The sequence below is a fragment of the Flavobacterium plantiphilum genome, from assembly GCF_046000495.1.
In the GTDB taxonomy this organism is placed as follows: Bacteria; Bacteroidota; Bacteroidia; order Flavobacteriales; family Flavobacteriaceae; genus Flavobacterium; species Flavobacterium plantiphilum.
In genome coordinates, this window is the sequence record NZ_JBELQA010000002.1 from 288,357 (window position 1) to 346,027 (window position 57,671).

At 33.4% G+C, this 57,671-nt stretch carries 55 protein-coding genes (1 of these 55 only partly in view); 25 read left to right on the forward strand and 30 right to left on the reverse strand.

Annotation, left to right across the window (positions count from 1 at the left end):
- Positions 1 to 644: 644 nt before the first annotated feature.
- From ABS764_RS04005 to ABS764_RS04050, 10 genes are all read left to right on the forward strand, one after another.
- A complete protein-coding gene (locus ABS764_RS04005; RefSeq protein WP_408080218.1) occupies positions 645 to 2,555 on the forward strand; it encodes an McrB family protein in 1,911 nt (636 codons plus the stop codon).
- A gap of 6 nt (positions 2,556 to 2,561) precedes the next feature.
- Positions 2,562 to 4,928 (forward strand): DUF2357 domain-containing protein, encoded by a 2,367-nt coding sequence (locus ABS764_RS04010; protein ID WP_408080220.1) that lies wholly within the window; start codon positions 2,562 to 2,564, stop codon positions 4,926 to 4,928.
- A 72-nt stretch (positions 4,929 to 5,000) separates the two neighbouring features.
- Complete coding sequence (locus tag ABS764_RS04015) at positions 5,001 to 6,119, forward strand: PQQ-dependent sugar dehydrogenase (protein ID WP_408080222.1); 1,119 nt, start codon at positions 5,001 to 5,003, stop codon at positions 6,117 to 6,119.
- Positions 6,120 to 6,207: 88 nt separating this feature from the next.
- Positions 6,208 to 6,663, forward strand: a complete 456-nt coding sequence (locus ABS764_RS04020; RefSeq protein ID WP_408080224.1) for a c-type cytochrome — start codon at positions 6,208 to 6,210, stop codon at positions 6,661 to 6,663.
- Positions 6,664 to 6,742: 79 nt separating this feature from the next.
- Positions 6,743 to 7,765, forward strand: coding sequence for a hypothetical protein (locus ABS764_RS04025; RefSeq protein WP_408080226.1), 1,023 nt, complete (start codon positions 6,743 to 6,745; stop codon positions 7,763 to 7,765).
- A gap of 8 nt (positions 7,766 to 7,773) precedes the next feature.
- Positions 7,774 to 8,199, forward strand: a complete 426-nt coding sequence (locus ABS764_RS04030; protein ID WP_408080228.1) for a hypothetical protein — start codon at positions 7,774 to 7,776, stop codon at positions 8,197 to 8,199.
- A complete protein-coding gene (locus ABS764_RS04035; RefSeq protein ID WP_408080230.1) occupies positions 8,196 to 8,627 on the forward strand; it encodes a polysaccharide deacetylase family protein in 432 nt (143 codons plus the stop codon). The genes ABS764_RS04030 and ABS764_RS04035 overlap by 4 nt, the downstream gene beginning before the upstream one ends.
- A gap of 311 nt (positions 8,628 to 8,938) precedes the next feature.
- Positions 8,939 to 10,375, forward strand: coding sequence for a circularly permuted type 2 ATP-grasp protein (locus ABS764_RS04040; protein WP_408080232.1), 1,437 nt, complete (start codon positions 8,939 to 8,941; stop codon positions 10,373 to 10,375).
- Positions 10,376 to 10,416: 41 nt separating this feature from the next.
- A complete protein-coding gene (locus ABS764_RS04045) occupies positions 10,417 to 11,370 on the forward strand; it encodes an alpha-E domain-containing protein (protein WP_408080234.1) in 954 nt (317 codons plus the stop codon).
- Between the two features lie 6 nt (positions 11,371 to 11,376).
- The gene (locus tag ABS764_RS04050; RefSeq protein ID WP_408080236.1) at positions 11,377 to 12,309 is read left to right on the forward strand and encodes a transglutaminase family protein; all 933 of its coding nucleotides are present in this window, start codon (positions 11,377 to 11,379) and stop codon (positions 12,307 to 12,309) included.
- A 78-nt stretch (positions 12,310 to 12,387) separates the two neighbouring features.
- Here ABS764_RS04050 and ABS764_RS04055 read toward each other — a convergent pair whose 3' ends face one another.
- From ABS764_RS04055 to ABS764_RS04140, 18 genes are all read right to left on the reverse strand, one after another.
- The gene (locus ABS764_RS04055; RefSeq protein ID WP_408080238.1) at positions 12,388 to 13,665 is read right to left on the reverse strand and encodes a murein hydrolase activator EnvC family protein; all 1,278 of its coding nucleotides are present in this window, start codon (positions 13,663 to 13,665) and stop codon (positions 12,388 to 12,390) included.
- A 24-nt stretch (positions 13,666 to 13,689) separates the two neighbouring features.
- A complete protein-coding gene (locus tag ABS764_RS04060) occupies positions 13,690 to 14,466 on the reverse strand; it encodes a DUF4292 domain-containing protein (protein WP_408080240.1) in 777 nt (258 codons plus the stop codon).
- Between the two features lies 1 nt (position 14,467).
- Positions 14,468 to 15,817, reverse strand: coding sequence for a tetratricopeptide repeat protein (locus tag ABS764_RS04065; protein WP_408080242.1), 1,350 nt, complete (start codon positions 15,815 to 15,817; stop codon positions 14,468 to 14,470).
- A 32-nt stretch (positions 15,818 to 15,849) separates the two neighbouring features.
- The gene (locus ABS764_RS04070) at positions 15,850 to 16,860 is read right to left on the reverse strand and encodes a sugar phosphate nucleotidyltransferase (RefSeq protein WP_408080244.1); all 1,011 of its coding nucleotides are present in this window, start codon (positions 16,858 to 16,860) and stop codon (positions 15,850 to 15,852) included.
- 84 nt (positions 16,861 to 16,944) lie between these two features.
- A complete protein-coding gene (gene dut / locus ABS764_RS04075; protein WP_408080246.1) occupies positions 16,945 to 17,379 on the reverse strand; it encodes a dUTP diphosphatase in 435 nt (144 codons plus the stop codon).
- Positions 17,380 to 17,416: 37 nt separating this feature from the next.
- The gene (locus ABS764_RS04080) at positions 17,417 to 18,886 is read right to left on the reverse strand and encodes a lipopolysaccharide biosynthesis protein (RefSeq protein WP_408080248.1); all 1,470 of its coding nucleotides are present in this window, start codon (positions 18,884 to 18,886) and stop codon (positions 17,417 to 17,419) included.
- Positions 18,887 to 19,190: 304 nt separating this feature from the next.
- The gene (gene atpG / locus ABS764_RS04085; RefSeq protein WP_408080250.1) at positions 19,191 to 20,051 is read right to left on the reverse strand and encodes an ATP synthase F1 subunit gamma; all 861 of its coding nucleotides are present in this window, start codon (positions 20,049 to 20,051) and stop codon (positions 19,191 to 19,193) included.
- A gap of 73 nt (positions 20,052 to 20,124) precedes the next feature.
- Positions 20,125 to 21,702 carry a F0F1 ATP synthase subunit alpha gene (gene atpA / locus ABS764_RS04090; protein WP_408080252.1) on the reverse strand — a complete coding sequence of 526 codons (1,578 nt, stop codon included), beginning with the start codon at positions 21,700 to 21,702 and terminating at the stop codon, positions 20,125 to 20,127.
- 37 nt (positions 21,703 to 21,739) lie between these two features.
- The gene (gene atpH / locus ABS764_RS04095) at positions 21,740 to 22,273 is read right to left on the reverse strand and encodes an ATP synthase F1 subunit delta (protein ID WP_408080254.1); all 534 of its coding nucleotides are present in this window, start codon (positions 22,271 to 22,273) and stop codon (positions 21,740 to 21,742) included.
- Between the two features lie 4 nt (positions 22,274 to 22,277).
- Complete coding sequence (locus tag ABS764_RS04100; protein ID WP_408080256.1) at positions 22,278 to 22,778, reverse strand: F0F1 ATP synthase subunit B; 501 nt, start codon at positions 22,776 to 22,778, stop codon at positions 22,278 to 22,280.
- A 123-nt stretch (positions 22,779 to 22,901) separates the two neighbouring features.
- Positions 22,902 to 23,093 carry an ATP synthase F0 subunit C gene (gene atpE / locus ABS764_RS04105; protein ID WP_026712861.1) on the reverse strand — a complete coding sequence of 64 codons (192 nt, stop codon included), beginning with the start codon at positions 23,091 to 23,093 and terminating at the stop codon, positions 22,902 to 22,904.
- Between the two features lie 106 nt (positions 23,094 to 23,199).
- Entirely contained in the window at positions 23,200 to 24,360 is a 1,161-nt protein-coding gene (gene atpB / locus ABS764_RS04110) for a F0F1 ATP synthase subunit A (RefSeq protein ID WP_408080258.1), read from the reverse strand.
- Between the two features lie 117 nt (positions 24,361 to 24,477).
- Positions 24,478 to 24,870 carry a hypothetical protein gene (locus tag ABS764_RS04115; protein ID WP_408080260.1) on the reverse strand — a complete coding sequence of 131 codons (393 nt, stop codon included), beginning with the start codon at positions 24,868 to 24,870 and terminating at the stop codon, positions 24,478 to 24,480.
- 37 nt (positions 24,871 to 24,907) lie between these two features.
- Positions 24,908 to 25,138, reverse strand: coding sequence for an AtpZ/AtpI family protein (locus ABS764_RS04120; protein ID WP_408080262.1), 231 nt, complete (start codon positions 25,136 to 25,138; stop codon positions 24,908 to 24,910).
- Complete coding sequence (locus tag ABS764_RS04125) at positions 25,119 to 25,508, reverse strand: bactofilin family protein (protein WP_408080264.1); 390 nt, start codon at positions 25,506 to 25,508, stop codon at positions 25,119 to 25,121. Before ABS764_RS04125 ends, ABS764_RS04120 begins: the two co-directional genes overlap by 20 nt.
- A 2-nt stretch (positions 25,509 to 25,510) precedes the next feature.
- Complete coding sequence (gene porW / locus ABS764_RS04130) at positions 25,511 to 28,132, reverse strand: type IX secretion system periplasmic lipoprotein PorW/SprE (protein WP_408080265.1); 2,622 nt, start codon at positions 28,130 to 28,132, stop codon at positions 25,511 to 25,513.
- A gap of 87 nt (positions 28,133 to 28,219) precedes the next feature.
- Positions 28,220 to 28,915 carry an ABC transporter ATP-binding protein gene (locus ABS764_RS04135; RefSeq protein WP_408080267.1) on the reverse strand — a complete coding sequence of 232 codons (696 nt, stop codon included), beginning with the start codon at positions 28,913 to 28,915 and terminating at the stop codon, positions 28,220 to 28,222.
- A 57-nt stretch (positions 28,916 to 28,972) separates the two neighbouring features.
- Entirely contained in the window at positions 28,973 to 30,433 is a 1,461-nt protein-coding gene (locus tag ABS764_RS04140; RefSeq protein ID WP_408080269.1) for a DUF5687 family protein, read from the reverse strand.
- 128 nt (positions 30,434 to 30,561) lie between these two features.
- Here ABS764_RS04140 and ABS764_RS04145 point away from each other — a divergent pair, with 128 nt between their 5' ends.
- The 3 genes from ABS764_RS04145 to ABS764_RS04155 all read left to right on the forward strand — a co-directional run bounded on the left by ABS764_RS04145 (position 30,562) and on the right by ABS764_RS04155 (position 32,511).
- On the forward strand, positions 30,562 to 31,611 hold the full coding sequence (locus ABS764_RS04145; protein ID WP_408080271.1) for a 2Fe-2S iron-sulfur cluster-binding protein: 1,050 nt from the start codon (positions 30,562 to 30,564) through the stop codon (positions 31,609 to 31,611).
- Between the two features lie 143 nt (positions 31,612 to 31,754).
- Positions 31,755 to 32,201: a hypothetical protein gene (locus ABS764_RS04150; protein WP_408080273.1), complete on the forward strand. Its 447-nt coding sequence runs from the start codon at positions 31,755 to 31,757 to the stop codon at positions 32,199 to 32,201.
- Position 32,202: 1 nt separating this feature from the next.
- Positions 32,203 to 32,511, forward strand: a complete 309-nt coding sequence (locus ABS764_RS04155) for a hypothetical protein (RefSeq protein WP_408080275.1) — start codon at positions 32,203 to 32,205, stop codon at positions 32,509 to 32,511.
- Positions 32,512 to 32,549: 38 nt separating this feature from the next.
- On the opposite strand, the gene ABS764_RS04160 is transcribed toward ABS764_RS04155, so the two are convergent.
- From ABS764_RS04160 to ABS764_RS04180, 5 genes are all read right to left on the reverse strand, one after another.
- Positions 32,550 to 33,311 carry a GLPGLI family protein gene (locus ABS764_RS04160; RefSeq protein WP_408080277.1) on the reverse strand — a complete coding sequence of 254 codons (762 nt, stop codon included), beginning with the start codon at positions 33,309 to 33,311 and terminating at the stop codon, positions 32,550 to 32,552.
- 40 nt (positions 33,312 to 33,351) lie between these two features.
- A complete protein-coding gene (locus ABS764_RS04165) occupies positions 33,352 to 36,135 on the reverse strand; it encodes an outer membrane beta-barrel protein (protein WP_408080278.1) in 2,784 nt (927 codons plus the stop codon).
- A 227-nt stretch (positions 36,136 to 36,362) separates the two neighbouring features.
- Positions 36,363 to 37,370, reverse strand: coding sequence for a glycosyltransferase family 9 protein (locus ABS764_RS04170; protein WP_408080280.1), 1,008 nt, complete (start codon positions 37,368 to 37,370; stop codon positions 36,363 to 36,365).
- A gap of 171 nt (positions 37,371 to 37,541) precedes the next feature.
- Positions 37,542 to 39,320: an ATP-binding protein gene (locus ABS764_RS04175; RefSeq protein ID WP_408080282.1), complete on the reverse strand. Its 1,779-nt coding sequence runs from the start codon at positions 39,318 to 39,320 to the stop codon at positions 37,542 to 37,544.
- Between the two features lie 21 nt (positions 39,321 to 39,341).
- Positions 39,342 to 39,947: a DUF4254 domain-containing protein gene (locus tag ABS764_RS04180; RefSeq protein WP_408080283.1), complete on the reverse strand. Its 606-nt coding sequence runs from the start codon at positions 39,945 to 39,947 to the stop codon at positions 39,342 to 39,344.
- 97 nt (positions 39,948 to 40,044) lie between these two features.
- On the opposite strand from ABS764_RS04180, the gene upp reads away from it, so the two are divergent.
- Positions 40,045 to 40,698 carry a uracil phosphoribosyltransferase gene (gene upp / locus ABS764_RS04185; RefSeq protein ID WP_408080285.1) on the forward strand — a complete coding sequence of 218 codons (654 nt, stop codon included), beginning with the start codon at positions 40,045 to 40,047 and terminating at the stop codon, positions 40,696 to 40,698.
- Here upp and ABS764_RS04190 read toward each other — a convergent pair.
- Positions 40,693 to 41,622, reverse strand: coding sequence for a DUF6427 family protein (locus ABS764_RS04190; protein WP_408080286.1), 930 nt, complete (start codon positions 41,620 to 41,622; stop codon positions 40,693 to 40,695). The two genes, upp and ABS764_RS04190, sit on opposite strands and share 6 nt — an antisense overlap.
- 142 nt (positions 41,623 to 41,764) lie before the next feature.
- Between ABS764_RS04190 and ABS764_RS04195 the strand changes: the two genes are divergently transcribed.
- Positions 41,765 to 41,995 (forward strand): DUF6341 family protein, encoded by a 231-nt coding sequence (locus ABS764_RS04195; protein ID WP_408080287.1) that lies wholly within the window; start codon positions 41,765 to 41,767, stop codon positions 41,993 to 41,995.
- An 82-nt stretch (positions 41,996 to 42,077) separates the two neighbouring features.
- Here ABS764_RS04195 and purD read toward each other — a convergent pair whose 3' ends face one another.
- A complete protein-coding gene (gene purD / locus ABS764_RS04200; protein ID WP_408080289.1) occupies positions 42,078 to 43,352 on the reverse strand; it encodes a phosphoribosylamine--glycine ligase in 1,275 nt (424 codons plus the stop codon).
- Positions 43,353 to 43,500: 148 nt separating this feature from the next.
- Between purD and ABS764_RS04205 the strand changes: the two genes are divergently transcribed.
- Together ABS764_RS04205 and ABS764_RS04210 are read left to right on the forward strand one after the other, a co-directional pair.
- Complete coding sequence (locus ABS764_RS04205) at positions 43,501 to 44,811, forward strand: phenylacetate--CoA ligase family protein (RefSeq protein ID WP_408080744.1); 1,311 nt, start codon at positions 43,501 to 43,503, stop codon at positions 44,809 to 44,811.
- A 42-nt stretch (positions 44,812 to 44,853) separates the two neighbouring features.
- A complete protein-coding gene (locus ABS764_RS04210; protein WP_408080291.1) occupies positions 44,854 to 45,381 on the forward strand; it encodes an ORF6N domain-containing protein in 528 nt (175 codons plus the stop codon).
- On the opposite strand, the gene ABS764_RS04215 is transcribed toward ABS764_RS04210, so the two are convergent.
- From ABS764_RS04215 to ABS764_RS04235, 5 genes are read right to left on the reverse strand one after another with little or no spacing between them, the layout of a single operon-like run.
- Positions 45,382 to 46,149: a glycosyltransferase family 2 protein gene (locus tag ABS764_RS04215; protein WP_408080293.1), complete on the reverse strand. Its 768-nt coding sequence runs from the start codon at positions 46,147 to 46,149 to the stop codon at positions 45,382 to 45,384.
- A gap of 2 nt (positions 46,150 to 46,151) precedes the next feature.
- Positions 46,152 to 47,135, reverse strand: a complete 984-nt coding sequence (locus tag ABS764_RS04220) for a UDP-glucuronic acid decarboxylase family protein (RefSeq protein ID WP_408080295.1) — start codon at positions 47,133 to 47,135, stop codon at positions 46,152 to 46,154.
- Positions 47,136 to 47,141: 6 nt separating this feature from the next.
- Positions 47,142 to 48,839 (reverse strand): DUF6909 family protein, encoded by a 1,698-nt coding sequence (locus ABS764_RS04225; RefSeq protein WP_408080297.1) that lies wholly within the window; start codon positions 48,837 to 48,839, stop codon positions 47,142 to 47,144.
- The gene (locus ABS764_RS04230) at positions 48,836 to 50,338 is read right to left on the reverse strand and encodes a GH3 auxin-responsive promoter family protein (RefSeq protein ID WP_408080299.1); all 1,503 of its coding nucleotides are present in this window, start codon (positions 50,336 to 50,338) and stop codon (positions 48,836 to 48,838) included. The genes ABS764_RS04225 and ABS764_RS04230 overlap by 4 nt, the downstream gene beginning before the upstream one ends.
- 42 nt (positions 50,339 to 50,380) lie before the next feature.
- Positions 50,381 to 50,881: a peptidase gene (locus ABS764_RS04235; protein ID WP_408080301.1), complete on the reverse strand. Its 501-nt coding sequence runs from the start codon at positions 50,879 to 50,881 to the stop codon at positions 50,381 to 50,383.
- Between the two features lie 214 nt (positions 50,882 to 51,095).
- On the opposite strand from ABS764_RS04235, the gene ABS764_RS04240 reads away from it, so the two are divergent.
- The 8 genes from ABS764_RS04240 to ABS764_RS04275 all read left to right on the forward strand — a co-directional run.
- On the forward strand, positions 51,096 to 51,272 hold the full coding sequence (locus ABS764_RS04240; protein WP_408080303.1) for a twin-arginine translocase TatA/TatE family subunit: 177 nt from the start codon (positions 51,096 to 51,098) through the stop codon (positions 51,270 to 51,272).
- 142 nt (positions 51,273 to 51,414) lie between these two features.
- Positions 51,415 to 52,014, forward strand: a complete 600-nt coding sequence (locus tag ABS764_RS04245) for a porin family protein (RefSeq protein WP_408080305.1) — start codon at positions 51,415 to 51,417, stop codon at positions 52,012 to 52,014.
- Between the two features lie 209 nt (positions 52,015 to 52,223).
- Positions 52,224 to 52,586: an S-adenosylmethionine decarboxylase family protein gene (locus ABS764_RS04250; protein ID WP_408080307.1), complete on the forward strand. Its 363-nt coding sequence runs from the start codon at positions 52,224 to 52,226 to the stop codon at positions 52,584 to 52,586.
- A 3-nt stretch (positions 52,587 to 52,589) separates the two neighbouring features.
- Complete coding sequence (locus tag ABS764_RS04255; protein WP_408080309.1) at positions 52,590 to 53,789, forward strand: DUF4178 domain-containing protein; 1,200 nt, start codon at positions 52,590 to 52,592, stop codon at positions 53,787 to 53,789.
- A gap of 206 nt (positions 53,790 to 53,995) precedes the next feature.
- Positions 53,996 to 54,211: a DUF350 domain-containing protein gene (locus ABS764_RS04260; RefSeq protein ID WP_408080311.1), complete on the forward strand. Its 216-nt coding sequence runs from the start codon at positions 53,996 to 53,998 to the stop codon at positions 54,209 to 54,211.
- The gene (locus ABS764_RS04265) at positions 54,204 to 55,724 is read left to right on the forward strand and encodes a polyamine aminopropyltransferase (protein WP_408080313.1); all 1,521 of its coding nucleotides are present in this window, start codon (positions 54,204 to 54,206) and stop codon (positions 55,722 to 55,724) included. Before ABS764_RS04260 ends, ABS764_RS04265 begins: the two co-directional genes overlap by 8 nt.
- Positions 55,702 to 57,327: an NAD(P)/FAD-dependent oxidoreductase gene (locus tag ABS764_RS04270; RefSeq protein WP_408080315.1), complete on the forward strand. Its 1,626-nt coding sequence runs from the start codon at positions 55,702 to 55,704 to the stop codon at positions 57,325 to 57,327. The genes ABS764_RS04265 and ABS764_RS04270 overlap by 23 nt, the downstream gene beginning before the upstream one ends.
- A protein-coding gene (locus tag ABS764_RS04275; RefSeq protein WP_408080317.1) for a hypothetical protein crosses the window boundary here: on the forward strand, positions 57,305 to 57,671 show its start. It continues 650 nt past the right edge of the window; the window shows 367 of its 1,017 coding nt (coding positions 1-367); the start codon lies at positions 57,305 to 57,307; its stop codon lies off the right edge, out of view. Before ABS764_RS04270 ends, ABS764_RS04275 begins: the two co-directional genes overlap by 23 nt.

The window sequence follows — 57,671 nt, forward strand, 5'->3', positions numbered from 1 at the left end:
ACACATATCCTACAATGTATTGATGATTTTACAAAAATATCCCAAAACTACAACGATTTCCTATGAGATTTTTTCAAAAGATTATAGGATGTTATCACAATGCTTCTCGATACATTTTTGGCTTGTCAAGTTGCTGTTCAAAACAAATTCCTTCAAGCCAAAAACACTCGAAGTGACGTAACAGTAGTCAGTTCGAGTGAATTTTCGGAAAATGCGAATAGCTTTTTCCGAAAATTTGTATCGAGAACTATTTTTATAAGAAGCTATTTCCTGCCCTTCGCTCCACTCTTATTTATAGTCTTGTTTTTTTCTAAGCACCAAAAAGGAGCTTCCTGCAGTCGCTCTTTTGGCACAAGAAAAAAATACAAGCCTACTGCATCAGGAGTTCCACTGCGGTCAGGGCTAGGGGAATACTAAATAAAAATATTCAACTTTAAAATACAATTAAATAGTTAAACATTTTCTTATTAAAGAAATTCTATTTGTTAGATTTGCATAATAAAAGTAAACGTCAACCAAAAAAATTATTTAGAAAGTATAAAAATAGGTTACTTATACATTCCTATAATTTTGAAAAACTAGCAAAATTATTTAGTTAGTTTACATATTATCATTTTTCAGTTTTTAAATTAATCTAGTAAAACATGAATTTCACAAAAGATCTTTTATTACAGGCAATAGAAAAAATTAATTTAAATCCTAATCTACGGGAAAACAGAAATTCTTCTACTTATGATTTAATTTATAATGATGTTAAATATCCTCCTATTTTAGTTTTATCAGAAGCAAATAAAATAAATGGTGGTAAAGAATTGCTTTTATCTGATTTCAAAAATAAAATTGATATTCCTTTTAAAATATTACGAGATAATGGATTTAAAATATCTAAAAAAAATAATGAAGTAAAATATTGGATAGAAAAAACTATTACCAAAAAAAGGATTGATAGATTAGAAGGCGAAAGAGCTTTAGGAAAAGCATTGTGGTCACCACAAAAAGATAAGAGAGGTGCAGATATATATAACAACATGACAAAAGTGAATGATGGTGATTATATATTACACCTAATTGATAATTCATACATCTCCGGCATTTCTATTGTTAAAAATAAAGCTATAGAGACTAATGGTGTACAAGGCACAGAATGGAATGGACCTGCCTATTTAATTTCACTAGAAAACTACACTCCTTTTAAAACTCCTTTAAGCAGAACTGAAATTTTAAAACCAAGTAATAAAAAAAAACTAGACGAAATTGCTAATATAAGTGAAGTGTTTTATAATAAGAAACTAGATTTAAGACAAGGAGCATACCTTACTCCCTGTCCTATAGAATTATTAGAATTAATAAATCATGAATATTACAATCAAAACACTGAAAATTTACCTTTAATAAATGTACCTTTCCAAAATGATGAAGATATATTTATGAATAATTTTAATTACAAATTTTTTCATCAAAAAACAGAAGAAGCAAGCTTATTATTCTCAGAAAAAATGGTTTCTCGATTTATAGCTTCTTTAACTGCAAAACCATTTGTAATCCTTAGCGGCTTATCCGGTTCTGGAAAAACCAAAATTGCTCAGAGCTTTGTGCAATGGATTTGTGAAAATGATTTTCAATATAAAATTGTGCCAGTTGGTGCTGATTGGACCAATCGCGAACCTTTGGTGGGCTATCCTAATGGTTTAAACCCTAATGAATACATAACTCCAGATAGTGGTGTGTTAAATTTATTAATTGATGCTGAAAAAGATGAAAGCAGACCATACTTTCTGATTTTAGATGAAATGAACCTTAGTCATGTAGAACGTTATTTCGCAGACTTTTTAAGCATAATGGAATCTAACGATACCATAAAATTATATACGGGTAATACAAGAAAAAGTTTATATGGTTTGTCTATACCTTTAGAAATAGGTTGGCCGAAAAATGTATTTATTATTGGAACGGTTAATATTGATGAAACAACGTATATGTTTAGTCCAAAAGTGCTTGATAGAGCAAACGTAATTGAATTCAGAATTACAGAAGATGAAATCAATGGCTTTTTAGCAAATCCAGGTGTTCCAGATTTATCGAAACTAAAAGGACAAGGAATTGCAATGGCAGAAAGTTTTTTATTAATTGCAGAAAATCTAGAAATAGACAAAAATGAAGCATTAGCAAAAGAGTTGGTTTATTTCTTTAACGAGCTTAAAAAAGTAGGTGCTGAATTTGGCTATCGTTCTGCGGCTGAAATTATGCAATTGGTAACTAAACTGAAAATACTAGAACCTTCAACTACAGATGATGATTGTTTAGATATTGCGATTATGCAAAAATTATTACCTAAATTACATGGTTCTAGAAGTAAGTTGGTGAAAATATTAATTGCCTTAGCGGGATTATGCATTGATGGCATGAAAAAAGAAGATTTCGAAAAGAATTTTGAAGATCTTTGCAAAAAAGACTTTGAAGAAATTAAAATTAAGTATCCTATTTCATTCGAAAAACTAATAAGAATGTACAAAAATGTATTGGCTAATGGTTTTACTAGTTATGCCGAAGCATAGAAAAATATGGAGGAATTCAAACAACATATTCAAATACCATTAACCTTCTTCAACAATATTGACTTTTTAGAAATTTATCCTGAAAATAAGGCGAGGCTTTTTGAAATTACAGAAAATGAAGCAAATGAAAATGGAGAAAGTACCTTTCAAATTTTGGAAGGAAACTGCTATGAATATGCCTTTACCAATAAAAAATATCGCTTACATTGTAGTATTGATGGCGTGGTTTCCACATCTAAACGTGAACCATCTACAGGTAGACTTGTTCCAAATATCTATGTAGGAACGTTAACATTATTTGTTACCGATATAACTCAAGAGAATAAAGAATTTTCTATTACTTTAGAAGTCTTAGCCACAAAGTTCGATACTGAACTCGATAAAAGTTACCGCGAAAACTATCGTTTCATGTTAAAAGACATAACCGATAAGTGTACAGAACTTTTAATGCAAATCAATTCTCCTGTAGAACAAAATTTTGAAACCGACTTTTCGAGAAACAATGAAACGATTTACCAACGATTTAGTTTTATAAATGCCATCATCCAAAACAAAGATTTTGAAGAGGCAGTTCTAAAAATAATAGCTTCCCCTAAAACCAATTGGGATACTGAGGAAGAAGTAGTTGACATTCGTAGAATAAAAAGATTCAACAATGCAGCAAGTAAGCAAATTACATCGGGTTCAATTAGAATTCCATTACAGTCAAAACATCCATTATTTAAAATAGGTATTACATCAATACCTAATAAAATAAATAGTCACAAAAAAATCGAGCACGCAGATACATCTGAGAATAGATTTATAAAGCATGCCTTAGAAGTTTTTTTAAGATTTGCTGAAGATTGCCAAAAGTACTTCAAAGATAAAGGATATGCCAGACCATCTGCTGAAGCCTCTAATTTGGTTACAAAATTGGAAGGCTTTTTAAGTCAATCATTTTTCAAAGATATATCTAGACCAACATCATTAAAATTAAATAGCCCTGTTTTACAAAGAAAAAGTGGTTATCGAGAAGTTTTAAGTACATGGTTACAATTCGATTTAGCTTCCAAATTAGTTTGGAAAGGCGGAGATGATGTTTATAAAGCGGGTAAAAGAGATATTGCAACTTTATATGAGTATTGGTTGTTTTTTACTTTGTACGACCTATTCAAAGCTAAGTTTAAAATAAAAGATATAGAGCACGAAGAACAACCTTATAATCATTTAATAGAACCTACCATAGATGGTTTAAATGTAATGGTAAAACAAGGTAAACACACCGCTTTGTATGGTGATTTTATCACAGAAAATAGAACATTAAAAGTTAAATTCTCTTTCAATCGTTCTTTTAAAGGCGGTACAAAATATACTGATGATCAAGCGGGTAGTTATACAACCACACTTCGCCCCGATTATACTTTATCAGTTTGGCCAGCAATATTAAAAGAAAAAGAAGCTGAAAAACAAGAACTTATTGTACATATTCATTTCGATGCAAAATATAAAGTCACACAATTTCAAATTCAAACTTCGACAGATAGCGATTTGATAGAACAAGAGGAGAATAATGAGCGTAAGGGTATTTATAAAAATGCTGATTTATTAAAAATGCACGCTTACAAGGATGCAATCAGAAGATCGGGAGGAGCTTATGTATTATATCCAGGTACAGAGAAAAAGGAAATAAGAGGTTTCCATGAAATCATCCCGGGCTTAGGAGCTTTTGCTATCAATCCAACAAACAACAACAATGATATATCTGAATTATCAAAATTTATAGATTTAGTAATTGACCACTTGTTAGATAGAGCATCACAAAGAGAAAATATAAGTCACAAAATCCATCAAATTTACCAAATTGATAAAGAAGATGATAATATCCTTCACGCACCAATTCCAGAATATTTAAATGGAAAAAAACTAATCCCAGACGATACTTTTGTGTTAGTTGGATATGCGACTACTAATGAACGTTTTAACTGGTATGAAGAAAATGGAAAATACATTTTCCGCATGGATGAAGAAATGGGTTCATTAGAACTGAATAATGAAGTAGTAAATGCAAAATATTTATTATTGAGACGTAGTGGTGAATCTACTGCTTCAAATATTTATGAAATTAAAAGTAGAGGACCAAAAGTTTTTTCAACAATTCATTTAGATAAACTAAAATATCCACCATCAAAAAAACCAAAGGATTATTATTTAGCCATCGAAATACAAAAGATAACAACCTCTGAATTTCAAAATGTAAGTTGGGATTTTAAAGAATTGGAAGAATACAAAGAAACACAAGAAATCATAAAAAATCCATATTCAAAAGTAGGTATGCCTTTTACAGTGTCATTAACTAAATTGATGAAAACAAAGCAAAAGAAATTGCTTTAAGAAGCTCATAATCTTAAATCACCCGTATCAAACTTTTTATTATCTTTAAAACCACTTTTTATTTCCCAAATCATGCGATCATTAGCGATATTCCTTTTTTCTTTTATCATTTTCAGCTGTCACGCACAGTTAAAGACTAACGATGCGGTTCCGCTACAGGAAGAAGTGAAAAATTATACTTTAGAAACCGTAGTCGATGGCATTAACAATCCGTGGGGAATGGCATTCTTACCCGATGGTTCGATGTTGATAACCGAAAAATCAGGAATTTTATACCATTTTAAAAACGGTTCAAAAACCGAAGTCAAAAATCTTCCTGCGGTTTACAACCGCGGTCAGGGTGGTTTGATGGATGTGGTACTGCATCCTAATTATGCTCAAAACGGCTGGATTTACATTACGTATGCTTCCACAGAAGGCGAAGGCACAGGCGGAAACACCAAATTAATCCGGGCTAAACTGGAAAATGAAGCATTAACACAAATAGAATCTTTATACAAATGCGAACCCAATACGACTAAAGGGCAGCATTTTGGTTCCCGAATTGTTTTTGACAACGAAGGACATTTGTATTTTTCGGCCGGAGAACGCGGCAATCATTTTGTAAATCCTCAGGATATCACCCGTGACAACGGTAAAATTTACCGCCTGAATGACGATGGCAGTATCCCAAAAGACAATCCGTTTGTAGGAAAGGAAAATGCCAAAGAAGCTATTTATTCTTATGGACACCGTAATCCGCAGGGCATGGCCGTACATCCTGAAACGGGTGTTCTGTGGGAACACGAGCACGGTCCTCAGGGCGGTGACGAAATCAATATTATCAAAAAAGCGGCAAATTACGGCTGGCCGGTGGTCACTTACGGGATTGATTATGACAATTCGGTTATCAGTAACGAACAAACCAAATCCGGAATTGAAAATCCTGTTTATTACTGGGCGCCCTCTATCGCTCCAAGCGGAATGGCATTTGTAACCAGCGATAAATATCCCCACTGGAAAGGACATTTATTGGTCGGTTCGCTAAAATTTCAATACTTGGAGCTGGTAAAACTGGACGGCGAAAAAATCATTGGCAGACAAAAAATTGCGGCTGATAGCGGTCGTTTGCGTAATGTAGTACAAGGTCCCGATGGCTTTATTTACATGGGTGTAGAAGGTAAAGGAATTGTAAAAATTATACCCAACTAAACTACCGCAGATTCGCATATTTTTTATAATAATGTGCGGTAAAAAAACTGAAACAGTGCTTCAATAAATTAAACCTAATTAGATTAACATGCTATTTACCAAAATAAATATTGGCGTAAGCTTATTGGTTCTGGGTGGTTTGTATCTTTCAAACCCAAACACTTTTACCAGCTCAGAAAAGGAGTATTTCTCTATCACACAACAACAAACGCCTTTGCAAACAAGTATCGCCCGCGGCAAAGAAGTCTATACTGATTTTTGTATGCAGTGTCATCTGGCAACAGGAAAAGGAAACGGAACCAGCTTTCCTCCTCTGGACGGTTCCGACTGGCTAAAAAAGAAAAGAACCGAAAGCATTCATGCCGTGAAATACGGTCAAAAAGGCGAAATCACGGTCAACCAGAAGAAATTCAATACCATGATGCCGCCCATGGGCTTAAGCAATGAGGAAATAGCAGATGTGATGAACTACATCATGAATTCCTGGAGCAACAAAAACCCAAAAATGGTTACGGTTCAGGAAGTTGCTTCCATAAAACCATAAAGACGGTAAATTTTAATTTTAAGACAGAAACCGACGGTATTAAATACACTATCTTTGGTATTTAATACCATTTCTTTTTATGAAAAAACATGCTTTGGCAATCTTCACTCCTGTTTTATTTTTACTTTTTACCAATTGCAAACAAAGCGAAAACCACACAGAAGAAACTCCCCAAAAAGACACTATAGCCGTAAAAACGGATTCAGTTCCTAAAAAGGTTACTACTATTGATACTGTAGATTTCAACCGTCGCATGCTGGCATTAAGCAATCAGGACACCACCGGAAGATGGCCGGTAAAAGCGCCGTATCCTTTACCCGGAGCCTTATTGCCGTACCATAGAATTATTGCTTTTTACGGCAATTTATACTCCAAAAGAATGGGCGTTTTAGGCGAATATCCTAAAGATGAAATGCTGGCAAAACTTCAGGAAGAAGTTACGAAATGGCAGGCTGCCGATTCTACCGTAATTACTATCCCGGCATTGCATTACATTGCTGTTTCGGCTCAGGCGGCTCCGGGAAAAGCAAACCGTCATAATATGCGAATGCCTTTTAAACAAATTGATACGGTTTTAAGCTGGGCAAAACCTATTAATGCTTTAGTTTTTTTAGACATTCAGGTGGGACACAGTACGGTGAAAGAAGAAGTAAGCCAACTGGAAGAATATCTGGCTTTACCCAATGTTCATTTAGGAATTGATCCGGAATTCTCGATGAAAAACGGCGAGATTCCGGGTACAAAAATCGGAACTTTCTCAGCAGATGACATCAATGACGCAATTGATATTCTGGCAAAAATTGTTCGTGAAAAAAAATTAGCTCCAAAAGTATTGGTTGTTCATCGTTTCACTCAGGGAATGGTCACTAATTATAAAACCATTAAAACCGTTCCTGAAGTGCAGATTGTGATGGATATGGACGGATTTGGCAGTCAGGTTTTAAAACGTTCTACCTATTTAAGATACATTTACAGAGAACCGGTTCAGTTCACCGGTTTCAAATTATTTTATAAAAATGACAACTGGAACGACTGGAAAATGTATACTCCGGAACAATTATTACAGTTTACTCCCAAACCAAGTTACATTCAGTTTCAATAATTTTAGCAATGAAAAAAGCAATAAGTAGCGCAATTGTAACGCTTTTTTTGATATCCGGCTGTCAGCAGAGGAAAAATACTGTTGCTGAAAAAGAAGTTAGTATTACAGAAAACTCAACTCCTGCCAAACAAGAACCACGTCTGGTGGCTAATAATGCTGCAGCAATACTGGCTAAAAAAGAAGTGCCTGTTTTGTGTTATCATAATATCAGAGATTTTTCAGAATCTGCCGGCGAAATGACTAAAACTTACACCGTAAAACCTGCCAACTTTGCTGAACAGATGAAAGCCTTGGCCGATGCAGGTTATCATAGTATTTTGCCCGATCAGTTGTATGATTATCTGGTTTATAACAAAGCGTTACCTGAAAAACCGGTGATGATACTTTTGACGATACCCGAGCAGAACAATACAGTATTGGCACAGCCGAAATGAAAAAACATAATTTTAAAGGAGTTTTCTTTGTGATGACGGTTTCCATTAACCGGCCAAACTATCTGAGCTCAGCGGAAATTAAGGACTTATCTGATTCCGGACACGGTATTGCAGCCCACACCTGGGACCATCATATGGTTACCAAATACAGTGGGGAAGACTGGAACATTCAATTGGTTAAACCAAAAACCAGACTCGAAGCAATCATCGGAAAACCCGTCACTGATTTTGCTTATCCTTTTGGCTTATGGAACAAAGAGGCTATTCCTGAAATTAAAAACAATGGATACAAGATGGCATTTATTCTTTCTGCCAAAAGAGATTCGACTGCTCCATTATATACCATCCGACGGATGATTGTTTCCGGAAACTGGAGTACAGACAGAATGATCAAAGCAATGGAAACTACTTTTAAAAATGCGAAATAAGCAAAAGATAAAAAAAGCCCATATTCCGGAGTCAGCAAGTCTTTAACTCCATCTAAAAATATTTTCTTAAAATCTTTGGAAATCAGCCACATCCTTTTATTACTGTTTTAGATTGTTGAGAAATTTGAAAAAAAATTTAGTTTTAAAACACTAATTATCAAAAAACATATCTTCAAAAAAAGAATGCTGTATTAATTACAGTATTCATAACAAATTTAAATTTACATATCTTAAAATTTAGTAAATTAGCCTAAATACTGATATTTTATTAATCAAATTTAGTTTTTATTAATTTTTCAATAATTGTTAGGATGGTAAATTTAACACCAAAATTAGGTCCGAAAGGATGGGATGAAATGTTTTCTAATGACGGGGTAAGGGATTCTTACAAACAGGTTCTGCAAACATTAGAGAGTTTAAATATTGACAAGCTCAATCTGAAACAGAAACAGGCTTCGGATATTTTCATGAACCAGGGAATCACATTTACGGTTTACAGCGATGATAATCAGGGCATCGAAAGAATTTTTCCTTTTGATATTATTCCCAGAATAATTACTAAAAACGAATGGCTGGAAGTTGAAACCGGAATTGCACAACGGTTAAAAGCGCTAAATCTGTTTCTGGAAGACATTTATAACGAACAGCTGATTGTAAAAGATGGCATCATGCCTGCTTCGATAATTGCTTCCTGCCCTCATTATATTCCCGAAGTACATGGTATTAAGGTACCGCATGACATTCATGTTCATATTGCGGGCATCGATTTAATAAGAGGGGAAAAGGGAGAATTTTATGTACTGGAAGACAATTTAAGATGTCCCAGCGGGGTGAGTTATATGCTGGAAAACCGGGAAATTACCAAACGCATTTTTCCGGAAATGTTTCGTGCCAATAATGTGAGCATGGTGGCTAACTACCCGATGATTTTCCATAACATTTTAATTTCGCTTTCGCCAAGAAGCATCTCTAATCCTAATGTGGTTTTGCTGACTCCGGGCGTTTATAACTCGGCATATTATGAGCATACTTTTTTAGCCAGACAAATGGGAATTCCGCTGGTAGAAGGACGTGACCTTGTGGTAAACAATCACAAAGTGTATATGAAAACCACCTCAGGTCTGCAACAGGTAGATGTTATTTACAGACGTCTGGACGACGAATATCTTGATCCGCTGGTTTTTAAACCCGACAGTGCTTTAGGCGTTCCGGGCTTAATAAGTGCTTATAAAATGGGAAATGTAGCCTTAGTAAATGCTGTGGGAAATGGTGTTGCCGATGATAAAGCCATTTATGCTTTTGTGCCGCAAATGATTAAATACTACCTGAATGAAGAGCCTATCCTGAAAAATGTTCCAACGTATCAGATGGAAAACACAGAAGAACGTGAATTTGTATTTGCCAACATGGAAAATATGGTCATTAAAGAAACCAACCAGAGCGGCGGATACGGAATGGTTATGGGAAACAAGGCTTCCGAAGAAGAACTCGAAGCTGCTAAAGTGGCTATTTTAAACAATCCCCGCAATTTTATTGCGCAGCCTATCATTCAGTTAAGCACCGTTCCCTGTTACATTGACGGCGAACTAAAACTGCGTCATGTGGATTTAAGACCTTATGCGCTTTGTGGTCCTAACGGAGTACAAATAGTTCCCGGTGGACTCACCCGTGTGGCACTTACGGAAGGTTCACTGGTAGTAAATTCCTCTCAGGGCGGCGGAAGCAAGGATACCTGGATTATGAAATAATGAAATCGAAATTGTTTTTTTAAACTTTAAAAAAAATAACTATGGAAGTAAATATGCTCAGTCGTGTAGCCGACGGAATGTTCTGGCTCAACCGATACATGGAAAGAACCGATGGAATGCTGCTTACCCTCAACACCCTTTACATCATGTCTTTTGATCAGGAAACGAATGATTATCAGGGATACAAACCATTGTTAAAATATTACACTGATTTATCTCCGGAATACATTGCCGAATTTCAGCATGACACTAATTTTGTGTTGAAATATGTCATTTGTGATAATAAAAACCTTAATTCCGTTCGGAATTTAATTACCAAAGCCCGGGAAAATGCAAGAGGTTCGCAGGATAAAATTACCAAAGAACTTTGGGAACACATCAATTCGATGTACCATTATATCAATGCCGCCGACTTGCCTAAAAGACTGGAAACCCCCGAAGCCATTAGTATTTTGGCCAAATTGAACAAAGATTTTTTGTTATACAATGGGATATTTCATGTTACCATGCCCAGAGGTTTGGGCTGGTGTTTTTCGAGCATTGGCAAACATATCGAACGATGTCTGCAAACTATTTCGATGACACAATCCTATTATGCACCTATTGAATACAATCTGGAAGGAAAAGAAGATTTATTGTATTGGAGAAAATTATTGTTATCGCTGTCGGGTTACGAATTGTATCTGAAAAGCTATAGTAATATACCGCACAATCGAAAAGTAATCCAACATGTCATTTTCAACCCTGATTTTGCACATTCGGTAATATTTACGCTGGGTTTGATAGAAACCTATCTGGAATGTGTGTTTAGAAACAACAACCTGATGGAAGCACGTACGATGCGCAATCAATTTGGCCGACTTAAAAGCTACATAGAATACACTGATTACCATCACCTTAGCAATTATCAGTTAGAACAAGTATTAAAAAACACTAAAGATCAGCTGAATGATTTTTCGATGGATTTTTCAAAATTATTCTTTTCATATACCTAAACCACAATGGCAGTTTTTAACATCATCCATATTACCAAATACAAATACAACTTCGCTATCAAAGAGAGCATTAATGAAATACGCTTGTTTCCGCATCACTTTGAAAACCAGGATGTGTTGCAATACCAGCTTTTGATTACTCACAATCCCGATGTGGCTTATACAAATGATTATCATGGAAACAGGGTGGGCAACTTTAATATTTTAGAAGCCCATACCGAAATGACTATTGAATCCCGGATGCTGGTGCGTGTAAATCATTCGCTTAGAATTCCTGAAACTGAGGATACCAAAGCAGCCGATCTGGATTTTCACAATGATATTTATCTTTTACGTCTCTGCTATCCGGAAACCATCAGCAAGCAGCAGGAAATCATGGCTATTTTAAAAGAAATTGATTATGAAAACAAATCGATTGTTGACATTGCTTTTGACTGTAGCCAATACATTTACAACAATTTTACCTATACCAAAGGCATTACCAATATTGAAACAACAACAGATGAAATTTTAGGTCACCGCAAAGGTGTCTGTCAGGATTTTGCTCATGTGCTGTTACAGCTTTTAAGAACTGCCGGTATTCCGTCAAGATACGTCAGCGGTTATATTTGCCCTAACGAAAGCGGACTCAGAGGAGAAGGGGCTACGCATGCCTGGGTTGAAATTTATACCCCAAAACAAGGCTGGCTGGGTATTGATCCGACCAACAATATCTGGACTATGGACAATCATGTCAAACTCTCGGTTGGAAACAATTTTACCGATTGTACTCCTGTAAAAGGAACTTTCAAAGGGGTTTCTAAACAAACACTTTCGGTTTTTGTTTCTGTTGGTTATGAAGATGGACGCCACTTTGAAGAAATCAATGATGTGGAATTACAAAAAAATTCCATTGAATTTCAGCAACAATTACTGTATGCCGAACAACAGCAGCAATAAACTGTATTATTTTCAGACCTAAAAAAAAGCGAATCAGAAAAATATCCGATCCGCTTTTTATTTTTATGTCAGCATCTACTAATTAGCCAGCCAGCCCTGTGGATTCATATAGGTTGTATTTTGAGATAAAATAAACTTAAGCACCGTTTTTCCGGTATCTCCACTGGTACGGATTCTGCCTAAATTTTGTTTGATACTTACTTTCTCTCCTGCAGATACATTCACAGAACTCAGGTTTTGATACACCGTAAAATAATCCCCATGCTGAATCATTACTGCTTTATTTACAGGAGTAATTAACCAGATACGGGATACTTCTCCTGCAAAAACAGCTCTGGCATTTGCTCCTTCATTAGTAGTGATTTCCAAACCACTATTGTGTACCACTAAGGTATTGTAAATAGGATGCGGCTGATCACCGTAGCCTAATGATATAAATCCTTTTTCTACCGGCCATGGTAATTTTCCACGATTGGCTTTAAAATTATCGGCAATTATTTTGTCCTCAGGGGTCATCTCAATCCTTGAAGAAGAAACTGAGCCTCTGGAAACTGTTGCTTTTCCTGTGTCTGATTTTGATTTATCACCGCTGGCAGCAGCCTTAGCGCGTTCGGCAGCAGCTTTTCTGTTAGCCTCAGCAATAGCTTCCCGAATCAAACGGTTAATTTGACCATCAATAGTTTTAGATTCTCTTTGTTTTTTTCGAATATCAGAAACAATCCTGTTCTTATCTTTTTTAATTGAATTGACCAGTTTTTCCTGTTCTTGCTTTTCTTCTACCAGAGCTAAACGTTCCTTTTTATTTTCTTCCAGAAGTTTTTGTTTGGCAATTTTCTGAAGCTTTAATTTTTCATTAATACTAAGTAATTCTTTGGATTTCTTATTGATTTCTACTCCCTGTGATTTTCTAAAACTGGTATATTGTTTTAAATACTGCGCTCTTTTATAAGCCTGCAGGAAATTTTCCGAAGAAAGGATAAACATAGCACGGCTTTGCTCTGAACGGCTTTTGTATGAATTTACAATTTTCTTAGCGTAATCTTCTTTTAAAACTTTTAATTCCCGGTTGAGCTTGTTTATCTTAAGTTGGTTGCGATACATATCATCCGCTAAAAGCCGGGTTTGTTTTTCGGTGGTATTAATCAGATTCTCTTTCAGTCTGATTTTGTTTTTCTGAATCAAAAAAACATTCATCGCCGATTTTTCCTTTGACTTGACGTTTTGTAACATCTTTTCGTTATCTCTGATTTCTCTCTGAATCTGAGCTTTTCGTTGTTCTAACTTTTCTTGCTGCGACTGGCTCCACATGGTAGCAGTCAGGCATACAAATAACAGACTAAGGAAATATTTTGGCATCTTAAGAAATATTTTTTTGCAAATTTACTTAATTATTATTCTTTTGTAACCATCCGGAACGCTATATGGGAAAGAAAGTTCTTCATTAAATGAAACAGAATTGTAATTTAAGTTAATTTCCGTTTTCCCTTTAGGCTGTTCTGTTTTAATTTCAACACTAGCCGGCAAATTTGCTTCTTTATAAGCCACTCTCTCCGGATAACTAATCTGAATGCTTCTGTTTTTATCCGTCTGGCTTACCTGTTGTTTGTTTACCGTAAAATCATTTGGATTAAAATAGTAGCTTTTTTGTGTATTTCCGTTAGCAGCATCATCCAGACGGTATAAATTATCGAGTAAAATTTTAGTGTATTTCCCTTTATTCAAATCGTCCAGAGCTTCTCCGGTTAGCATATTCTGAATTTTGTTATAATCCAAATCTGTTCCTAACCACTGGCTTAATGCGGTAAAATCACCTTCAAAATAAGTGCCTTTTATTTTTTCATAATAACTCACCGAAGTGGGAGTTATAGAAGCTTTAGCCATTGTTATTCCTAAAAAACGTATGCTGACCAGAATTTGCCGGTCTTTGTTTATTTTAATTTCTGCGGTTACATTCTGTGACTGTTTTTCATCCGTATAACGGGCACTGGCTTTAACGTATAATGTAGAAAAATCACTTTTATTGCTATAGTGATTGTCTATTATCCTTGCTGTCTTCATATCATCAACAGGTTCTGTAACCGTTGTGGAGATAACCGTGGCTTTAGGTTTACAGGAAACCATACCTATAACTACTAATAATACTATTATTCTTTTCATCTTACTTTTGTTTTTTTAATAATTCATTAGCCTTAGAAAAATAAAACTCTTTTTTAGAGGTATCCCCCAAACCATTATAGGATTCTCCTAACTGAATATAATAATTTATTTCTAATGTCGGGTTTTCTACTACATAATCCATGCCTGTTTCTAACATTTCTTTTGCTTTTTTAAATTCTTTCATTTGGTTATAAGCTAATCCGGCATAATAATAAAATTGTGGCTGTGTCGGATATAAATCTACCATATCAGAAGCAAACAGAGCTGTTTTTTGATATTCCCCGGATTGTAAATATACATCCAGCAAAAGTAAAGCTGTTTCAACATCAGCAGGGCTATTTTGTTTAAGCGCTAACTGATAGTATTTTATTGCCTTATCCCATTGTTTTTTATTATGATAATATTTACCTACTTCCTGACTTACATTCACATTTTTATCCTCATCAAAATACCCAATCGCTTTATCTAAATCAGCTGTAAATTGCGGGTTGCTATTGAGATAAATCAGAAATTCATTGAAAATACGGTGTTTTATTTTACTATCTATTTTAGAACTTGCCAGAACAATATTCATTGCTTTAATGGCTTTCTCGCTTTCATTTCGAACCAGATAACTTTTAAACAAACTCACTTGTGCCCATTCTGAATCCGGAATTTCCGTTTCTAACTGATGTGCTGTTGCCAGTACTTTTTCTAAATCATCCTTCTTAGAATAATAGTAAATAAGCGAAATATAATTTTCCTCTTCCTTTGGATACTTTTTAATTTGTTCCAGCAAGTTACTGATTTCCGCATCCTGATATTTCTCCTGCGATAAAATCTGCATTTTATAATTCTCTCTCCGTTCTGATTTACCAACGGTTTCATTTAATTCATTGATAAGAATCAGGGCTTTGTCAAATTCGCCCGTATTCATATAAAGCGATGTCAGATCTTCTTTGAATTTTTCATCCAGAGGAATCAGTCTGTTGATTATTTTAACCCCATCTTCATAATTTTTAGTGGCATAATCAACATCATACATCCCGATTAAAAACCACTTATTGGTTGGGTCTAATGTACTGGCTTTTTCAAAAGAAGAATAGGCATTTTTATAATCTTTTAAAGCCAGATAATTTTTACCTAATTCATGATAAATTGTTGCATTATCAGGTTCTAATTTCAGGCAACGTTCCAATGAAACAATAGCTTTGTCATAATTTTCGATAGCCTTTTGCTTTAAAGCTTCAAAAAAATAATCTTTAAATTTATTGTCTTCCAGCTTAATTTCTTCGGGTTCTGTTTGAGCCCATGACGCAGCCGGATTGCTGAGCAAAACGAACATTATCATTAAAGAAACAGCCTTTTTCATGATAAAAAATTAGACGATTTTATATCTCAAAATTATTCTAACACGGAATAATCCCCAATACTGATGCTTGTAAAATTACCATCGAAACTAGCGTGATTACCAATCATAGCATTGTCTAAATCAGCATTTTTAATATGAGCATGTGTTTGCACCAAACTATTTTTAATACTACTGTCAATCACATGACAACCATTTCCTAAAGATACATTAGGACCTACCGTGGCATTAATCAACACCACATTTTCTCCAATAAAACAAGGTTCGATGATGGTTGAATTTTCTGTTTTTATATTTTTAGAAACCAGGTTTTCTTTGTCTTCTGCAAGAAAAGCCAGCATTCTGGAATTGGTTTCCACCGTAACATTTTTGTTGCCACAATCCATCCAGGCACTTACTTCTCCGGTTTTAAAGATTTTACCGTTAGCCATCATGTTTTTAATACCATCATTAATCTGGTATTCACCACCGTTTTGGATATTATTGTCTAAAACGTTTTGTAATTCCTGTTTTAAAACAGCAATATCTTTAAAGTAATAAATTCCAATAACCGCCAGATCACTTACAAACTCCTGTGGCTTTTCCACTAATTCGATGATTTCATTTTTATCATTTAATTTAACAACACCAAAAGCTTCCGGATTGTCAATTTGTTTGACCCATATTACTGCATCAGCAGTTGGATCCAATTCAAAATCAGCTCGGATTAAGGTATCTGCATAAGCAATTACTGCCGGACCCGACAGCGAATCTTTGGCACACATAATCGCATGACCTGTTCCCAAAGCTTCATTTTGGTAATAAATAGTTCCTTTTGCTCCTAATTTTTCGGCAATAGCAATTAAATCCTGCTCGACTTTTTCGCCAAAACTCTCGTGAATAATAAAAGCAACTTCTTCAATTTCCTGATTTAAAACACCGGCGATATCTTCTACTAAACGGTGTACAATAGGTTTTCCGGCAACCGGAATTAATGGTTTAGGAATAGTCAATGTATGTGGTCTAAGTCTGGAACCTCTTCCAGCCATTGGAACAATTATTTTCATATTTTATTTATTGAAAGATTAAAAAATTGAAAAATTGAAAGATTAAAAAATCTTTCAATCATTGAATCTTTAAATTATTAAATTTTATTTTACTCCGGTACTTCCAAATCCGCCGGCTCCTCTTGAAGTTTCTGATAATTCTTCTACTTCAGTCCATTCGGCGCGCTCGTGTTTGGCAACGATTAACTGTGCTATACGTTCTCCGTTTTGAATCTCAAAAGCCTGATTGGATAAATTCACTAAAATCACGCCTATTTCGCCACGATAATCGGCATCAACTGTTCCGGGACTGTTTAACACTGTAATTCCGTTTTTAAACGCGAGTCCGCTTCTTGGTCGAACCTGAGCTTCGTAACCTATCGGCAATTCGATAAAAAGACCTGTTTTAACAATGGTTCTTTCTAATGGCTGTAAAGTTATCGATTCCGTTAAATTAGCTCTTAAATCCATTCCTGCCGAAGCTATAGTTTCATAGTTAGGCAAAGCATGCTGTGATTTATTGATGATATTAATTTTCATTCTTTTATTTTTATTAACGAACAAGTAAGCACTTATTCTACAGATTGTTTTTACGTTTAAGAATATTCAATAAAGTGGTTTTCTCATTATAATAAATAAAATAGAGAAACGAGAGTAACAGGGCAATTCCAACAAAATAATTTTGTCTGAAATAATAAAATGAAATTACCGAAAACAGAACAGACAATCCCAGATAACCACCTATTTTTTTAAAATCATAAGGAATAGGATAATATTTATTGCCCAGATAATAGGAAATCAACATCATACTTCCATAAGCAGCCAGTGTTGCAATTGCCGAACCCAAATAACTATGAGACGGAATCAATAAAAAGTTAAGTACTAATGTGATAATTGCTCCTACAATAGAAATATAAGCTCCAATATATGTCTTATCAATCAATTTGTACCAAACAGAAAGATTCGTATAAATTCCAAGACAGAAATTGGCCAGAATAATTAACGGAACTACTTTCATCGCCACCCAATAGGATTCGTCACGGATCATCAGCAATTTGAATAAATCAGCAAAAACGATAACGCTTAACATAATAAACGATCCAAAAATGACAAAATATTTTGTGACCATGGCATACGTCTGAGGCGCATTTTTATCCGAAGCATGACTAAAAAAGAAAGGTTCGATACCAAGGGTATATGCTGTGCGGTACAATACCATAAACAAACCTAATTTATAACAGGCGGAATATTCACCTACTGCATCTTCTGCAATATTTTTAGGTAATAATCGGTCGAGAAGAATTTTATCAAATTGTTCATTGATGGCAAAAGCGATTCCGGCAACCAAAATAGGCAACCCATAAACCATCATTTTTTTCCATAAACCAAAATCAAATTTCCATTTCAGAAACACATAATCAGGCGATAAAACCACAAAAGTCAACAAACTGGCAATAATATTTGCCAGAAAAATATAACCAATCTGAAAATTTTCTATATAAAAAGAACTGATTAAACCGGTAGGATTTACTGCAGATAACTTAGGCAGATAAATCAAAAATAAAACGCTCAACAGCAGGTTTACCAATACATTTCCAATTTTAATAATGGCATAAGTCATTGATTTTTGAAGCGCTCTTAACTTGGAAAACGGTATAATAACTAAGGCGTCTAATGCTAAAATCCAGATAGCATAACTAATGTACTGTGAATCAATTCCTGACCAGTCAGCTAAGCTCGTCCGGAATAAAAGTGCCGCAAATAAGAATACTAATGTGGTCCAGAAAATAGATACCATCGAAGTCTCAATCACTGTTTTCTTATTTTCTTCTTTATTATAAAATCTAAAAAAAGCCGTTTCCATTCCGTAAGCCAGAATCACATTGAAAAAAATCATCCAGGCAAATATGATAGTCACTTTTCCATACTCTGCTTTTGGAAGCAAATCGGTATAAAGCGGTACTAATAAGAAACTAAACATCCTGGGCAAAACCGTAGCTAGTCCGTAAATGGCTGTTTGTTTGAAAAGATTTTTATATAAACCCAAAATGATATGTCTTAATACTATTTAAAAAACAAAAATAACTAAATCTTTGGTTTAATTAACGCAGCTATGGAATCATTTGTTGCTCTTTTAAACAAGTTATTTTACAATAGTAACAAAACTTATTTTTTAGTTTGATACACACTATTTATAGTACTGAAACATCTGATGCAAATAATAAAAACAGGGTAATCTTTACAGATTTTGAAATTAAAATTATAAAAAAAACCTTTTGGATTTACTGTTCTTTACAAATGAAAAAAGTCCCGCAAATACGGGACTTTAAAATAATATTCTGAATAAATAACTATCCGTTTAAAGCTTCTGCTCCACCCACGATCTCTAAGATTTCGCTGGTAATTGCAGCCTGACGTGCTTTGTTGTATGTCAGTTTTAATTGATTTCTCAATGCAGTTGCGTTATCTGTAGCTTTGTGCATTGCCGTCATACGCGCACCATGTTCAGAAGCAAAAGAATCACGGATTCCTTTATACAATTGCATTTTTAATGATTTAGGAATCAAAGTCAAAACAATTTCTTCTTTTGATGGTTCGAAGATATAATCTCCGGCGGTAACATTTAAGTCTGATTTTACAGGCGCTAATGGTAAAAATTGTTCTGTCTGAACGATCTGAGTAGCGGCATTTTTAAACTGATTGTAAATCAATTCAATTCTGTCGTACTCTCCGCTAACAAATTTTTGCGTCAGTGTATCAGCAATAGCAGAAACATTATCAAAAGTCAAATTATCAAAAACCGTACTTTGGTTTTCAATAACTGTATTTGTTTTGCTTAAAATATCATTTCCTTTTTTACCTATAGCAAAAATATCCACTTGTTTTCCTGCATAATAGGCTGCACGGTTTTTAGCTTCTTTGATTGCATTTGTATTAAATGCACCTGCTAAACCTCTGTTAGAAGTTACCACTACAAGCAATACTCTGTTAATTTCACGTTGCGTAGTAAACTCTTCTCCAATTCCTCCCTCAAGAGTTGCAGAAAGGCTTTGTAATAATTCCGTTAATTTTTCGGCATAAGGGCGCATGGCTGTAATTGCATCTTGAGCTTTTTTAAGCTTGGCTGCAGATACCATTTTCATCGCCGATGTGATTTGCATCGTAGATGAAACGGAAGTAATTCTATTACGGATTTCCTTTAAATTTGCCATTTTTTATTAAGTAAATAGTAATAAGTGAATAGTGAATAGTCTAATTACTACTCCCTATTCACTATTCACTAGATTAGTTATATTTTGCTGAAACTTCTTTCGCTACAGTTTCGATTACATCTGTAATTTCGTCTGTTAATTTACCTGCTTTTAAAGCGTCAAGAGTTGGTCTGTGTTTTGCGTTTAGGAATTCTAAGAAATCTTTCTCGAATTCTTTTACTTTGTTCACAGGAACATTTCTCAATAAGTTTTTAGATCCGGCATAGATAATTGCAACCTGATCTTCAACAGTATAAGGATCGTTCAAACCTTGTTTCAGGATCTCAACGTTTCTTTTTCCTTTTTCAATTACGTTTAATGTAACTGCATCAAGGTCAGAACCAAACTTAGCAAATGCTTCCAATTCACGGAATTGTGCCTGGTCTAATTTTAAAGTACCTGATACTTTTTTCATTGATTTAATCTGAGCATTACCTCCTACACGAGATACAGAAATACCTACGTTAATTGCAGGACGAACCCCAGAGTTAAACAAATCCCCATCAAGGAAAATTTGTCCGTCAGTAATCGAGATTACGTTTGTTGGGATATATGCAGAAACGTCACCAGCCTGAGTTTCGATAATTGGTAAAGCTGTTAATGAACCTCCACCTTTAACGATTCCTTTGATAGACTCTGGTAAATCGTTCATGTTTTTAGCAATTCCGTCATCAGCGATAACTTTACAGGCCCGCTCTAACAAACGGGAGTGTAAGTAGAAAACGTCTCCAGGATAAGCCTCACGTCCCGGTGGTCTTCTTAATAAAAGAGAAACCTCACGGTAAGCCACAGCTTGTTTAGATAAATCATCGTAAACAATCAAAGCCGGACGACCTGAATCTCTGAAATATTCTCCAATTGCAGCACCTGCGAAAGGAGCATAAACTTGCATTGGAGCCGGGTCAGAAGCATTAGCAGCAACGATAACTGTGTAAGCCATTGCGCCTTTTTCTTCTAACATTTTTGCAATTCCTGCTACTGTTGAAGCTTTTTGTCCAATAGCAACATAGATACAAAATACTGGTTTACCAGCATCATAAAATTCTTTTTGATTTAAGATAGTATCGATACAAACAGTTGATTTACCTGTTTGACGGTCACCAATAACCAACTCACGTTGTCCACGTCCAACAGGGATCATAGCATCTACCGCTTTAACACCTGTTTGTAATGGTTCAGTTACCGGTTGACGGAAAACTACTCCAGGAGCTTTTCTTTCTAATGGCATTTCGTATAATTCTCCACCGATTGGTCCTTTACCATCAATTGGCTGACCTAAAGTGTTTACTACACGCCCTACCATTTGTTCTCCTACTTTAAGAGAAGCAATACGTTGTGTTCTTTTAGCAGTAGAACCTTCTTTAATACCAGTTGATGGTCCTAAAAGTACCACCCCTACGTTATCTTCTTCTAAGTTCAATACAATAGCCTCAAGACCATTTTCAAATTCTACTAACTCTCCATATTGTACATTCGAAAGCCCGTAAATACGAGCAATACCATCTCCAACTTGAAGTACCGTTCCTACTTCCTCCAGCGTAGCGCCAGATTCAAAACCTTCTACTTGCTTTCTTAATATTGCTGAAATTTCAGCAGGTTTGATTTCCGCCATCTTAATTTATAATTTAGACACTTAATGTGCAATAAAACTAGTTACTTAATTCTTTTCTTAATACTTGTAATCGGTTAGCGATAGAAGCATTATACTGCTTATCACCTATAGTTAAAATAAATCCTCCAATGATTGCAGGATCTACTATATTTTTAATAGTCACTTTTTTATCTGACAAAGATGAAATTTTAGCTAAAACTTTAGCTTCTAAATCAGCATCCATCGGGATAGCAGTAGTTACCTTAGCTACTTCAATTCCATTGGCTTCATCAAATAAATTAGAATAGGCTACTGTAATAGCTTCCAGAATTTCAAATCTTTTATTTTCAAATAATAAATGAAATAATCCTTTGGTTACGCCATTGATTGTAGCAAAAACTTCTAATAATGCTTTTTCTTTTACGTCAACACTTATTGTAGGACTCTGAATAAAAGTATTTAACTCAGCGTTTCCTTTGATTGTTGAAGCAATTGAAATCATATCGTTATTTACCTCTTTAGCCACTCCTATCGAATCGGCCATATTAAGGATTGCTTTTGCGTAACGAATTGCTGCTCTTGTACCTGCCATAATATTAGTTTAGCTTTACGTCACCTAACATTTTCTCAACTAACTTAGTCTGAGCTTCAGTATTAGATAATTCTTCTTTCAATAATTTCTCTGCAATGCTTAATGATAATGAAGAAACCTGCAATTTCAATTCAGCCATAGCTGCATTTTTCTCGCTTTCAATTGCTGCTTTAGCCTGCTCGATCATTTTTGCTCCTTGAGCTTGTGCTTCAGTTTTAGCATCAGCAACCATTTTCTCTTTCATTTCACGGGCTTCTTTTAACATCGTATCACGCTCTGCTCTTGCCTCGTTTAATATTCTTTGGTTATCAGCCTGAAGTTCCTGCATTTCTTTTCTGGCATTTTCAGCAGATTCTAATGCATTCTTAATTCCTTCTTCTCTTTCATTAACGGCATCAAGAATAGGTTTCCAAGCAAATTTTTTCAATAAAAATATTAATCCAACAAATATTAATACTTGCCAAAAAAACAAACCAAACTCAAACTGATTTATTAACTTTTCCATTATATATAATTCTAAGTTTTATATTCTAAATTTAATCTTATTGCAATGCTGCAATGTAATGTTTTAATTTTAAAAACAATAGTTACAACCAACCGTTGCAACTATTGCTTTTTTTAGTTTTAATTAAGCTGCGAATAAAGCCGCGAAACCAATACCTTCAATAAGTGCAGCAGCGATAAGCATAGCTGTCTGGATTTTTCCTGAAGCTTCTGGCTGACGTGCAATAGCGTCCATAGCAGAGCTACCAATTTTACCAATACCTAAACCTGCTCCGATAACGATTAATCCTGCTCCAATGATTTGTGGAATTTCCATGATATATATATTAAAAATTAAACATTCAATTTGATATTAGATTTTTGAACTTCTGATTTTAGATTTGCATTCTGAAATCTAATTTTCTGAAATCTGAAATCTTTTTTTAGTGATGCCCTTCTTCGTGGTGGTGTTCTTCAACAGCTGCACCAAAATAAAGCGCTGATAACATTGTAAAAATATAGGCTTGTAAAAATGCTACCAATATTTCAAGAATAGAAAGCACAAATGCTAATCCAAAAGACAAACTGCTTCCAATCCAGCTTTTAAAAATAAACATCAGACCTAAAATACTCATCAATACAATGTGTCCTGCAAAAATGTTCGCATACAAACGAATCATTAAAGAGAATGGTTTGATAAACACCCCTAACAATTCAATTGGAGCTAAAATAATACGCATTGGTTTTGGCACACCCGGCATCCAGAAAATGTGTCCCCAATAGTTTTTATTAGCTGTTAAATTAGTGATTAGGAAAGTTAAAAGAGCCAAAGAGAACGTTACTGTGAAATTTCCTGTAGCGTTAATTCCCAGTGGAGTTAAACCAAAGATATTTAAGAACAATACAAAGAAAAAGATAGTCAGTAAATAACTCATGTATCTTTTATAATGTTTTACACCAATGTTTGGGATTGCAATTTCATCACGAACATACAAAACTAATGGTTCAAAAATACGTCCGGCACCTTTAGCAATTCCTCCATTTTTAGCATATGATTTAGCTAAACTGGTAAAAAGGAAAAACATTAAAATTGCTGCTACTATAATTGATAATACGGTTTTAGTGATAGAAAAATCAATAGGACGGAAATTTTCAGGGTGTCCAGTTTCTTCATTCTCAGTAATTGTTCCTGAAGCATCTGTTTTGTAAATTTTACCATCATGGTGATTGATAGCATAATAGTTACCATTAGATTCGGCAACTTCTTTTCCGTGGTGGAATTTTGCAGAAGAAAATACCTGCAAACCATTATCCCATAAAATAACCGGTAATGGGAATCCCCAGGACTCTCCCGTTTCATCATCCTGAGTTAATGAAAAGTCATGAGAATCTAACACGTGGTGATTTATAAACGCTTTTATTTTAGATTTTACATCTGTTGGTTCAGCGTGAGCTCCTTCATGGTGGCTTTCAGCTACTGCTTCGTGAGTATCTGCTTCTTTACCATGTTCAGCATCAACTTCTTGATTTGCAAAACTAATCAATGGAAGACACGCTAAAAATGCTACTAAAATCAATCTAAGTGGTCTCTTTAAAATCACCATAATTACAAAATATGTTATATTTACGTTTCTAAAATTTGGCGCAAAGGTACATTATTATTTAATATCTAAAAGGATATAAAAACATATTTTTTTTTAACCCTCAATAAAGCCTTGTTTTTATTGCTTTTCGCTTAATATTCTTATGGTTACAATGGTTTCTAATGTCAAAAAAAGAATAAATAACGCAAAAAAACTCATTTTCTCCGTTGCAATATCGTATTGTTTCGTATTCAAAATTGGCCTCAAAAGCAAATAATAAACTCCTAATTTGATACTGGTTAACAATAAAAACGACATGCCTACCTGATCAAAATTACGTTCTTTTATTTTTAATAAAATCAAAATAATTCCCAATGAAAGAATAAAAAAGACAGCATACAATTTTTCCAATGTATAATAAAACACCTCCTGATTGATTTCGAAAATATAAAAAACCAGTTTGTGTATTATATAAGACAGCAATACTGCAACTGTTAAAAACAGAAATGACTTATAATTTTTTAAAATCATGCTTTCCTTTTTGACAACAAAAATACTTTCTGAAAAATTAATCTTTGTCTTTATTTATCTCATTCACCTGTCTTATCACGTTGTATAATGCTAAGAACACACCTACCATCACTAAAACCTTATTATAATATATTTTTGGATGGGGGTGATTTTCATCCAGCCAATTTCCTAAATAAGAGAACAGAAAAATAATTACTCCCATCTGGATGGGAATATTTATCAATGCGAGCCACTTAGCGGATTTTTTATTATTGGGTTTCTTTTCCATCAGTTAACAGCTTTACATTTTCTTTCATACTGCAGGAAGCACTAAAATCAGCTCCGGGTTCCACTGCCAGTTTGCCTACTGTCACCTCACCATAAATACTGGCTTTAGATTTTACATTTAATAATTCTGTAACCTGAATTACACCGTTAAATTTTCCTTCAATATCGGCATTATTACAACTTATATCTCCTGTAACACTTCCGGTGGGACCAATAACGAGTTTGCCCGCAGATTGAAAATTACCTATTAATTCGCCATCTAATCTAAAATCAGCTTTAGAAATAATATCTCCTTTTATCACAGTTCCTTCGACTATTCTGTTGGTTTTGCCTAAAAGTTCGGTATAGGGTTTCTCTTTTTTATTAAACATTGTTATTCTTTTTTTGCTTCTAAATACGAATTTAGATTTTTCTTGATTTGGATTATTTTATAATTTTCGTTCGAAATAATGATAGCCGGAGTGGCTATTTTATAAGCCGGATCTTCTTTTAAAAGCTGTGCTACGCTCACCGCATATTCCTGTGTTGTAATTCCCTGAATAATTACAAAACCTTCTTTAGTATCATAAGAATTGAAAGCTAAACTCAGTTTCTGAGCATTCTCAGCATTCATAAACTTAGTGATTTTTTCTTCAATGGCTTTTTTGTCATCCACAGCATCTAAAGCTAATGGATACACTATTTTCCAATGAGCTGATGTTTTAAAATCAAAATCCATTTTTTCTAATAACGGAATCTGTTCTGCTAAAATAGTATTCGCTTTTTTCCCTTCGTCAGAATTAGGATAATTATCAGCTACAAACTCTAATGCCTTTTTATAAGCACTTAATCCCTGTACTTTCCCGATAGCATTTGCTTTTAAAAGCTCTAATTTAGGCAGCACTTCTTCTCCCGAAAACTGATTAATTAAACCATCTATCTTCTCTAAAACAGCACCAAATTCCTCATTCGCATATTGCTGATATAATTTTTGATAAACTACATCAGGACTGCCTTCCTCGACAATTATATTTTCGTTTCCTAAAATTTTTGCGTAACGCGAATCGGGATATTGAGTTATAATTTTGTTTTTAAAAGATTCGGCTCTGTCTGCATCTGTAATCTGATAAATTTTATACAAATTATATAAAGCAGGGAGTACTATTTTTTCTTCAGGATGGTATCCTAACAACTGCTCTAATTTACTGGCAGCTAAATCATATTCTTTAAACTTTTCTTTATAAATCACACCTAACTGATAATAGGAATCATTACGTTCTTTCGCAATACTGTCAATTGCCGTTTTTGAAGTGGGAAGCTGTCCTAAATAAAAATCAGTCTGGTATCTTGGATTTACTTCTTTTTCCTTTATTGAATCCCGAGAAATTTCTTTTTGTGCGATTATTGAAGTATCTTTTGCAAAAGCATCATTAGTATTGATATTAGACGGAGAAGATAGTCTCCAATAACCGGAAGCTGTACGCTTTCCCCAGTTTTTCTTAAACGCCACTTTCCCAAAAGATACGGTAGTAGGATTGTAAAAATAAAAAGTATTATCCGCCTGAAGTGCGGTCATCGATGGTGGCGTAAATGCGGGTTTAGGCATTGCATTTCCATTGCCCGAAACAGCTACATCGGCAGTTGTAGCCAGACTGTTTCTCTCTATATTTTTTTGTTTCTCGGCTTCTTTTTCTTCTAAAATTCTTTGCGCTTCATCTTGTTGCTTTATTTTTTCAATATAAGCGTCAAAATAAGCCACTTTTTCGGATTCCGGCAATCCAACTACATGAAGAATACTATCATTTCTAACCGCTATAGCTTCATACAAAATAACTTCATCCAGATTTTTACGTACTTTTTCGATTTTTATAAATTCTCTGGTTTTTGGGTTCAGTTTTACTAATGTGCTGTCATAGTATTTTGCAGCTATGGGATAACTGGCTTTTTTAAAATACATGTCTCCAATATTTCTGTAATTGGAAGCCATTAAATAAGTATCTGTTTTAGCATGATCCAAAGAAGCATTGTAATATTCTAAGGCTCGTTCATCCCTGCCTTGTTTATCATAAAAAATGCCCATTTGGTGGTTTAAAACATCCAGAAAAGGACGATTTTCACGATTTTCCAAAAGTTTATGGTACTTTTCATCAAAAGCAAATTTATCGCCATTTTGATAATCAAACAGCTGTGCCAGTCTCACGTGAGATTGCATCATGTATTTCCTGTCTGCTTTTCGGTTCATCTTAATCACGGATTCATAATAAGCACCTGCCTGATCATTCTCTCCTTTTTCCTGATACAATTGTCCTAATATAAAACGGTATCTGGCTTTTTCATTATTATGTTTGCTGAAATTCACCGCTTTTTGCAGTTTGACAATGGCGCTGTCTTTTTCTTCTAAATTTAAAAATGCCGAAGCCAGAAGCGCATTGGCATCAGCCATAACCTGTTTTTCGAGTTGGTGCTCATTGAGCATCTTACTAATATTCTTTACAACTAAGGCATCATTACCCAGACGCATATTGGTTTTTTCCCGCCATATTTTAGCTTCATAAATTCTGCTGCTGTTAGGATATTTATATAAAATATAATTAAAAGCGTCCAGCGCAGGAATAAACCGTTTATCATAATAACGGGATTTTCCTAAAAGTAAATAAGCTTCGTCTATTTGCGAATTGCGTTCTCTTCCTCCAATATTCATCGAATGTTTCTGAATGGCTTTGGTAGCTTTTTCTTCGGCTTTAGCAAAATCAGCATTTTTAGTAGTATCAGCCACAACATCTTCATCAATGTTCATGGCTTCGACAGGAAGAGTTTCCCAAAAATCATCCTGATTACCGGCTTCAATTCCTTTGATTCCTTTGTCTAATGCTATTTGCCCGTTGTATAAAATATTATATTTTGTACTTAAAGCATGTGAATTTCGAGCCAAAAAAGTATTATTTCTGGTAGAACAAGCTACCAAAATACACAAACACCCTAATGGAATTGAATATTTAAATCTGTTGGTTTTCAATGATTCGCAGTTTTTATCATTAAACTTTTAAAAAGTTTTTTTAGTATAATGACTGGTAAAAATACTCTTTTTTTAAAATATAAAAACTTATACAGCAAAAAACGCTTCCAGTTCCTGTAATGTTTCTTTTGAAGTCTGAATGTCTTTTACAATTTCTCCTTTGTGCAACGCTACAATCCGGTCACAAACTTCAACTGTATGCTGTAAATCATGACTGGAAACTAATATTGTAACATCAGGATTATCAGCTAATTTTTTGATAATTTTTTTTAAGCGGCTTACTGTAGTCGGATCTAAATTAGCAAAAGGCTCGTCTAAAATAATTACATCAGGATTGCCAATAAGAGCGGCAATTATCCCCACTTTCTTCTGATTTCCTTTAGAAAGGTCACGCAGGTACTTTTTATTATTTAAAATTTCTCCGTTAAAAAAATCTTCGTGTTCATTAAGCAGTGCATCTACATCCGCTTTATTCTGATGACGTAAATCGCCTATAAAGTAGAAATATTCTTCCGGAGTTAAATAACCAATAAGAAAACTTTCGTCTAAAAAAGAAGCGGTAAACGATTTCCAGTCTTCACTTGTATTTACCTGAATGCTATTATTTTTAATATTTCCTGTTGATGGCTGAATCAAATCCAGTAACAAACTGAAAAAAGTGGTTTTTCCCGCGCCATTGTTTCCTACTAATCCAAAACTCTGACCTTTAGGAATTTCCAGATTACTGATATTCAAAACGGTAGTTCCGTTGTATTTTTTTGAGAGTTGATTTACTGCTATCATGATAATTTTTCAGATTATATTGTTATTAGAGGGAGAGACCGTAGGTAAAGTCACTAATTAATTTTTTTGTTTGTAAGCATTAATGGTACTGTATTTCTCAATTATATATCTCTTTTCAATAATTGAAAATACTTTATTTCTAAAAACAAATCCAAGAATTCCCGCTCCTGCAACTAAGGCTAATGCTATAGTTTTATTGCCAAAATGAAATCCTGCCCAATACAATAATAAAGGCAATAAAAGTTTGGGTAACGTTAACAGCATGGTATGGATATTGAAGGCTTTTTTATCACCAAAAGCACCGCTGTTACTGGTTAGGTCAATTGGTGTTTTTATGAATGCACCTCCTAGAAGCACAACATGCGAGTTGACCCCGATATTGTAGATTGCCCCCACAACAATGGTCAGGTAAGTTTCCAGTCCGTACAAAAGATAGAAGGAAGCCAGAATGGTTGAAATAAATGTAGCAATAACTATCAGCCACCATTTTGAAGTAATATAGCCGCGATAGGGAATATTTTGTGTCATCATTAATTGGTAATAGGAGCTATCCCAACTGGGTACAAATTGTCCAAAAACAAATAAGAATCCGCCCGAAACAAAAATACCTGCAAAAATATGCATGAAGTACGGCTGATGTGCCTTTCCGAAAAACAGCAATCCGTAAAATAAAAAAAGAACACTCATTAAAATAGTGGTTTTGGATCTTTTATTTCTCCTGATTAATTTGATATCATTTTTAAGAAATGTTCCTAAAACACCAAACTGATTCAGCCAGGTAAGATTTTCGGTCGTGGCAACAGTTTCTTTCTTAGCCAGTCCTGCATCTAAATATAAATTGTTACTAAAATATTTAAAGGTCAGATTATATAACACTATTAGTATTATGACCGGAATCAAAAACATCCATTTTGTTTCATAGATTCCTTGAAAAAACGGAGTTGTAAAAGTAGTAATATCAAATAAAGCGTAATACTGAGCCACAGCTAAACCCACAATCAGTGTGCTGAAAACAATACATAATTTATCGATATTACTCAGAATGATATTAACAAAATTATTGATGTACACCAAACTCAGGCAAGCCAGAAACCATAACACAATCCCAGTTATATCATATCCTTCTATCACAAGAACAATTGAAAAAGGCAGAAAAAAAAGAAAATGGATCCAATTAAAGAAAGACAAAGCCGTTTTCCCTAAAGAAAAATGAATAATTGTTGGTTTTTTGAAAGGTAAAATCAAAAGCGGTTTTATATTCAGAACCGGAATTTTCTGCATGAATAAACGCATTATCAAATCCAACAAAAAATAATAAATCAAAAATTTATTGATAGTCGCCAGAGGTTCAAGATTACTCTTTTTTAATATATAAAAAGCCCCAACTCCAATTGCGACAAAAAGGACTGAAAAATAAGCTACCAGAAAACCTATTATAATTTTCATCACTAAATTAGTACCAAATGAGGCTGACCTTATAAAAGCCTTCCATTCGAGATAAATAAATTTTTTAATCATGGTTATTTGATTTTTTGGTTGCGTACAAAATCAAATGTAAGAAGATATTTTAGTGAAAAGTTAAAAAAAATAATTTAGTGTCTTTCTTTTAACCGTCGTTTGCTACTTTTGCATAAAATATTAATAACATGCCTTCATTTTTAAAACTCCTTATAAAAGAAGTTAGAAGAGAAACTGCCGCTGCCGTTTCAATACTTTTTAATGTCCCTGCGGAATTAAAAGACGATTATAAATTTATTGCAGGACAATATGTAAACATTCGTCTAACACTGGACGGAGAAGAAATTCGTCGTGCCTATTCTATATGTTCTTCACCGGAAAGCGGCGAATTACGCATTGCTGTAAAAGCGGTTAAAGATGGTAAATTTTCTCAATTTGCCCGCACAAAATTAAAAGCAGGTGATGTTCTTGAAGTAGGCAAGCCAGAAGGTAAATTTACTTTTGAACCCGACGCTAACAGACAAAAAAACTATGTTGCTTTTGTTTCCGGAAGCGGAATCACACCTGTTTTATCTATTTTAAAATCGGTTTTAAAAAGCGAACCTAAGAGTTCTTTTGTACTGGTTTACGGAAATAAATCTCCGGAAGAAACTATTTTTCATCAGGAATTACATGATTTGCATTTGCAGTATGTAAACCGATTATTTGTTCATTATGTTTACAGTCAGGTTAAAGCTGATGAAGCTTTGTTTGGAAGAATAGACAAATCGGTGGTGAATTATGTTCTGAATAACAAACACGCTGCACTTGAGTTTGAAAAATTCTATTTGTGTGGTCCTGAGCAGATGATTGAAACTGTATCAGGGATTCTGAAAGAGAAAAATGTAAAAGAATCAGCTATTAAATTTGAGCTTTTTACTTCTTCAGTTCATGAAAATGAAATTAAAGAATTATCCGGTCATACAAAAATTACTGTTATGGTGGATGATGAAGAAACCTCTTTTGAAATGTCACAAAAGCAAACCATTCTGGATGCAGCATTAAAACAAGGAATTGATGCGCCTTATTCCTGTCAGGGCGGAATTTGCAGCAGCTGTCTTTGCCGCGTAACCGAAGGTAGCGCAGAAATGAAGAAAAACTCTATCCTAACCGATAAAGAAATTGCAGATGGATTAATCCTGAGCTGTCAGGCACATCCAACATCTGATACGATTTATGTAGATTTTGATGATGTATAATACAATTTCAGATTTTAGAATGTAGATTTTAGATTCATCCTAATGATAACGAAAACTTCTCTGAAAAGGGAAGTTTTTTTGTTTTAAGAAAGGTTGTCATTTTTCTTATATTAGCAACCAAATGATTTAAACATATCTAGTAAATGAAATTTAGTTTCTTAAAACCTACTTTGATTTCATGTGGAATAGGGATTTTTATTCCTGGCTTTACTGCAATCTTATTTTTCTTATTTCAACTTTTGACAGACAAACTTAATATTGAATGCGAAATATATTGGAAATCACTGTGGGTATTGACAACTCTAACAGCAGTAGCTACACCAATTATTTTTATAAAGAATATTGAAAAAACTAAAAATCCTACACTTACAAAATTGACAATTTTTAATTTCGTCGAATATATTTCTTTACAAGCTTCTTTAGCGCAATTTTTCACAAATGTAAATACAATTTGTTACGGATCAGGTGGGCAAAATGGAATAGAATTAGTTTTTACTGCATGGCTGGCTTTACCTATTTTAATTTGTTTTAGTTTTTTATTTAAATTTAAGTTTGGAAAATTCGATACTAAATCATTTAAATCTATATAAAATGAAATCCATTCGGGAAATATTCAGGAACAATCCTTCGCTTCTGGACGAACCTGAAGTACAGCAGCTTATAAACTATTGCGAAGAATTGCAGGACGAAATTGTGGAGTTCAAATTTCAAAAAACAGGCAATAAAGAACTCGTCATGCTCGATATGCTTAAAGAAGTTATTAAAGGCTGTAATACTTTTGAAAAGGAGCAAATGGAGCATGAACGTTTTGGTTATCCGGCACCCGATTATCAGGAAACTATTTCGAATCTAAAAAATTACATTTATAGTAGATGTAGAGACGAGAAAATATATTTATAAAAAATCCCAACTTCATAAAAATTGGGATTTGGAATTTATTAAAGGAAAGCATTCCACAAGAACATATTCTTTTGTCTTTGAATTTCTTCTTTCTGATCACCATCGCTGTACCAATTTTTTAATTTATCTTCAAAAATGGCTTTTAACTCTTTAAAATCATAGGTTTTTTTAGCAGTGATGGGTTTTATTTCCGCTGCGTTGGCAAAAGATACATCTACTTTTGTCGCAATATAGGAAGTATATAGTCGCGGTACAGTAAGTCCCAAAATCATTCCCGGTAAACCATTGATAGAACAGGGACCACCTGAAATGGTAATATCATCGGTATAAAAAGCAAAAACATACACGTCATCCATTATTTTACCTACAGCTTTCCGGCAATTATATCCAGCAATTTCTCTGTTTTCGTTAGTAATCTTCCACTCAATTTTACTGATACTGTCAACTATAACAAAATTAGTTCCTACTATTTGTTTTTGCATATTCATCATCCCGTCATTAAAATCAAAATACCAGCTGTTTTCTTCATCTGCATCTTTCAGATATTTTGGAATTCTTGTTTTAGGACTCCATCTGTCAAATTTAAAAATGCTTTTATTATCGGCAAAAGTATAATTGAAATACGAAATTTTAAGATCCGAAAGGTTGTCTTTCATCATTTCGTCCCAGCTGTCATTGCTCATCGTTTTTTTGAGATTCGTACTTACTTCGTATTCAATAACAGCTTTATTTACAAATTGCTGCGCATTTGATGTTATTGTAAAAAAAAGCACCGTAATAAAAAAAAGTATTGTTTTCATATGACTATTTTGTTTTTTCATTTCAAAAACCGACATTATTTTATTTGTTTTTTGCTCCGCCTCCATTTTTAAAATTCCAGGTAAAACCTATCATCGCATAGCGTTTAAGTCTGTCATTTTGTTCCTGACTAATGGTGTTTTGATATATATTTCTTTGTATACCAATATTCTGATTTAAGATGTCGCGTACCAAAAAATAAGCGGTAAACTCATCGTTTTTAAAGGTGCGTTGCAATCTGGCATTCCACAATTGATTGGTTAAATTGTCCTGAAAATCAACCGTTTTTTGCCGGGTATTCAGGTTATAATCAGTAGATACTTTCCAATTTTTGGCAAAATAAACTCCTATGTCTAAATTTAAGTTATTAGTATTAAAGGATTTAACTTCATCATTTTGAGAAGTGCTGTTTCTGTTAAATGAAAACCGGTTACTTAAACTAATATAATATTGCTTTTGTTTGGATTTATTTAAATAAACTGAAAATCCGGTGTTTAAATTCTTAGCACTTCCCATTTTATCATTAATACTAAGGACTGATTTATTATAGCTAAATGACGGACTAAAATCAGCTCTCATATCTAATTTTTTGATTTTTAATCCATATCCTAAATAAAAACTTCCTGAAAAATTCCCATTGGTATTGATAGGTCTGGAAACTGTTTTGGCTGTTTCAGGATCAATCACCCTGCTGTAAATAATAGCATTGCTTGTCGTACTGAAATTTAATCCCTGATAAATTTGGGTTTCAGTCAGCATGTCATAACTGCTCTGGCTGATGTTGATCGTATTAGTAAAAGATTGCTTTAAATCCGGATTTCCTACCGTTTGGTTAAAAAAGTCCTGATTGTTTCTTAAAGGTTGTAATTGGTCCAGTGTAGGCTGTCTGGTTGATCCCTGATAATTAAAGCGTAAACTACTATTGCTTTTATACTTATAGGAAAAATTTGCCGAAGGGAAAAAATTAGTATAACTACGCTTGTATTCTTTATTCATAGTTTTATCCAGCAAATCAAAAGAAGTAAATCCAAAACCGCTTCCAATACTATAATTAATTTTTTTAGCATTATAACTCAGTTTTAAATTAGGTCTGTGTGTAATCAGTGTTTGTTCAAACTCATTGGACAATGAAGCCACTAATTGATCATATTTTCCGGTATCTTCAGAAAAATCATAAGTTAATTGATTGTTCTTCCCTGTATCATAAGCGATTTGGTAGGCAAACTGAAGTGACAACTGCTTAGCAATAGGTTCAGAATAACTAAAACTTGCTGAAAGATTTTGAGTGGTTCTGTCTCCTATTTTATTCTGGTTAATACTATCTTTTGTAGCAAGAATTCCTTCTACATAACTTTCATTCGAAGATCTTAAAAAATTATTAGAACTAGTATTCAACCTACTCCAGCTACCATTAACCGAAAAAGTACGACGTGCTTTGGCAAACTTATGTTTGAATAAAAAACCTGCTGACAAAGCCGATTTATCTGAATCTGTAATCGCTAATCGTTGTTGTTTATTTTTTAATATTTCGTCATTTCCTGTTGTGGTTCCGTCGGTAAACTCATCACTGTCTGTATTATAAAAATTAGTTCTGGCGGAGAATTTTATCGAATTTACCGAATCTAATTTTACATCATAGACCGCATTAAGTTTAAAATTACTCCTGTCAACATTGTTCACTGTAGAGCGGTTTTCATTTAATTGCGTTTCTCCTATCTGTGTTTGGGAAATTCTGCTGCTGTTATTGGTGTAAATCTGATTATTGAATTTTGGCGAAACATTCAGGTTTTGTTTGTCATTCCACTTGTTAGTATATTGCAATCCTGCATTAGTATTTTTCGTAAATCCGTTTTGAGTATTGATACGGGGTTCTCCGTCATTATTATCTCCCACCCATTCATAACTTACATTTCCATCATCATCCATGTTCATACTGATGTTACTGTCACGGGCTCCAAATTTCTCGCTGTCTTCCCAACCCAGTCCGTCCTGACCGGTATTTCCATTTAATAAAAAAGCAGATAATTTTCTTTTCCCTTTAAAACTGCTAAACATCAAATTAGTATTATATCTCGAATCGGCATCAGAAAATGGTTCGTTAGCTCCGTCTATTTTTCCAAAATATCCCTTTTTCTTATCTTCTTTTAATTTCAGGTTAATTGTTTTTTGAGTTTTCCCGTCATCTATTCCTGTAAATTCAGCCAGTTCACTTTTCTTATCAAATACCTGAACTTCTTTTACTGCATCTGCTCTTAAATTTTTGACCGCCATACCAGGATCATCACCAAAAAACTCTTCACCATCTACCAATACTTTTTGGACCGTTTCTCCCATAGCTTTTATGGCTCCGTTTTTATCTACTTGTATTCCCGGTAATTTTTTAAGTAATTCTTCCACATTTGCATTGGCATCTACTAGAAAATCACTGGCTCTGTAACTGGTAGTATCGCCTTTAATTCTTATGGATCCTGTTTTAATGACTACTTCTCTTAAAAGTTCTATTTTACTCATCAAAGGAATTGTTCCTAACTTTTTGTCGTTTTCATCCATAGTGATTACGTCTACATAATCTGCATACTGATTGTGTGAAGTCATCAGAATATAATCTCCTGCTTTCACATTTTTCAGATTAAATTTCCCATCCTTTCCAGATCGGGTAAATTGATATAAAATAGAATCTACAGGTGTTAACAAAGCTACAACTGAATTGTAAATCGGTGTGTTTTCATTAGCATTAGTAATAATACCGGAAATAGTAGCTTTTTGAGAAAAGACTGAAAATGAAAATAAAAAGAAAATAGTAACTAATCCTAAAGTTTTTTTCATAACTAACTATGCTGTAAAGTATAACGTTTTAAGATTTAAAGCCACTCGGGAAAGTTTCTCTATTTCTAATTATAATTTCTGACCGTAAAAGTAAACTTACGGCGAGCCAAAGTAGTATTTTTAACACTAATTATTTAAAAGGGATTAGTTAAAAAATTGGTAAAATTATTCTTTCAATAAAAAAATCAGGAAATATAAGGGTTTGCGACAGATGTAAACTAATTAACTTATTTACAAATATTTAAAATTTTAACAATGGAGTCGGGTGTGATAGTTCTCATGGCTTGCTGATAACCTTCAACTTCCTTACTTCCATAAACTGAAGTGGGTAATAATGGAAATTTTTCTCTATCGGATACCAAGGCATTTTCAACAGGCTGATTAAATGGTGAAAAACCGGCAAAAGGATGTGTTGCTCCCCAAAGCGTAACGACTTTCACACCAAGCATTGCGGCTATATGTGCATTTCCGGAATCCATAGAAAGCATCACATCAAGATTACTAATCAATTGAAGCTCTTGTTGGAATTTAATTTTTCCAGCCATATTAATGACATTTTCACAGGATTTAGAAATAGAATCTAAAATTTCAATTTCTTTTTTTCCTCCACCAAAAAGTAATATTTTGTTTTGTGGATTTGCTGCTAATTGCGAAATAACTTCCTGCATTAAATCCAAAGGATACACCTTAGAATCGTATTGTGCAAAAGGGGCTATTCCGATTAATTTTTGATGATTTTCGCCAATGATCGAAATAATTTCAGAACTTAAAATCGCTTTTTCAGGAAATTGTGGATTAGATAAATCAACCGCAAAACCAAGTTCTTCAAACACTTTTACATGTCTTTCAAACATAGTGGGTAGTTGTACGAAAACTTTATTTTCAGCACGTGTCAGTGCTTTTTTCTCTTTACGTCCCTTATCTACAGCGGCTACTTTTTTTCCGCTCAAGGCAAAAAGTGTTCTCACAACTTTAGAACGCAATACATTGTGCAAATCGGCAAAAGCATCAATTTTTAACTTTCGTAAATCCTTAAACAACCGAATCAGACCAAGAAAGCCTTTATGCCTTTCCTTTTCGTCAAAAGCAAAAAAAGCAACATTGGGTGTCGTATCAAAAAAAGGCTTGAAAAACGGACGCGAAACCACCGTTATTTGAATATTAGGATGCTGTTCTACAAAAGCACGTAAAACAGGAACCGTCATGGCGACATCCCCCATTGCGGAGAGTCTCATGACGGCGATATGCTTTATTTTGGAAGTCAAATTTTAAATATTAATAATTGAAAATGTGGCAAAAAGTTGTAGAAAGTGGTCCTTTTTTGGCCGTTAAAATAAATTTAAAAAAGCTGAAAATCAGGCGTATACATACGCCTTTTATTCACAATAAGGGCTAGTTATTAACATTTACTCGCCTTTTTTTGGCCTTTTTTTGGTCGTTTCGTTTCTTTTACCATTTTGTTTTTCCAAAGCTTTAATCCCTAAACTTAACACTTCAGAGAATACTTCAATATCATTTATAAATTTTTCCCCTATTTCATAAATAGATGAAGAACCTTCTCCTAATTGCTTTAACTGTTTATTATTTACTAATTTATCAACCCTTAAACGAACTTGTTTTCTAGATAATTTATCTTCAAAAAGACCAACAAAATCTTTCATCTTTGCTTTTTTCTCTTTAGATAAATATTGCAAAATAATAGTAAAAACCTGATTATCGTCTATTTCTTGTAGATTATAATATTGTACTTTTTCATCTGTGAAATCATAATAGTCTTTCGAAAGTATATAATACACAGCATTAGTCATACCTCTTTTTTCAATCAACTTTTTCTCCAAAAGTTGATTTACTTGTTCAAAATCTAAATCCTTTTTTGGTGTTTTATTTTTTATCTTATTTAAAGTAAAAATTTCTAACACTGAGAGCTTTTCATCGAAAGGAAGTTCATTTTGAATAGAATCAATAAATAATGCAAAAGCTCTGTCTTCAATTATTGCCGATAATTTTAAATAAACATTAAAATAATCTGATTTTGAATAATCAGGTTCTGCCTTTCCCTCTGAAAGAGTATTAAAAAATATTTTATCAACTCCTTGACCTGAACGCTCAACAATACCTGTTTTTTGCAAAATTTCAGCTAATAATCGATTTCTTGGAGTACTTGGGGTCTTAATTAAATTTTCTATGGTTACACCACTGGGAAACCCTCCCGCATTTATTATATCCAATCTTAGTGGAAACTGTTTAATAACAATTTCAGAACTTCTTCTATAATCTCTGTGTGAAATAGCATTATTAATAGACTCCCTTATTACTTCTTCATTAAAATAAGGTATATTAAATATATAAGCTCCCTCTTGTATTGGAAAACTACCATTTCTTAAGTTTATGGTATTCCAAAGTTCATCAATTAATATAAAAAAAGGTTCATCAAATTCAATTCTATTATCAAATGGTATTTGATTTTCAGAGTTCCTATATTCCAACATAACAGCAGCTTGTGGAAGTCTTTCATTTAAAACTTCTTTTTTAGCAAGTAAAATGAGTGCTGCGTTGGTAAGTTTACCTTTTTTTAAGAGCTCTAAATCAGATAATAATTGTTCATCGGATAGAGTCTTAAAGTTTGGATTATTCTGTTTTATTGAATATTTATCCTTTAAAATTGCTATTGCTCCACTATCTAAATCAGAGATTTGCAATCCATCACAAATTTGTTGAGAAAAATCAGGTTCTTGTTCATTGATAATTTTCAAATAAACTTCATCCGACATTGGTTTTAATTCCTCACCAACTCTCATTAGTGGAACATCTTCAAATTTAAAAACCTTTCCTGATGGGCGACAAGGGACTTCTATTACTAAAACTCTTTTTAAATCTTCATAAAGCTCATATATCAATGGACGAATTCCAGTATCAGTATAAATTTTAGATTCTAATTCTCCTGTTGAATCTAGATTTTGTTTTGTACCAATTACTTCATGAGGATAATTATCACTCATTCCAATAACTAAATATCCTCCTCCTTCATTGCACAAAGCAGTAACATATCCTAAAATACATCTTCTCCTATCACTCGGTTTTAGTTTCAATCCACCATCGTAAGATATATTACCGCCTTCGCCTTTTTTAAATTCAACTTTATCCTCAGATTCTTTGAGTTTTTTTAATTTTTCAATAGTAATCATAAATAAAGTTTATTTTAAAAATTATTTTTTACCCTGATACAAAACAGGATTCAACTCATCATCGTTGTACATTTTCATTTGCTTGTACACTTTCATAAATTTATCACCGTTTTCAATATCTGTAAGCAGATCATCAATAGCTGTTGATAAATCTGTTCTTTGTTCTAAAAGTACATTTAATTTTTCCTGACATTTATCTCTGTGCTCCTGCGAAGCTTCTGAACGGATAGCTTCTTCAGTCATGTGATAAATTTTCAAAGCTAAAATAGACAACCTATCAAAAGCCCAAGCAGGACTTTCGGAGTTGATTTTTGCATTCTCTTTTACAACTACTTTGCTGTATTTTTGCAAAAAATAACTGTCAATATATTCCACCATATCAGTACGTTCCTGATTAGAAGCATCAATCCTTCTCTTTAAAGTTAAAGCAGCTACGGGATCAATTTGCGGATCACGGATAATATCTTCAAAATGCCATTGTACCGTATCAATCCAATTTTTCAGATACAATAAATGTTCAAACTTATCCTTGGGATAAGGATTATTAATCGGTTGATCTACATTATCAAATTGATGATAATCTTTTATACTTTGCTCAAAAACGGAATAAGCTAATTTTGAAAACATATATATCTTTTTATTTAGACAAAGATACTTTTTATACTTTTATAAAAAAATTACATTTCAAGTTTCTGCTCTCCATTAAAAATTAATAATTCCCGGTATGCAAATTCATTATTTATCAGAAAAAAACAGCATTTTAAATCATTTTTTAGGAGAAATAAGAGCTGTAAATGTTCATAAAGATGCTATGAGATTCAGACGTAATATAGAACGGATTGGTGAGATTATGTCCTATGAACTGAGTCAGCAATTAAAATATGAATCTATCGAAATTCAGACACCGCTGGGAATTAAGGAAACAACAAAAATTGCCGACAAAATTGTGATTTGTTCCATTTTAAGAGCCGGACTGGCAATGCATCTGGGTTTTCTTAATTATTTTGACCAGGCCGAAAACGGATTTATTTCGGCATACAGACACCATCCTGTTAATGATGATAATTTTGAAATCAGAGTCGAATATCAGGCTATTGCCGATATTAACAATAAATGTTTACTATTAGTGGATCCTATGCTGGCAACAGGCCAATCTATTGTCGCAGTTTATAATAAATTAATGGAACACGGAAATCCTGAAACCATACATATTGCTGTAATAATTGCCGCTCCTGAAGGTATTGCTTATCTTGAAAAACAGTTGCCTGAAAATTGTCATTTGTGGATAGGCGCCTTAGACGAAAAACTAAATGAGCACAGTTATATTATTCCCGGTCTGGGAGATGCAGGCGATTTAGCTTACGGAATCAAATTATAACTGACAAAAAAAAGCAAACAAACTACACAAAATCAATATTCCCAGAGCCAGTTCCTGATTCAGTTTAGACTGAGGCATTTCAATATGTGCAGTGGTCATTACTGCCAGAGGCATAATTGTAAAAATTAACAGATCATTACTTTTATTCGGGGAAATTATAAAAATTGCTACTCCAATAAAAAAGGCAATTACAATTTTCTTCAAAGAAGCATGTAACAACTGGGATCGGGAAGACAGAGTCATTAGCATCGAAATAACAAAAAATAAAGCTACTGTGGCATAAACTGACAGTGCAGCATTTTGATAATTATTAGTAAAATAATCAATGCTGAAATCCGTTTCAATTCCACTGGTAATATACCCTAGTGCATCTCCGTTAAATAATAAAGAATACAATGCAAAAATTATCGATGCTGCAAAAAAAGCTATAAAAGGCAAAAGCCAGTTCCTGTAATCGCCGGCAACATGCGAAATAATAGAAATAAATACCAACACCAGATATAAAATACTCCAAAAATGAAACAAAGCGGCTACAATAATCCATAAAGAAGCATCAAATATTTTCTCCTTGGATGATTTTTGTGACTGCAATGAAATCAGTCTCCGAATCGCTAACAAAACGAAAAAATTAGCAAAAACAAGATTAATGTTTTCAAAAAGTGAAGGAAAAAAAAGCAGAAGTAAAAGAAAAAATAAAATGCTGTATGCACTGTCTTTACTGAGATTATTTTTTTTTGCAACAAAATTAGTAATCAGTGCCGAACCTAAAATAACCAATCCAATCCCTATTGTTTTAAAAACCAAAACCGTCGAATGAGACCAAGCTAAATCCTGAATTTGATAAACAAAATCAAAAAATAATATCAAAAATACTACTAAAGAAAAATTTAATGGTGTAGATTTTTTAAAAACACTTGTAATCATAAGGATATTTTATACTTTTGTGACTGTAAATATAATACTTGTTTAAAAAGGAAACGAGATATAGCAAAATTTTATTAGACTAATAAAATTTTAAATTATTTACCATTGATCACATCGCTTAATAAAATTTAAATTCTATATCATGAAAGCATTTTTCGAAGGAATACAATCACTTTTTGTTGATTTTCTTTTCTTACCATTAGATGGATTACGTTCTTTAGAATTAAGAACCTGGTTTGGTGCAAACTTTATCAACTGGATTTTTATGATTATTTGTGCTGTTGCAATTGTTTACTGGATTAAACAATTACGTATTTTTGACGAGGCAGGAACTGAAAATCAGGATACTACAGCACATTCTTTCTTAAAATAAGAACAGCATTTAAAAATTTAAATAAAAAACGAATTGCATTTTTAAAGTGCAATTCGTTTTTTTATGTTTGAAAGGTTTTGATTTAAACTAAATCGAATCCAATATCTTTTCTGAAATAAACATTTTCCCAGCTTATTTCAGCAACGTTTTTATACGATTGTGCCAAAGCTTCCTGAAAAGAATCTCCATAAGAAGTAATGGCCATTACTCGACCACCATTTGTCACTACATTTCCGTTATCTAACTTCGTTCCGGCGTGGAAAACAATTGAGTTTTCAACCTTTTCCAAGCCCGAAATTACTTTTCCTTTTTCAAAATCTTCAGGATAACCTCCAGAAACTAACATTACTGTAGTAGCACTTCTTGGATCAATTTTTAGTTCAAATTCGTCCAGTTTTTCATTGGCTACAGCCAAGAACAACTCTACTAAATCCGATTCTAATCTTGGAATCACAACTTCTGTTTCCGGATCCCCCATCCTCACATTGTATTCAATAACCAAAGGCTCATTGTTTACATTAATTAATCCAATGAAAACAAATCCTTTGTATGGAATTCCGTCTTTTTGTAAACCATCAATTGTTGGTTTTACAATACGGGTTTCAATTTTTTCCATCAACACCGCATCAACATAAGGAACCGGAGAAACAGCTCCCATTCCGCCTGTATTCAAGCCGGTATCGCCTTCACCAATACGTTTGTAATCTTTGGCTGTTGGTAAAATTTTATAGCTTTTTCCATCTGTTAAAACGAAACAGCTCAACTCGATACCGTCCAAAAACTCTTCAATAACCACTTTTGCACTCGCAGCACCAAATTTCTGACCCACTAACATGTTTCTTAATTCAGCTTTAGCTTCTTCTAAATCCTGAATAATCAAAACTCCTTTTCCTGCTGCTAAACCATCTGCTTTCAATACATAAGGAGGTTGCAAAGTTGCTAAGAAATCGCATCCTTTTTCTACCGTTTCTGCCGTAAAACTATCATAAGCTGCTGTTGGGATATTGTGTTTTACCAAAAATTCTTTGGCAAATTCTTTACTTCCTTCTAAGGTTGCTCCAATTTTTGATGGACCAATCACAGGAATATTCTTCAAATTTTCATCGTTCAAGAAAAAGTCATAAATACCTTTTACTAACGGATCTTCAGGACCTACCACAACCATTTCGATATTTTCTTTGATAACCAAAGCTTTAATTGCATCAAAATCGGTTACAGCAATCGCAACATTCGTAGCAATTTCGGCTGTTCCGGCATTTCCAGGTGCCATAAAAAGAGTGTCACAAAGCGGACTTTGAACCATTTTCCAAGCAAATGCATGCTCTCTTCCTCCTGAACCTAATAGTAATATATTCATGTCTTTAAATTTTAATTGAAAACTCATTTTTAGAGTGCTGCAAAAATAATTGCTTTTGGACGTAAAAAATAATTATTTATTAAAAAGTTGTCGATTCTACATCTTTAGTTCTAACCAGAATAGTATTTTTGAAGAAATAAGCACTCACATGTTTTCTATTTTTGATTTTTCGCTACGAATAAATGGTTTCCCCATCCGGAAAGCCAAATCCGATTTGGACAAAATAGTTGGACTTTCCGCCGACGAAAAAAAGCAATTTATTGAAAATCAGAAACAGGCTATTGTTGATTTTCATTTAGAAAACAATTCTTTTTATCAAAAATTAGTGGGTTCTAAAAACTATAAAAACTGGAAAGATTTACCTATTTTAAACAAAAGCAATCTCCAAATTCCTCTCGAATCCAGACTATCTAAAGGTTTTTCGACAAAAACCTGCTACATCAACAAAACTTCAGGTTCCAGCGGCGAACCCTTTGTTTTTGCTAAAGATAAATATAGTCATGCATTGACCTGGGCTTCGAATATGTATCGTTTTGGCTGGTTTGGAATCGATTTTAACCGTTCACTTCAGGCTCGTTTTTATGGGATTCCGTTGGATTTTATGGGCTACAAAAAAGAACGATTCAAGGACTTTTTAAGTAAACGTTTCCGATTTCCGGTTTTTGATTTATCCTATACTGCTTTAGAAAAAGTGCTAAAAAAATTCCAAACAACAAAATTCGAATACCTCAACGGTTATACGAGTTCAATTGTGTTGTTTGCCAAATTTTTGCGAAAGCAAAACCTCATCTTAAAAGATATCTGTCCTACTTTGAAAGTGTGTATGGTCACTTCCGAAATGCTTTTTGAAGATGATAAAATCCTTTTAGAAACACAATTCGGAATTCCAATTATCAATGAATACGGGGCTTCGGAACTGGATTTAATTGCTTTTCAAAATCCAAATGAAGAATGGCTAATCAATTCCGAAACATTGTTTGTAGAAATTTTAGATGAAAATAATAATGCTGTTCCAAATGGAACTGAAGGTAAAATTGTGATTACTTCGCTCTTCAACAAAGCGCATCCTTTTATTCGTTATGAAATTGGCGATATTGGAATTTTGGACAAAAAAAGCACATTAGAAAAACCAATTTTGAAACAACTTATTGGTCGTACCAATGATATCGCAATTCTCCCAAGTGGAAAAAAATCGCCCGGACTGACGTTTTATTATGTTACCAAATCCATTATTGAAGACGACGGAAACGTAAAGGAATTTGTCATCAAACAACGTGAAATAGATCAATTTGAAATCGAATATGTCAGCGAAACCGAATTAGATTTGGTACAAATTCAAAAAATAGAACAAGCTATTGCTTTGTATTTAGAACCCAATTTGCACTTTGCATTTATTAGAAAAAACACTTTAGAAAGAACCGCAAGAGGAAAATTGAAACAGTTTACTTCTTTCTTATGATGTAAATAAAATCGTATATTAGTATTTTTAAAATATGAAGCGATGGATTCCAAACTTATTCTTTCAGAAGAAACAATTTCTAATACCATTTACTACATTAGAAATCAAAAAGTGATGCTGGATAGGGATTTAGCAACACTTTACGGAATTGAAACAAGAGTTTTAAAACAAGCCGTAAGACGAAATATATCCCGATTTCCTGAAGATTTTATGTTTGAATTGTCTAAAGAAGAGTTTCAAAATTGGAGATCACAAATTGTGACCTCCAATTCAGATAAAATGGGCTTGCGTTACGCTCCAATGGCCTTCACAGAACATGGTATCCTAATGCTTTCAAGCGTTTTGAATAGCGAAAAAGCCATTCAGACCAACATTCAAATTATGCGGATTTTTACCAAAGTAAGACAAATGCTTCTGGACACCACCGAAATGAAATTAGATATTGTTCAAATTCAAAAAAAATTAGAAAATCAAGGTAAAAATATTGAATTGGTTTTCTCTTATTTAGATGAATTAACAGAGAAAAAAGAAGACGAAAAACCAAGAACCAAAATTGGCTACAAAAAATAATTAAATCTTCTTAGAATAAAGCGGTTTTATAAGCAATTGGGTAAACAAGAATCCAATCATACAAAACACGGAAACTATCCAATTAAAACCGTGAAATTGCCTGTAAACCGCAAAATTATATTGAATTAAAGCGGTTTTAGAAGTAGAAAGCGAATTTTTCCGGATTCTATAGATGGCTAAACTTTCGGGAACTGGTTTTGCTGTTTTAATCTTTTTCAGAAGAGTCAACCAATGCATCCAATCCTGTCTTTTTCGAATAGATGAAATACTGATTTTTCCAAAATATTCTACATCATAAATCCCCGTGAGGTTACCTACATAATTACAGAAAAACAGCTGTGTATAAGATAAATTACGAGGTGCTTCTACTCTTCTGTTTAATGAATTTCCCTGCTCATCAATACAATCATAAAAAGAAAAAGTAAATGGTAATTTTTGCTTTTGCATGAAATTGATTTGTTTTTCCAATTTCTCCGGTTTCCACAAATCATCGGCATCCAGAAACGAAATATATTTTCCTGAGGCCTTAGAAACTGCCAGATTTCGTGCTATACCTGTTCCTGAATTTTTTTCTAACGAATAAAATTTGATTCTTTTATCCGTTAGAAAAGGAGTAATTATCGTTTGGGTTTCATCAGTTGAAGCATCGTCGAATATTATGACTTCCCAATTTTGATAACTTTGATTTTGAACAGATTGAATAGTATCCGAAATGTATTTCTCAGAATTGAATGTGGGAATAATTACAGATACTAAAGGCTCTTCCATTTTTACTTGATATAATCTGAGAAATCCTTATGTTCTTCTTTAGAAAGTTCTTCCGGAGACAAAGATTTGAAATACTCATAGGTAATTTTCATTCCTTCAGCACGACCTACTTTAGCTTCCCAACCTAAAATTTCCTTCGCTTTGGCAGTATCTGGCTGACGTTGTAAAGGATCGTTAACCGGCAATGGATGATATACCACTTTTTGGGTAGTTCCGGTTAATTTAATGATTTCTTCGGCAAAATCTTTAATGGTAATTTCGTCCGGATTACCAATGTTCACCGGATACACATAATCAGAATGCAGCAAACGGAAAATACCTTCTACCTGATCATCTACATAACAAAACGAACGGGTTTGCATGCCATCACCAAAAATGGTTAAATCTTCGCCACGAATGGCCTGCCCTATAAAAGCCGGAATTACACGACCGTCGTTCAGACGCATTCTGGGACCATAAGTGTTAAAAATTCGCACGATACGGGTTTCTACACCATGAAAAGTATGATAAGCCATCGTTATGGATTCCTGAAAACGTTTGGCTTCGTCATAAACGCCTCTTGGGCCTATTGTATTTACATTACCGTAGTATTCTTCTGTTTGCGGATGCACTAATGGATCACCATAAACTTCGGAAGTCGAAGCAATCAAAATTCTGGCTTTTTTTACTCTGGCCAGACCTAATAAATTGTGTGTTCCAAGTGAACCCACTTTCAAAGTCTGAATTGGGATTTTTAAATAATCTATTGGGCTTGCCGGTGAAGCAAAATGCAAAATATAATCTAATTCACCCGGAACATGAACAAACTTGGTAATATCATGATGATAAAATTCAAAATTTTCCAATTTGAATAAATGCTCAATATTTTTTAAATCACCTGTAATGAGATTGTCCATTCCAATAACGAAATAACCTTCTTTGATAAAACGATCGCATAAATGGGAGCCTAAAAATCCCGCTGCACCTGTAATCAATATTCTTTTCATAGCTGTCTATTTATCAATTGTTTTATAATTAATATTAAAAATTTGTTCTAGTATTTTAATGGTTATCAAATAAGTAGGTTTTACACCGGTAGTCCCTAATCCTCCTGAAGCCAGAGTACTTCCTGTTTCCAGTGGATTATCCGACGCATAATAAGCATAACGTACTTTAACATCTTTTGGAATACTTTTTCTGATTTTAGAAGCCGATTGTATCGCTTTCTGATAGTGCGAACCTTCCATTTCCAATCCAATAACACCCCAGGTAGATTCGTGGAAAAACTTTAATAATTCTCTGTTTTGCAATGACGTTCCCAGAACAGTAACCATCGAACCTCCAAAAACAGCAATATCATTGCCCTCAAACATCTCCGGAGTTAATTCGTTTTCAAAATAATAATTATCGGCAGTTCCTTCATTGATGTGCGCATTAGGAATCATAATATCTCCTTTTCCTCCTTCGAGAATTCCGGCTTTTCCCATTATTGAAACCGACTGCACATTGAGAAAAGTATTCTTTTTATACGGTTTTAACAGCTCGTCAACCGTTTCATATGCCTGTTCACCAAAAGCATAATCCATTACAATCAACACCGGTTTCTGAACTCCAAAACTGACTTCGGGAAATGAAGTACTTGCCCAGTCAATCTTAGCCGTATCAAAAATCTGAACATCAATGTTTGTTCCTACACTTTCTGGTAAAAAAATCATTCCGTTTTGAAAAGCAACATCTTTTACAATATTCCTGATTTCACTTGCTGAAGCTTTACTTAACTCTTCAAAAATATCAAAGTCTAACTTACCTTTTAAAGTGTTTTTTAATGCATTTTTAGCAAAAATAGAATTCATTACCGAGTGCATATTAGCACTTATAATATGAATTGGACGGTCTAAAAGCTGGTTGATCTTTAAAACCTCTTTAATATTGTTTGCCCAGATTTCGCCATGAATATGATGCCCTAAGCGTTCTCTGAGAATGGGACTAAAAGTAATCGTACGCTTCGTATTGCTTACTACTTCTTCCATGGCTAGTTTCCCCAGCCAAAATATGATGTGTAAAAAACGGTCCGGTGCTTCCTCTGAACCAAAATCGTCATAAATATCCAATACATCTTCAAAAGTTCTTGCTAAGATGTTTGCTGCATGAGAAATGGCAATTTCTTTTTCAACCAAAGTTAAAGGATCTTTTTTTAAAACCGCCTGTTCTAATTTCACCCAGTCACGCGACACTTCACCTCCTTCATCAATTAAAACCCTGTCTTTAATTTTATGCGATTCTATAAAAATAAAAGTAAGATGTGTCAGAATATCATAAATATCCGAACGTCCTCGTGTGATTTCGACATTCATCTGCTCGGCATCAATCCGGTAACAATTCCGTTTCCTTTTTGGAGGAACTATAGCTTCAAAATGGGATTTAGAATATCCCTCATCCGAAGTCAGATTAATAAAACGACATTCCTCAATCCCTAATGGTAATCGTTCAATAACGTACAAAAGTCCTTTTAACTCTACTTTTTCATCTGCAATATTTCCATAAATTTCCGGTCGCAATGTCATTAATGCTTCTCGCAGAGTATCACCCGAAATGCCCATGGGTTTATAAAATCCTCTATTGAATAAATGCCGCATGGTAATGTACATTTTTTCAATAGCAGCAGATGATTCCTGAGCTCTGGTTCTTAATATATTTTTAGATTCTTTCATAAATTTTCAGATAAAAAGTCAGCAATTTTTCTGTCATTGGAAAGTCTTGGAATTTTATTTTGTCCTCCTAATTTTCCAATGGATTTCATGTATTCCTGAAAACCATTTTTAGGAACTTTAGTAATAACCACCTTTCGCAAAATGTTCCCAACAATCAAATCATCATAATAAATATTTTGTTTACGCATCGCGTTATCAATGGCTTCCGCAAAGGCATCCATGTCATCAGGTTCCCCCGAAGCTTCGGAATCAAATTCAATAAACCATTCGTGATACGGCAAACCGCTTGAAGGTGTAATTTTGGGGGCAACGGTAAATTCATTCACCCGAATGTTTGTTCCTTCTACAGCTTCCTGCAATGCGCTTTCTACTTCTTTACCAATAACATGTTCACCAAAAGCCGAAATATAATGCTTAATTCTACCCGAAACAATCACACGATATGGCATTAAAGAAGTGAACTGAACCGTATCACCAATATTATACCGCCAAAGTCCGGCATTGGTAGAAATAATCATCACGTAGTTCACTCCCAACTCTACTTCACCAATGGTATATGATTTAGGATTATCTGAAAAAAAGGCTTCTGACTTTATAAATTCATAAAAAATTCCGGAATTCAGTAACAACAGCATTCCTTTCTCTTTTTGCGAATCCTGATAGGCAAAAAATCCTTCAGAAGCCGGAAACAATTCGATACTGTCTACTTTTCGACCAATTAAATTTTCAAACTTAGCTCTGTACGGTTCATAATTCACACCGCCATAAATGAACAAATTGAAATTCTTAAAAATATCTCCTACAGGTTTTCCTGCCTTTTGCTTCAAGCGTTCAAAATACATTTGCACCCAGGATGGAATACCCGAAATTACTGTCATATTCTGCTGAAAAGTCTCTTCGACAATGGCATCAATTTTAGCTTCCCAGTCTTCGATACAGTTGGTTTTCCAGGAAGGCATTCGGTTTTTTTGTAAATATTTAGGAACAAAATGGGCTACAATTCCTGAAAGTCTCCCAAACTGGATTCCGTATTTTTCTTCTAAAATAGGACTACCCTGCAGGAAAATCATTTTGCCATCTACAAAATCGGCATTTCCAGTTTCATGAATATAATGCAAAATGGCATTTCGGGCTGCTTCAATATGATACGGCATGGATTCCTTAGTTAACGGAATATATTTTGCTCCTGATGTTGTTCCCGAAGTTTTTGCAAAATACAATGGCTTGCCTTTCCACAGCACATTTTTTTCGCCTTTCACTACTTTTTCAACATAGGGTTTTAAATCTTCGTAATCCCGAATGGGAACCTGTATGGCAAAATCTTCTGTAGTTTTAATCCGGTCGAAATGATGGTCTTTCCCAAATTGTGTATGTTGCGCTTCCTGAATTAAACTTTCAAAAACGGCTTGTTGAGTTGCCACAGGCTTATTGGTCCAAAGCTGCGTTTTTTTATAAATATTTCTAGCAAATAGTTTTGCCGCTATTGATTTTATTGACATTTTGTTTTGCTGATTATAATTTACTGAAGAAAATTTTCAGAATTATTTCTTTTTTTTAACAGCCGTTTGCTGTGTTTTTTTCTCTTCATTTTCTACCTCGGATCTCAATTCTAATTCTTCTTTGGAAGGCGATAAATCGACTTTTTGAATTGTGTCTGCCGATGCCGCTAAAATAGAATCTTTATTGAATTTAGCATAATCTAATTGTCCGGTCAATACTTTTTGGATGGAGGAGATATAAGCCTGATTTTTCTTTAAAATACTGGTCAAAGAATCAGATTTTAATGCGAGTTCAGTAGCATCTTTTTTTAATTTCGTAGAAGAATAACCCGGAATAAATTCGCGTAAAGGAGTAAAAGCAATAATAAAAGTAGTTACTGCAATTAAGAAAATTGCGCCTAAAGATGCAACCACAAACACATTCATAAGAGTCAGTTTTAAAGAGAATGTTTCCTCAAAAGTATCCTCGTTTAATATAACCAAACGGTTTTTTGTAAACAGTTTTTTATGAAGTTTCTTTCTTTTTAATCTTTTGGCTGACATGATTTTTCTTTATTTCACAAATATAATAATTAATGTCAATCAATGTATTGAGTTGACATTAGCTTATCATTATAAATGATTAAAAAAAAATTAAATAATTTTTAACGTTATATAAATTAAATAATTGGCAGAAATTGAATCCTCATTAAGTTATTCTAATTATCTTTGTAGCCAGTTTTTAATACAAATTTGCTTCGGCATAAATTATTCGATCATGGGAAGATTTGGAGTTACAGAAATCCTGGTTATTTTAGCAGTTGTTTTATTACTTTTTGGAGGTAAAAAAATTCCGGAATTAATGAAAGGTTTGGGTAGTGGAATAAAAGAATTCAAAAACGCTGCTAAAGACGATCAACAACCGGCTGATAAAAAAGAAGACGAAACGAAATAAGAAAGTTATTTTTTTATTAAAAATCCCAAAATCCATTAGTACATTAATTGGATTTTGGGATTTTTTGTTTTTTGAATAAATACTATTTTTTTATAAGTTTTTACTTAATACATTTACTCCGTAAATTTTAACTTATAAAAAAATGAAAAAAACACTACTCTCATTAATGACACTTATAACTTTTGGGTTGTCAAATGCGCAAGTAAAAGAAAAAGGAGTAATTGAAATTACGCCTAAAATTGGAGCTTCTGCTTTCTTCGAAAATAATGAAGATGATTTCACTGATTCTAATTCCGGAGTGGAATTTGGAGCAACAGTAGATTACTATTTTAATGATCGATGGAGCTTGCGTTCTGGATTAATTTTTGATAAAATGGGAGGTAAATATGATGTTGGTGATACATTTTTATGGGAAGATAAATTGAATTATTTAACTATCCCGATAAATGCGAACTGGCATTTTGGTAGTACCAGAAAATGGAATCTAAATTTTGGATTAGCTCCTTCCTTTTTACTGGATGCTAAAGTGAATGATATGGAAATTCCTTCTAGTGATATAGAATCCTTTCAATTAGGATTTAACTTCGGAATAGGTTATAAAATCGAAGTTACTAGAAGGTTTGGTATATTATTAGACTTTCAATATTTCAATGGCTTAACTAATATCAGTAAATCCACTAATAACGTAGATATAACGAATGTTGGTACTAGTTTTAATGTTGGCGGAGTTTTTCATCTTTAAAAAAGCACAAACAAACCATAATGAGGTTTGATTTTATTAAACCTCATTATTTAGAATTAAACAACCATCGTCAGCTGAATTCGAATTTCAATTCAATTACCTTCGCCTTACATTTAAATATTTTATACGGCATACTAATTTTTATTACATTAGTAAAAATTTTACTACCGTTAACTGGTGTACTATTCAAAATATATTTATCATTTTAAATGACTACAAATACTTATTCACCGGGTTTGCACAAATTAGTAACCCTTGAAGTCCAAAAAACTGAAAAACTCTTTTATAGTGAGGGTTTTATCTCTTTTTCTGAAGATTTAATTTCAAAATACAACTTAGAAAAAGTAGGCATTAGTCAACATGATTTTGATAACAATAGTTTTACCATTGCTATTTGTTTGAAAGAATCTCACATCTGTATTCATACCTGGCCTGAATTCAAACAATTAACTTTAGATGTATATTTGTGTAATTATCTTCAGGATAATACCGAAAAAGTTAAAGCAATTACCAATGCTTACATAAATTATTTTGAGGCAATAATTTTAAAAGATTTCGAAATTAACCGATAGAATATGACCGTTTCTTGTTTCAATTGCAACACAACAACCTCACTGGACGTTAATTTTGAAGTAACAACTTTTGCTTGTCCTAACTGTAATTATGTATATAAAAACAGTAACGATGTAGGTCTCAAATTTCATAATAAATGTAATCCATACTCTTTTGATGAAAAATTAGAATTAGGCCAAACAGCAGCTTTTGATAATAAAGAATATAAAATTACTGGAATTCTTGTTAAAGAAAATAGAGGCTTTGAATGGACTGAATATATTTTAGAATCACAACAAAATGATTTTTTATATTTATCTGAGGCAGCTGGACACTGGATTATTTTAAATGAAATTAAATTTGATAAAAAAGTAGGCAATCACCCTTTGACTGTAGAATATCAAGACAATATTTATAATCGATTCGATTATTTCTATCCAAAATTAACTGCTGCACAGGGATTTTTTGATTTCGACATTTTTGATAAAATTGAGCTAATTGAATACATCAACCCGCCTTTGATACTTTCTTTTGAAAAATTAGGACATGAACAAACGGCATTTTTAGGTAAACATATTTCAAAAGGCGAGATAAAAAAAGCTTTTGGAGTCTCCAATTTACCCACCAAAAAAGGCATTGGACAAGTACAGCCTTTTATATTTAATATTAGGAATTTAGCGTTAACTTTTTGCGTTGTTGGCTTATTAATTCTGCTTACCAATTGGTTTCTTAATAAAGACCAAGTTGAAAAAAATGTACTCAATACCGAAATTTATTTTGATCGATTTAGCAATAAAGATTTTGTAACGCCTTCTTTTAATTTAAAGGGAAGCGCTGCTCCATTGTCTGTAAGAGCGCATTCTAATGTTGATAATTCCTGGGCCAATATACAAGTAGCTTTGATAAATGAAACTACTGGTGAAGAAATTTATGCCAACAAAGACATCGAATATTATCATGGCTATACAGATGGAGAAAACTGGACTGAAGGAAATCCAACTGTAGAATTTAATATCTGCGCAGTTTCAGCCGGTAAATACCATTTGGCAATTACACCAATGAAAGCTATAGAAGATATTCAAAACCAATCCATTCAATTACAGGTTAATTGGTCGAGCCCTTCTATGCGAAATGTATGGATGGTCTATATATTTATGACCGTTTTTGTTATTGGAGTATATTATCTGGAGAAAAATTTTGAAGAAAGAAGATGGAATGAATAACAACAATTGAAATGGAAAAAATTATATCTTTTATTAAAAACAATTATCTGATTATTTTAATTGGCGGAATTTTCTATTGCGTTTTTATTTACTATAACATCACGGGAAACCGAATTTGCGATTGCGAATCGACCGAAAACTATAAACCTTCTACGAACAGAAGTAGTATCAACCATTTTTACCACAAATAATAAAACCAAAATACTATGGATATTTTAACTATGAGACCCGTTTTAGCTTCAATTGTTTTTTCTCTTTTAGGAATTATCATTCTATTGATTGCTTATTTTATCATCGAAAAAATGACTCCTGAAAACACTTGGGATCAAATCTCAAAAAACAATAATGTGGCTTTAGCAATTGTTTTTGCAGCCTTTATCATTGGAATTTCAATGATTATTAGTGCCGCAATTCATGGGTAAAAAGTTTTTAAAATTTGAATACTTATTACTTTTTGCCGTATTTACTATTGCTACCTGTGGACTAGTTTACGAACTGGTTGCGGGTACATTAGCTAGTTATTTATTAGGTGATTCAGTAAAACAATTTTCTTTCATCATTGGAGTCTATCTATTTTCTATGGGTATAGGCTCCTATTTTTCAAAATTTTTGACCAAAAACCTGCTCAATACTTTTATTGAAATTGAAATCTTAGTGGGTTTAATAGGAGGACTGAGTTCGGTTATTTTATTTCTAATGTTTGAAAGTATCAATTCCTTTCAATTTATACTTTATTTCCTTGTTTTTGTAACAGGATGTTTAGTAGGATTAGAAATTCCGCTTTTAATGAATATCCTAAAAAATAAAGTTGAGTTTAGAGACTTAGTATCTAATGTTTTTACTTTTGATTATATCGGAGCATTATTAGCTTCTATCCTTTTCCCCTTGGTTTTAGTGCCTAAATTAGGTATTATGGGTACTTCCTTGTTTTTCGGATTGATAAATGTATCAATAGCCATTGCTTTGTGTTATATGCTTAAAAAGGAAATCAAAAAAATAAACCTATTAAGAAGCAAAGCAATTTTATCCTTTTTAATCTTACTCATCGTTTTCATTTTTTCCGATAAAATTTTATCTTTTTCAGAAGGAAAACTGTATGGGGAAAACATTATTTACACGAACACAACTCCTTACCAAAGAATTGTTTTAACCCACAACAAAAGCGATTACAGATTGTATCTCAACAACAATCTGCAATTTAGTTCCGCGGATGAATACCGTTATCATGAAGCTTTAGTTCATCCTGCTTTATCGATGGCAAAAAACGTATCTAACGTTTTAGTTTTAGGCGGTGGTGATGGACTGGCTGTTAGAGAAATTTTAAAATACAAACAGGTTAAAAAAATAACCTTGGTAGATTTAGACGAAGGCATGACCAAAATGTTTAAAACCAATACCATATTGACTGGTTTTAATAAAAATTCGCTTAATAATTCAAAAGTTAGTGTTTATAACAAAGATGCCTATGTTTGGGCAAAAAACTGTCAAGGAAAATTTGATGTCGTAATCATTGATTTTCCTGATCCTTCCAATTATAGTTTAGGTAAATTATATTCTCTTAATTTTTATGCTACTATTCAAAAATTATTAAAAACAGATGCTGTAGTAGTAATACAAACTACCTCTCCTTATTTTGCACCCAAATCATTTTGGTGCATCAATAAAACAGTTATGCAGGTTTTTCCTCAGGTAGATGCTTATCACGCTTATGTTCCTTCGTTTGGAGAATGGGGCTATACTATTGCTATCAATGGATTTGGAACCACTTTTAATACCGTAAACCGAAAATTGAATAACTTACGTTTTTACAATTATCAATTTGATCAATTCAATTATTTTTCACAGGATATGATTTCAAAAGATATTGAAATCAATCGATTAGATAACCAAATTTTAGTACGCTATTTCGATGATGAATGGGGAAAATTACAATAATTCAAGAAGAAACTTCTTCAAAATAGTTGCCGCTTCTTTACTCGCTATCCCTTTTTTAGATAGTTGTAAAGAAAAAGCAATTAGCCTCTTGATTCGATTGTCAGGAACCAATCATATTTTGGGACACCAATTGCGTGTTCAAAATTTCCCAAAACCATCTCAGGAAATTTCAGTTCCCTACTTAATTGTTGGCGGTGGGATTTCGGGTTTAAGTGCCGCAAGACAATTAACTAAAAAAGGAATCACTAATTTTCTAATGGTTGAGTTAGAAGATCATTTGGGAGGTAATTCATCTAATGGAGAAAATAAATATTCTAAATATCCATTAGGAGCCCATTATTTACCCTTACCCAATATGGAAGACAAAGCATTATTGGAATTTTTAGAAGAAGAAAAAATCATCTTAGGCTATGACACTCAAGGTTTTCCTAAATTTGATGAAACCCAACTTACCATTGCGCCAGACGAGCGTTTATTTTACAAAAATAATTGGCAAGAAGGTGTGGTGCCAAAAGAAGGAAATACATCTCTTGAGGATGAAGAATTAGTCCGTTTCTTTAAATTAATGGATTATTTTAGGATCAAAAAAGACGAAAAGGGGAAATATTGGTTTATGATTCCGCTATCCGAATCTTCCAGGGATGAAACGCTAAAAGAATTAGATGCTATCACAATGAAACAATGGTTTGAAAACAATCACTTTTCGTCGATCCCTTTATATAATTATATTGATTATTGTTGCAAAGATGATTTTGGTTTAGGGATAGAATATGTTTCTGCTTATGCTGGTATTCACTATTTTGCAGGAAGAAAACAAAATACTTCACAAAACAAGCAAGATACTGTACTTACTTGGCCTGAAGGAAATGCCAAATTAGCCCATCATTTGCAAAAATATGTAAAGGACAAATCGTTAAAAAACCATTTGGTTTATAACATTGAAACCAAGAATAATAAAGCTATTGCAAAAATTTTTAACAATAATACAAAAAGTTCCATCGCTATTACAGCCGATAAAATTTTGCTTGCCACACCTCAATTTGTCAATCAATATCTCTTAAAAAACAGAAAAGATTTTACTTCAAAATTTCACTATACACCATGGTTACTGGCTACATTAGTAGTTTCAGAGTTAAGCGATAACGGCAGTTATCCCCTATGTTGGGACAATGTAATTTACGGGGCTAAAGGTTTAGGATATGTATATGACCAACAACAATCTTTACAGCAACTTCAGGATAAGAAAGTAATTACATATTACTACAGCTTTTCATCTTCTGATTTAAAAAGAACTCGAAGAGCATTGTATAAAAAATCCAAAGAATATTGGAAACAAATGGTATTTGATGATTTAAAAATAGCTCATCCAACTATAGAAATAGCCACTGAAAGTATTGAAATCCATCTGTTAGGTCATGGAATGATTAGCCCTACCCCCGGTTTTATTTATGGTCAAGCCAAAAAAGAAGCAGCGCAAAACATTGAAAATAAAATTTATTTTGCACATAGTGATCTATCTGGTATATCCATTTTTGAAGAAGCCTTTCATCAGGGAATTAACGCAATAAACACAATGATTGATGGAACAACCCTGGATTCATAAAGCAAAAACGGATAGTTTATTTATATTGTTACCTTCCTTTTTGGTAGTCACAATAGTATTTTTATTCCAACAACAACTTCAGGAAATAGAAGATAAATATTCCTTTTATACCTGGCTTTTTCTAATTGTTTTTATTGATGTAGCTCATGTTTACGCCACCTTATTTAAGACTTATTTTGTAGCAAGTGAATTTCAAAAAAGAAAAAAACTATTAATTGGATTACCTGTTTTATGTTTTCTGATTGGAATATTTTTGTTTTCTTTTGGAAGTGGTATTTTTTGGTCTGTATTGGCTTATATAGCCGTTTTTCATTTCATTAGACAGCAATACGGTTTTATGCGCT

What these genes read in the sequence shown, in the direction of transcription:
- ABS764_RS04230 (WP_408080299.1), bottom strand. Translation starts at nt 50,338, where the DNA reads ATGTCAATAAAATCAATAGCGGCAAAACTATTTGCTAGAAATATTTAT.
- ABS764_RS04050 (WP_408080236.1), top strand. Translation starts at nt 11,377, where the DNA reads ATGGCAGTTTTTAACATCATCCATATTACCAAATACAAATACAACTTC.
- ABS764_RS04195 (WP_408080287.1), top strand. Translation starts at nt 41,765, where the DNA reads ATGAAAGCATTTTTCGAAGGAATACAATCACTTTTTGTTGATTTTCTT.
- ABS764_RS04010 (WP_408080220.1), top strand. Translation starts at nt 2,562, where the DNA reads ATGGAGGAATTCAAACAACATATTCAAATACCATTAACCTTCTTCAAC.
- ABS764_RS04235 (WP_408080301.1), bottom strand. Translation starts at nt 50,881, where the DNA reads ATGTCAGCCAAAAGATTAAAAAGAAAGAAACTTCATAAAAAACTGTTT.
- ABS764_RS04140 (WP_408080269.1), bottom strand. Translation starts at nt 30,433, where the DNA reads ATGATTAAAAAATTTATTTATCTCGAATGGAAGGCTTTTATAAGGTCA.
- ABS764_RS04135 (WP_408080267.1), bottom strand. Translation starts at nt 28,915, where the DNA reads ATGATAGCAGTAAATCAACTCTCAAAAAAATACAACGGAACTACCGTT.
- atpB (WP_408080258.1), bottom strand. Translation starts at nt 24,360, where the DNA reads ATGGTGATTTTAAAGAGACCACTTAGATTGATTTTAGTAGCATTTTTA.
- ABS764_RS04165 (WP_408080278.1), bottom strand. Translation starts at nt 36,135, where the DNA reads ATGAAAAAAACTTTAGGATTAGTTACTATTTTCTTTTTATTTTCATTT.
- ABS764_RS04170 (WP_408080280.1), bottom strand. Translation starts at nt 37,370, where the DNA reads ATGAGACTCTCCGCAATGGGGGATGTCGCCATGACGGTTCCTGTTTTA.
- ABS764_RS04020 (WP_408080224.1), top strand. Translation starts at nt 6,208, where the DNA reads ATGCTATTTACCAAAATAAATATTGGCGTAAGCTTATTGGTTCTGGGT.
- ABS764_RS04060 (WP_408080240.1), bottom strand. Translation starts at nt 14,466, where the DNA reads ATGAAAAGAATAATAGTATTATTAGTAGTTATAGGTATGGTTTCCTGT.
- ABS764_RS04175 (WP_408080282.1), bottom strand. Translation starts at nt 39,320, where the DNA reads ATGATTACTATTGAAAAATTAAAAAAACTCAAAGAATCTGAGGATAAA.
- ABS764_RS04190 (WP_408080286.1), bottom strand. Translation starts at nt 41,622, where the DNA reads ATGATTACAAGTGTTTTTAAAAAATCTACACCATTAAATTTTTCTTTA.
- ABS764_RS04215 (WP_408080293.1), bottom strand. Translation starts at nt 46,149, where the DNA reads ATGGAAGAGCCTTTAGTATCTGTAATTATTCCCACATTCAATTCTGAG.
- ABS764_RS04255 (WP_408080309.1), top strand. Translation starts at nt 52,590, where the DNA reads ATGACCGTTTCTTGTTTCAATTGCAACACAACAACCTCACTGGACGTT.
- ABS764_RS04205 (WP_408080744.1), top strand. Translation starts at nt 43,501, where the DNA reads ATGTTTTCTATTTTTGATTTTTCGCTACGAATAAATGGTTTCCCCATC.
- ABS764_RS04265 (WP_408080313.1), top strand. Translation starts at nt 54,204, where the DNA reads ATGGGTAAAAAGTTTTTAAAATTTGAATACTTATTACTTTTTGCCGTA.
- ABS764_RS04055 (WP_408080238.1), bottom strand. Translation starts at nt 13,665, where the DNA reads ATGCCAAAATATTTCCTTAGTCTGTTATTTGTATGCCTGACTGCTACC.
- ABS764_RS04160 (WP_408080277.1), bottom strand. Translation starts at nt 33,311, where the DNA reads ATGAAAACAATACTTTTTTTTATTACGGTGCTTTTTTTTACAATAACA.
- ABS764_RS04100 (WP_408080256.1), bottom strand. Translation starts at nt 22,778, where the DNA reads ATGGAAAAGTTAATAAATCAGTTTGAGTTTGGTTTGTTTTTTTGGCAA.
- ABS764_RS04210 (WP_408080291.1), top strand. Translation starts at nt 44,854, where the DNA reads ATGGATTCCAAACTTATTCTTTCAGAAGAAACAATTTCTAATACCATT.
- ABS764_RS04025 (WP_408080226.1), top strand. Translation starts at nt 6,743, where the DNA reads ATGAAAAAACATGCTTTGGCAATCTTCACTCCTGTTTTATTTTTACTT.
- ABS764_RS04115 (WP_408080260.1), bottom strand. Translation starts at nt 24,870, where the DNA reads ATGATTTTAAAAAATTATAAGTCATTTCTGTTTTTAACAGTTGCAGTA.
- ABS764_RS04225 (WP_408080297.1), bottom strand. Translation starts at nt 48,839, where the DNA reads ATGAAAGAATCTAAAAATATATTAAGAACCAGAGCTCAGGAATCATCT.
- ABS764_RS04245 (WP_408080305.1), top strand. Translation starts at nt 51,415, where the DNA reads ATGAAAAAAACACTACTCTCATTAATGACACTTATAACTTTTGGGTTG.
- ABS764_RS04120 (WP_408080262.1), bottom strand. Translation starts at nt 25,138, where the DNA reads ATGGAAAAGAAACCCAATAATAAAAAATCCGCTAAGTGGCTCGCATTG.
- ABS764_RS04065 (WP_408080242.1), bottom strand. Translation starts at nt 15,817, where the DNA reads ATGAAAAAGGCTGTTTCTTTAATGATAATGTTCGTTTTGCTCAGCAAT.
- ABS764_RS04240 (WP_408080303.1), top strand. Translation starts at nt 51,096, where the DNA reads ATGGGAAGATTTGGAGTTACAGAAATCCTGGTTATTTTAGCAGTTGTT.
- ABS764_RS04125 (WP_408080264.1), bottom strand. Translation starts at nt 25,508, where the DNA reads ATGTTTAATAAAAAAGAGAAACCCTATACCGAACTTTTAGGCAAAACC.
- atpH (WP_408080254.1), bottom strand. Translation starts at nt 22,273, where the DNA reads ATGGCAGGTACAAGAGCAGCAATTCGTTACGCAAAAGCAATCCTTAAT.
- ABS764_RS04035 (WP_408080230.1), top strand. Translation starts at nt 8,196, where the DNA reads ATGAAAAAACATAATTTTAAAGGAGTTTTCTTTGTGATGACGGTTTCC.
- ABS764_RS04015 (WP_408080222.1), top strand. Translation starts at nt 5,001, where the DNA reads ATGCGATCATTAGCGATATTCCTTTTTTCTTTTATCATTTTCAGCTGT.
- atpA (WP_408080252.1), bottom strand. Translation starts at nt 21,702, where the DNA reads ATGGCGGAAATCAAACCTGCTGAAATTTCAGCAATATTAAGAAAGCAA.
- ABS764_RS04030 (WP_408080228.1), top strand. Translation starts at nt 7,774, where the DNA reads ATGAAAAAAGCAATAAGTAGCGCAATTGTAACGCTTTTTTTGATATCC.
- atpG (WP_408080250.1), bottom strand. Translation starts at nt 20,051, where the DNA reads ATGGCAAATTTAAAGGAAATCCGTAATAGAATTACTTCCGTTTCATCT.
- purD (WP_408080289.1), bottom strand. Translation starts at nt 43,352, where the DNA reads ATGAATATATTACTATTAGGTTCAGGAGGAAGAGAGCATGCATTTGCT.
- ABS764_RS04005 (WP_408080218.1), top strand. Translation starts at nt 645, where the DNA reads ATGAATTTCACAAAAGATCTTTTATTACAGGCAATAGAAAAAATTAAT.
- atpE (WP_026712861.1), bottom strand. Translation starts at nt 23,093, where the DNA reads ATGGAAATTCCACAAATCATTGGAGCAGGATTAATCGTTATCGGAGCA.
- ABS764_RS04260 (WP_408080311.1), top strand. Translation starts at nt 53,996, where the DNA reads ATGGATATTTTAACTATGAGACCCGTTTTAGCTTCAATTGTTTTTTCT.
- ABS764_RS04180 (WP_408080283.1), bottom strand. Translation starts at nt 39,947, where the DNA reads ATGTTTTCAAAATTAGCTTATTCCGTTTTTGAGCAAAGTATAAAAGAT.
- ABS764_RS04155 (WP_408080275.1), top strand. Translation starts at nt 32,203, where the DNA reads ATGAAATCCATTCGGGAAATATTCAGGAACAATCCTTCGCTTCTGGAC.
- ABS764_RS04070 (WP_408080244.1), bottom strand. Translation starts at nt 16,860, where the DNA reads ATGAAAATAATTGTTCCAATGGCTGGAAGAGGTTCCAGACTTAGACCA.
- ABS764_RS04045 (WP_408080234.1), top strand. Translation starts at nt 10,417, where the DNA reads ATGGAAGTAAATATGCTCAGTCGTGTAGCCGACGGAATGTTCTGGCTC.
- ABS764_RS04270 (WP_408080315.1), top strand. Translation starts at nt 55,702, where the DNA reads ATGAATGGGGAAAATTACAATAATTCAAGAAGAAACTTCTTCAAAATA.
- ABS764_RS04150 (WP_408080273.1), top strand. Translation starts at nt 31,755, where the DNA reads ATGAAATTTAGTTTCTTAAAACCTACTTTGATTTCATGTGGAATAGGG.
- upp (WP_408080285.1), top strand. Translation starts at nt 40,045, where the DNA reads ATGCAAATTCATTATTTATCAGAAAAAAACAGCATTTTAAATCATTTT.
- ABS764_RS04220 (WP_408080295.1), bottom strand. Translation starts at nt 47,135, where the DNA reads ATGAAAAGAATATTGATTACAGGTGCAGCGGGATTTTTAGGCTCCCAT.
- dut (WP_408080246.1), bottom strand. Translation starts at nt 17,379, where the DNA reads ATGAAAATTAATATCATCAATAAATCACAGCATGCTTTGCCTAACTAT.
- ABS764_RS04250 (WP_408080307.1), top strand. Translation starts at nt 52,224, where the DNA reads ATGACTACAAATACTTATTCACCGGGTTTGCACAAATTAGTAACCCTT.
- ABS764_RS04145 (WP_408080271.1), top strand. Translation starts at nt 30,562, where the DNA reads ATGCCTTCATTTTTAAAACTCCTTATAAAAGAAGTTAGAAGAGAAACT.
- ABS764_RS04040 (WP_408080232.1), top strand. Translation starts at nt 8,939, where the DNA reads ATGGTAAATTTAACACCAAAATTAGGTCCGAAAGGATGGGATGAAATG.